Genomic DNA, 55,527 nt, shown 5'->3' with positions numbered 1-55,527 from the left:
GCCGAGGCCCGGCAACACCATCGCCAGCAGCGCGGCGAGCAGGGGACGCAACTGGTCTCGCATGTCTCGCCGGTTCGGTCGGCCGGTATTAATGCCTGCGGTGTCGGCGTCGCCGGCCGCGGGGGCGGTCGGTTCCCGCGGCGCGGGCGTCGTCTCGCCGGTGCGGATGACAACCGTTAATCGACGGCCACACATCCGACTCGCCATGAGCAGGCAGCGGGCGACCGCGTTCGTTCCGGGTCACGTCACCGCCTTCTTCAGCGCGCACCCGGCTGAGCGCCCCGCGGCCGCGGGCTCGCGCGGCGCCGGAGCGACGCTCACCGACGGGGTGAGGGTCCGGATAACGGCGGCGGGAGAAGCGGGAGCGGGCGATGAACCCGACGGCTCTCACGAGTCCGGCGAGCCCGACGCGCCCACCGGCGCCCGCGCCATCGACGGCGAGCCGGGGACGGTCGGCGCGGTCGACGACGTGCTCGCGGAGCTGGGAGCGTCCGGCGTCGACGTCGCCGTCGAGACGGAGCTCCCGATCGGCGCCGGCTTCGGCGTCTCGGGGGCCGCCGCGCTCGGGGCCGCGCTCGCCGCGAACGACGCCCTCGACCGCGGCCGGTCGGAGAACGAGCTGGTCCGGATCGCCCACGAGGCGGAGGTCGGTCGCGGCACCGGGCTCGGCGACGTTGTCGCGCAGGCGCGCGGCGGCGTCCCGATCCGGGTGGAGCCCGGCGCGCCGGGGATCGGCGAGCTTGACGGGATCCCCGTGACCGCGCGCGTCGAGTACGTCACGTTCGGCGAGCTGTCGACCGAGGCGGTGTTGGGCGGAGACACGGCGGCACTCTCCGCGGCCGGCGAGGACGCGCTCGACCGGCTCCGCGGAGATCCGCGGCTCTCGACGATGATGGATGCGGCCCGGAGGTTCGCTCGCGAGGCAGACCTCCTCGTCCCCGAGGTCGCGGAGGCGATCGCGGCGGTCGAGGAGTCGGGAGGCGATTCGTGCGAGAAATCCGACGACTACGGCGCAGCCATGGCGATGCTCGGCCGCACCGTCTTCGCGCTCGGCACCGGGCTCTCCGACGCGGGCTACGACCCGGAGGTCTGTCGGATCGACGCCGCGGGCGCGCGGCTCGTCAAGCGATGAGATCCATCTATGCAAATTTTGCTTGTACCGCTTGGTGCCTCGCTGAGTAATACTTATCTATCATTACTCCAAAAGTATCGACAGAGTATGCCCCGAGTTACCACGAAGGGACAGGTCACGATCCCGAAAGAGATCCGGGATGCTCTCGGGATCGAGCCCGGGGATGAAGTCGACTTCGAGCGGGTCGGTTCCGAGTATCGACTCCAGAAACGGGCCCCGACCACCGAAGACGGTGAAGACCCGTTCGAGAAGCACCGTGGCAGCGCAGATAGCGACGAGACAATGCCAGATCGGATGCGTCGACTCCGTGGAGAGTACCCGCGCGATACGGATGAATCGCCTCCAGTCGACGAGCCGTCCGACGACGAGAGAACGGGTGCCGACTCGTGACGACGGCCGTCGGCACGAACGCGTTCCTCGCGCTCCTTTATGACGACGAGTACGCCGACGCTAGCGAGACGGCGATCAGGCACGCGTATCAGGAAGGAGCGGTGGTCGTCACGCCGGTCGTATATGCCGAGCTTGCGGCCGACGGGCGTTTCGACTCGGCCGCCGATCTCGATCGGTTCCTCGAGGATTTTAGCGTCAAAGTGGTCGATCCATCGCGTGAGGCGCGATTTCTAGCGGGCGATCGGTTCCGGGAGTACGTGGACCGCCGACCGGACGGTATCCAGTGTCCCGCGTGTGGTGAAAAACGATCTGTCGACTGCGAGAAGTGTGCTGAATCGCTCTCACCGCGACAACACATCGCTGCCGACTTTCTCATCGGTGCGCACGCGGCCATCGACTGCGACGGCTTGATCAGTTTCGACGAGGGGTTTTATTCGACGTACTTCCCGGCATTGCCGGTTTTTCCAAACTAAACCGATCTCCGTCTCAATTCCTTCTCTTCCTGACCTCTCGCCGACGCCGACGAACAAAGCTTTACCGCGTCGCCCGCCTATCTCCGGCAAATGGTACTCGACGACCTCGGTACGTCCCTCCGGAGCAGCCTCGACAAGCTCCAGGGAAAGTCCCGACTCTCCGAGAGCGACGTCGAGGAGATCGTCAAGGAGATCCAGCGTTCGCTCCTCTCCGCCGACGTCGACGTCTCCCTCGTGATGGAGCTGTCGGACTCGATCAAGTCCCGCGCCCTCGAAGAGGAGCCGCCGGGCGGCACCACCGCGAAAGACCACGTCCTCAAGATCGTCTACGAGGAAATGGTCGAACTGGTGGGCGACTCCACCGAGCTCCCCCTCGAAAACCAGACGATCCTGCTGGCCGGCCTTCAGGGGTCGGGGAAGACCACCTCCGCCGCGAAGATGGCCTGGTGGTTCTCGAAGAAGGGGCTCCGCCCCGCGGTCATCCAGACCGACACCTTCCGGCCGGGCGCGTACGATCAGGCCAAGCAGATGTGCGAGCGTGCCGAGGTCGACTTCTACGGCGACCCCGACAACGACGACCCGGTCGCGATCGCCCGTGAGGGGCTCGAAGCGACCGAAGACGCCGACGTGCACATCGTAGACACGGCCGGACGCCACGCGCTCGAAGACGACCTCATCGCGGAGATCGAGGAGATCGAGTCGGCGGTCGACCCCGACCGGTCGCTCCTCGTGCTCGACGCCGCGATCGGGCAGGGGGCCAAGGATCAGGCCCGCCAGTTCGAGTCGTCGATCGGTATCGAGGGCGTGATGATCACCAAGCTCGACGGGACCGCGAAGGGCGGAGGCGCGCTGACGGCGGTCAACGAGACCGACTCCTCCATCGCCTTCCTCGGCACCGGGGAGACGGTTCAGGACATCGAGCGGTTCGAGCCCTCCGGGTTCATCTCGCGGCTGCTCGGGATGGGCGATCTCAAGCAACTCTCCGAGCGCGTCGAGCGCGCGATGGCGGAGGCCCAGGAGGACGACGAGGACTGGGACCCCGAGGACATGCTGCAGGGCGAGTTCACCCTGAAGGACATGAAAAAGCAGATGGACGCGATGAACCGGATGGGTCCCCTCGATCAGGTGATGGACATGATCCCCGGTATGGGCGGCGGGATGATGGACCAGCTCCCGGACGACGCGATGGACGTGACCCAAGACCGGATGCGCCGCTTCGAACGCATCATGGACTCGATGACCGATGAAGAACTCGAGAACCCCCGCGTCGTCGGGCAGTCGCGCACGGAGCGGATCGCGCGCGGCTCCGGCACCGACGAGGAGACGGTCCGGCAGCTCTTGGAGCAGCACTCGATGATGGAGGAGACGATCGGTCAGTTCCAGGGGATGGGCGAGGGCGACATGCAGCGCATGATGAAGAAGATGGGCGGCGAGGGCGGCGGCGGCGGCCTCGGCGACATGATGGGCGGCGGGAAAGGGCCTTTTTAAGTAGTTGATCGCGAGCGGTTGTTTATAAAGAGACGTTGCTGGCGGTGGATCGAGGGACGACTTCTTCGAAGATCCAGCCGTTCGTTTATAAGTCGTTACCAGCGGATCGACGATAAGCGTCGTCAAAGCCCCATCGATCATTTATAAATGACTACTGGTAGATCGTCGGCGAACACTTCCAAAGCCCCAGCCGCGAGGTGCGCGGCTGGGGCTTTGAGTCCCGCCCCGCACCGCTCCGCACAGCACCTCACACCTCCCCAGCCTCGTCGCTCGCTTCGCTCGCGACTCCCTCGCACCGTCGGTGAGCGCCCTCTGGGCGCTCACCGGGGCGCGCCGACCGCCTCGTTGTTTATAAAGAAACGTTCGTTTCCATATCTTCGGTCGCCGCTTCGAGGCCGTCGTCGCGGGCGGTCTCGGCGTGCGAGCCCTCGATCTCGGCGTCAGTGAGGAGGTCGCGGAACTCGTCGCGGAACCGGTCGTTCGCGCGGGTGGAGGTCAGGTCGACGCGCGCGACGCGAGCGTACTTCGCGACGGCATCGGGGTTGGCGTCGAGGGCCTCGGCGCACTCGGGGATCGAGCGCCCCTCGGCGGTCAGCTGCTTCAGGTCGTCGTACTCGAACGCGGCGCCGTCGACCTCGCGGTCGGCCTCGCGGACGAGGTGGAGGTCGAGTCGAGCGTCGCGGACAGTCGCGGGGTCGACGACGAGCGCGGTCGCGATCGATTCGTCGTCCTCCTCCTCGAAGCGCCCGCGGGCGATCCGGGCGTAGGTCGCGTCGTCGAGGTCGGTCGAGAAGTCGTACCGCTCGCGCATCGCGGCGACGAGCTCGCGGACACGTTCGTCGATCGCCGCCTCGTCGCGGTCGGTGAGCGTCCCGCGCGACTCCGCCTGCCGCTCGGTGACCGTCTCGGACCCGGTGGTCTCGACGAAGATGTCGCGGAGATCGGAGGTCTTCTCGTCCATGGACAGGAATATGTGTACCTGCGATACATAAGCCCCGCGCCAAAGCTCGTTGACCTCCGGCGGGCTCCGACGGCCTCCGCGCGATGACGCCGAGGACTCCCACGTCGTCAACCAATACTTTCAAGTCGGTTTACGAAGGTGTCGGTGACATGGCAACCAGCACGGAGTCGGTGGATCTCGTCGGCGACGAGGCCGCGACGAACCTCGCTCGCGCGGCGCTGTTCGCCGCGCTCGTCGGCGCGTTTGCGTACGTATCGTTCCCGTTTCCGCTCTCTCCGGCACCGGTCACCCTCCAGGTCCTCGGCGTGTTCCTCGCCGGGATCTACCTCGGTCCGGTCTGGGGCGGAGCGTCGCTCGTCCTCTACCTCGCGGCGGGCGCACTCGGCGCCCCGGTGTTCCAGGGAGGCTCCGCCGGCGTGGGGCAACTCGTCGGTGGCTCTGCGGGCTACCTCTGGTCGTACCCGATCGCGGCCGCGCTCGTCGGGGCGGTCGTCCACCGCGGAACGACGCTCCGCGATCTCGACACCGTCGGCGTACCGACCGTCGTCGGCGCGATGACCGCCGGGACCGTCGTTATCTACGCGCTTGGTATCGCCGGGCTCGTCCTCGTCCTCGATCTGACCGCTACGGAGGCGTTCATCCAGGGGGCGGTCGTCTTCCTCCCCGCGGAGGCCGCGAAAGTCGCCGCCGCGGTCGGCATCGTGCGCTCGGACGCGATCGCGGCTACATAACGGACTCTCGTGATCGACATCGACGGCGTCACCTGTCGATACAACGGCGACACGGACGACGCCGACGCCGTCGTCGCCGTCGACGACGTGACCCTCTCGGTCCTAGACGACGAGTACCTGGTCGTCGCGGGCGCGAACGGATCCGGCAAGACGACGCTCGTTCGGACGTTCAACGGGCTCGTGACGCCGGAATCGGGAACCGTCGCCGTCAACGGGACCGCCGTGAGCGACGACCTCGTCGCGGCCCGGACCGCGGTCGGGATGGTGTTTCAGGACCCGCGCGACCAGTTGGTGGCGGCGACCGTCGGCGCCGACGTGGCGTTCGGCCCGGAAAATCTCGGACTTTCGCACGCCGAGATCGACCGGCGTGTCGTCGACGCGCTCGCGGCGGTGAACATGACCGGTCGCGAGGACGACCGAATCGGGAGCCTCTCGGGGGGCGAGCGCGAGCGCGTCGCGATCGCGGGCGCGCTCGCGATGGAACCCGATCACCTCGTCTTGGACGAGCCGTTCACCGGGCTCGACGAGCCGGCCCGGCGGTCGGTGACGGACCGCCTTCGCGCGCTCCGCGCGGCCGGGACGAGCGTGATCGTCGTCACCCACGACCTCCGCGACGTGCTCGGGCTCGCCGATCGAGTGGTGGGGATGGCGGACGGGCGCGTCGCGGTCGACACCGCCCCGGAGGCGGCGGTTGCGGAGCTCCCCGGACTGGACGTTCGGGTGCCGGAATCGTTCGACGACCGGCCCGCGAACACCACCGACACCGTCACCGACTCGTGACTCTCTCGTACGTCCCCGGCGACTCGCTCGCCCACCGGCTCGACCCCCGCTCGAAGCTCCTCGTGCAGGCCGGGTTCGCGGCGGCGGCGTACGCGTACACGACTCCGCGTGGACTCGCGGTGCTCTCCCTCCTCGCCGTCGCCTGTCTGTCCCTCGCCGGCGGCGGCCCGCGCGACCTGTGGACCTACCGGGCCGCGTTCCCGGTGCTCGCCATCGCCCCCCTCGTTGCCGGCGCGACGCTCGGGGCGCCGTGGTTCCGAGTCGACCGCGCCGTGACCACGGGGCTCGCGAGCTACCGCGTCCTGCTGATCCTCGTCGTCGCCGCCGGCTACGTCAGGTCGACGCCGGTCCGAGACTCGCGGGCGGCGATCCAGCGCACGGTTCCGGGCAAGGCCGGGCAGTTCCTCGGGACCGGCGTGGCGCTCGTGTTCCGGTTCCTCCCGCTCCTGAAGCGGGACCTCTTGACGGCGCGCGAGGCGGTTCGGGCGCGCGGCGGCGGAGCGCTCCCGGTCCGCGAGCGCATGCGGTTCGTTGCGGTTGCAGGGGTCAACCGGGCGTTCGGGCGGGCCGACCGGCTGGGGACCGCGCTGAACGCGCGGTGTTTCGCGTGGAACCCGACGCTCCCGCGGCTCGCGCTCGGTCCCGCGGACTACCCGGCGCTCGCGGTCGGCGCGGGGTTGCTGGCGGCGGCCGTGGCGACCGTGGTATAGGTGCCGGGGCGGCGAGTGCGGTGTCGGTGTCGGGGCGGCGACCGCCGTGAAGCCCTTATAGAAACGCCCGACGACGCGCTCCATGTTGTGGCAAGTTTTAACCCCGCCGTATCCGCCTGATCGATCATGACGCCCTTGCAGGCGGCCACCCGGGAAACGTTCTGGACGATCGGTCCGGTCGGGAAGGCCGCGTTCTACTGGCTCGCCGCGGTCGCGATCCTGGTGTTCTGCTACGGGGTGTACGCCCGGTTCGCGGCGTACGCCCGCGGGAGCGAGGACCCGCGCGACCGGCTGTCGAACCTCCCCGCCCGGACGGTCGCGGCGACCAAGACGGTGCTCTCGAATGAGAACCAGTTCGACGGGGACCTCTACGCCGGCGTGATGCACACGTTCGTACTGTGGGGCTTCCTCACCCTGCTGGTCGCGACGACGATTCTCGGGTTCGACATCGACGTGTACCGCCCGCTCGCGGGCGAGTCGTTCTGGGTGGGCGACTTCTACTTGGCCTACCAGTTCACGGTAGACGCGTTCGGCCTGCTGTTCGTCGTCGGCGTCGGGATGGCCATGGTCCGCCGCTACCGCGACCGCGACGGGCGGCTGTGGGGGAAACACACCTCGCTGGAGGACGACGCGTTCGTCTGGACGCTCTTCCTCCTCGGCGTCGGCGGCTTCGTCGTGCAGGCGCTCGGCATCGTCGGCCAGCCCGCGCGCGCCGACGAGACGGTGAGCTTCATCGGGATGGCGATGGCGGCCGGCTTCCGGTGGGCGGGGCTAACGCCCGCGGGCGCCGAGGCGATATACGGCGTCGTCTGGTGGAGCCACTCGCTGCTCGCGTTCGCCTTCATCGCGTGGATCCCGTACGCGAAGCCGTTCCACATGATCTCCTCGTTCGCGAACGTCGTCGCCCGCGACGAGAAGGCGGGCGCGCGGCTCCCCAACGTCCCCGCCGACCTCGATCACACGAACGCGGAGGCGCTCGACGACTTCACCTGGAAGGAACTGATGGACGGCGACGCGTGCACGAAGTGCGGGCGGTGCACCGACGCCTGCCCCGCGGATACGGTCGGCCGCAACCTCGACCCGCGGGACGTAATCCTCGACCTGAAGTCGTACCGCGAGTCCGTGAGCGACGACCCGGTCGCGGGGGCTGGCGGCGAGAGCGCGGTGGCGACCGACGGCGGGGTTGCGAGCGCAGATGGTGGAACGGTCCCCGTCGTCGCCGACGAGGGCGGCGTCATCGCGAGCGAGTCGATGGAGTCGTGCATGTCGTGTATGGCCTGCATGGACGCCTGCCCCGTCGACATCGAACACCTCACCTCCTTCACCAAGATGAACCGCCAGCTCGTCGACGAGGGGGCGGTCGACTCGAACCTCCAGGACGTGTTCCAGGACGTGATGCAGAAGGGGAACACCTTCGGCGAGTCGCAGTCGGGCCGCGGCGACTGGGCGGACGAGCTGGACAGCGTGGAGGTCCCGGACGCCCGCGAGACGGAAGTCGAGTACCTCTGGTACGTCGGCGACTACCCGAGCTTCGACGACCGGAACAAGCAGGTCGCCCGCGCGCTCGCTCAGCTGTTCGACGAGGCGGACGTGTCGTTCGGGATCCTGTTCGACGACGAGAAGACCGACGGCAACGACATCCGCCGGATCGGCGAGGAGTTCCTCTACCTCGAACTCGCCGGCCACCACGTCGAGACGTTCGCGGACTGCGAGTTCGACTCGATCGTCTGTACCGACCCGCACTCCTACAACACCATCGAAAACGAGTATCCCGAGGTCGACTTCGCTGAGTTCGCGGACGACCCGATGATGCCGTTCGACCGCGAGGAGCCGTGGAACCCGGAGGGAGAGATCGACGTGTTCCACTGGACGCAGGTTGTAGAGGAACTGGTGGCCGACGGTCGACTCAACCTCGACGGCGACGAGCTCGACTACACCGTCACCTACCACGACCCCTGTCACCTCGGGCGGTACAACGACGAGTACGAGGCGCCCCGCGAACTGATCCGCGCGACCGGCGCCGACCTCCACGAGATGCCGCGATCGCGGGACGAGTCGTTCTGCTGTGGCGGCGGCGGCGGCGGGCTGTGGACCGAACACGACGAAGCGGTCAAGCCGAGCGAGGAACGCCTCCGCGAGGCGGTCGAGGACACCGACGCGGGCGGCGACATCGAGAAGTTCGTCGTCGCCTGCCCGATGTGTACGACGATGTTCGAGGACGGCCGGAAGACGGGGAACTTCGAGGACGACGTGGAGATCGTCGACGTCGCGGAGCTGCTGATCGAAGCGGTGGAAGCGGCCCGGTAGGGGCGGGTAAGCAGGAGGGGATCGGCGGAGACCGGGTCGTCGCCGCCCCGAGGCGCGCGTCTCAGGGAGTCGACGGCGACTCCGACTCGACCGCGTCGTCGACTCGACGCAGTAGCTCCCGTCCCGGCGCTCGGTCGCGTACGGGCGCGTCGCCGAGGTAATCGACCAGCGCGTCGCGGAGGAGGACGGCCTCGCGGGGCGCGAGGGGGCGGTCGCGCTCGATACGCCGGATCGGTCGGTACTGGGGCGGCGCGTCGTCGCCGGCGTCGAAGGCGGCCTCGCCCGCGTCGAGGAGGGCGGCGTGGGCGACCCACGCCTCCTCGTGCGACAGGGAGAGCGGGACCGGGTCCCCGGTCGTCGGTGGGGTCATCGTCCGGGTGTTCGCACGGAGGGGCTTAAAAATACGGTCGAACGGTGAATCGGCGACCAAACCGCAGGATGACCCGGCCGACTGATCTATATAGAGTATATAGCCTCGGGGAGCGATACTGGGTCGGTCATACCTCTCATAGTATACTACTTATGTCGAAGACGCTCTCGATCAGGTGATGGCATCAAGCCACGACGCGGATACCGAGGGGATCACGCGGCGGAAAGCACTTTCGGCGCTCGGCGGTGCGGGTGCGCTGGCGCTCGCAGGCTGTACGCAGAGCTCGGGGGACGACGGCGGTGACGGCCTGTCCGGCTCGATCAACATCGCCGGCTCCTCGACCGTCTTCCCGCTGATGAGCGCGATCGGGGAGGACTTCGCCGCGGAACACGACCAGGTCTCGGTCGACATCAGCTCGACCGGCTCGGGCGGCGGGTTCTCGAACTACTTCTGCGTCGGCGACACCGACTTCAACAACGCGAGCCGGGAGATCCAGCCCGCGGAGGAGGAGCTCTGCGAGGAGAACGGCGTCGAGTACGTCGAGCTCATCGCGGCGACGGACGCGCTCACGGTCGTCGTCAACCCCGAGGCCGACTGGATCGACTCCCTCACCGTCGAGGAGCTCGCCCAGATCTGGGAGTCCGACCCCGTCCAGACCTGGGACGAGGTCCGCGACGAGTTCCCGAACGAGGAGATCGAGCGGTTCGGCGCCGCCGACACCTCCGGGACCTACGACTACTTCATCGAGAGCATTCTGGAGGAGCGCGGTCACACCAGCGACTACCAGGCGACCGAGCAGGACAACTCGATCGCACAGGGCGTCTCGGGCAGCGAGTACGCGATCGGCTACTTCGGCTTCGCGTACTACTACCAGAACCCCGACCAGCTCAAGGCGCTCGGGATCGACGACGGTAACGGCCCGGTCGAGCCGAGCCTCGAAACGGCGTCCAGCGGCGAGTACACTCCACTCTCCCGGCCGCTGTTCACCTACCCCTCGATCGAGTCGCTCGGCAGCGAACACGTCGCGGAGTTCGCGCGCTACTTCGTCGAGCAGACGGCCAACGAAGACCTCGTCGCCGGCGACGTGGGATACGTGCCCGCGACCGAGGAGACTCAAGAAGAGCAGATGGAGATCCTCGAAGACGCGATCGAGCGGGCGCAGGAGTAACGCCATCATGAACCGGTGTATTGATTTACGACAGCGTTCGATACCCGACCGGTTGTGACAGATAGTACCGAGAGTCCCGATCTCCAGCGGCGGAGCGGGCTCAGACGGCTGAAGGAGGGAACCTACGGCGGGCTCTTCGCCGCGTGCGCGGCGATCACCCTGCTCACGACGGTAGCGATCTTCGTGACGCTGCTGTCGGACGCGGTGGTGTTTTTCCAAGAAATACCAATAACCGAGTTCCTGACCGGCACCAACTGGAGCCCGAACCCGGCCGGCGGCGGGCAGGCGTTCGGCATCATCCCCCTGCTGATCGGGACGCTCGTCGTGACGGTCACGGCGGCGTGCATCGCGCTCCCCGTGGGGACGCTGACGGCGATCTACCTCAGCGAGTACGCGACACCGAACGCGCGCTCGATACTCAAGCCGCTGTTGGAGATCCTCGCCGGCATCCCGACGGTCGTGTACGGGTACTTCGCGCTGGTGTACATCACACCGGCGCTGAAGGCGACGCTGTTCCCGAGTATGAGCACGTTCAACGCGCTCTCGGCGTCGATCATGGTCGGGATCATGACGATCCCGATGGTGTCGTCCATCTCCGAGGACGCGATGAGCGCGGTGCCGGACGACCTGCGGCAGGCCGGCTACGGGCTCGGTGCGACCAAGTTCGAGGTGTCGACGGGGATCGTCGTCCCCGCCTCGATTTCCGGGATCGCCTCGTCGTACATCCTCGCCGTCTCGCGGGCCATCGGTGAGACGATGATCGTCGTCGTCGCGATGGGCGCGCAGGCGCGGATGCCGGCGGTTCAGGAGGCCGCCTTCGGGATCCCGTTCGTCAACCCCGCCGACGTCCTCTTGGAGTCCGGGATGACGATCACCGTCGCGATGGTGCAGATCGCGGGGGGCGACCTCACGGGCGGGTCGATCCCGTACGACTCGATGTTCGCGCTCGGACTCACGCTGTTCGTGGTGACCCTCGTAATGAACGTGATCAGTGATATCATCGCACAGCGATACCGGGAGGAGTACTGATGGCGACGGACAACGCGAACGCGAGCGGGTTCGGCGAGGTGAGTCGGCTCCGAGGGGTAGTCTTCGAGTACCTCTCGCTCGGCGCGAGCGTGATCGGGCTCGTCGCGCTCGGCGTGCTCCTCGTGTACGTCACGATCGACGCCTTCGACCTGGCGAACGCCAGCCCGGAGTGGCTGCTGACGTACTTCCTCACCCTCGTAGTTCCGTTCCTCGCGTTCTGCCTGTACAGCGTGAGCGACCCGGCGGTGACCCGGAGATCCCTCGCCGCGCTCGGCGGCGGCCTCGTCGCCGTCGCCGCGCTGTTCACCGCGATCGAGACGTTCCTCGTGGCGATCCCGCGGCTCAGCTGGCAGCTCGCGTACCTCTTCGTCGTCGCGATGCCGGTCACCGCGTACCTCACGTACGTCGGGAGCCGCGGCCGGGTCGGCGCCGTCGGCTTCGGACTGGTGGGCCGACTCGTCGGCGGGATCGCGATCGGACTCGCCCTGGGGACGCTGTTCCTGGTGTTCGACCCGCTGGTGTGGTTCCTCGCGTACACGCTGGGCGTCGTTCCGGCCGCTGCGCTGTACGCGTATGGCCGCTGGCGGTCGGCCGACCGGGCGTCGACCGCGGCGGTTCCCGTCGGACTCCTCGGGGTCGTCGCCGCGGTGTTCCTCCGAGGCGTTGTCACCACGTACCCGTCGGATCTCATCATCTACATCTGGACGCTCGCCGTCCCGATCGCGGTCGCCGGCGAGCGCGTCGTCGCCGACCGCAGCAGTCGGATCGCCGCGGCCGCGGTCGGCGGCGTGCCGCTCGCGGTCGCGATCGCCGGCGGGTTCCTCGCCGGCGGTCTCGGCGTTCCCGGCCCCACCGCGCTTCTCGTCCTCGTCACGGTCGGCGTGCCGACGGCGGTCTACGTTCACCGGACGATCGACGAGGGCGACGGGGTGGTCGGGCTGGCGCTGCCGGTCCTCCTCGTCGGCGGTGCGCTCGTCGGCGCGCTCGTCGTCGAGGCGTGGGGAGTCCCCGCGCCCGACCCGTGGCTGGACGTCGGGTACGTAACGGAGGCGCCGTCGAGCACCGCGGTCGAGGCCGGACTGTACCCGGCGATCGTCGGCTCGGTGATCATCATCGCGCTGGTCGCGGTGCTGTCGTTCGTGCTCGGCGTCGGGACCTCCGTCTTCTTAGAGGAGTACATGCCCGAGAGCGGTGTCCTCGGGTCGCTGACGCGGCTGCTGCAGGTCAACATCGCGAACCTCGCCGCGATCCCGTCGGTCGTGTACGGCCTGCTCGGGCTCGGACTGTTCGCGAACCTGCTCGGATTCGGGCTGGGGACCGCGGTGACGGCCTCGCTGACGCTGTCGCTGCTCATCCTCCCGATCACGATCATCTCCGCGCAGGAGGCGATCCGGTCGGTCCCGGACGATCTGCGCCGAGGGTCGGACGCGATGGGCGCCACTCGGTGGCAGACGACGAAGAACGTCGTGCTTCCCGAGGCGTTCCCCGGGATTCTGACCGGGACGATCCTCGCGCTCGGGCGGGCGATCGGCGAGACCGCGCCGCTCATCATGATCGGAGCGGCGACGACGGTGTTCAGCGCGCCGGACAGCCTCTTCAGCCGGTTCAGCGCGATGCCGATGCAGATCTACGCGTGGGCGAACTATCCACAGGCGGAGTTCCGGTACGGCGTCGTCGCGGCCGGCGTGATCACCCTGTTGATCATTCTCATCGGGATGAACGGGACGGCGATACTGCTGCGGAACCGCGCGGAGCGGGGGACCTAACATGAGTAACACAGAAACGAGCGACTCGCTCATCACGACAGACGTAGAGACCGGATCGAACGAGCAGACCGCGGCGCCCGATCGAACGGCGGTCGCCGCGCGCGACCTGAACGTCTACTACGGCGACGAACAGGCGATCGACGACGTGTCGATGGAGATCCCCGAAAACCGGGTGACCGCACTGATCGGTCCCTCGGGCTGCGGGAAGTCGACGTTCCTCCGGTGTATCAACCGGATGAACGACATGATCGAGGTCTGCCGCGTCGAGGGCGACATCGAGTTCGGCGGCAAGAACGTGTACGACGCCGACGTGGACCCCGTCGCCCTGCGCCGGAAGATCGGGATGGTGTTCCAGAAGCCGAACCCGTTCCCGAAGTCGATCCGCGACAACGTCGCCTACGGACTGAAGATCCAGGGGTACGACGGCGATGTCGACGAGCGCGTCGAGGAGTCGCTGAAGGGCGCCGCGCTGTGGGACGAGGTGAAAGACCAGCTCGGTTCCTCGGGGCTCGACCTCTCGGGCGGCCAGCAACAGCGGCTCTGTATCGCTCGGGCAATCGCGCCCGACCCGGAGGTCGTCCTGATGGACGAGCCGACCTCGGCGCTCGACCCCGTCGCGGCCTCGAAGATCGAGGACCTCATCGACGACCTCGCCGAGGAGTACACCGTCATCATCGTCACGCACAACATGCAGCAGGCGGCGCGCATCTCCGACCGGACCGCCGTCTTCCTCACCGGCGGTCGCCTCGTGGAGTACGACGACACGACGAAGATCTTCGAGGACCCGGAGGAACAGCGCGTCGAGGACTACATCACGGGGAAGTTCGGATAGATGCCCCGCGAGAACTACCAGGAGAAGCTCGACGAGCTCCGGGCCGGCGTGGTGGCGATGGGCGAACTGGTTGGCGAGCGGTACACGTCCGCGATCGAGGCGGCCGCGACCGGCGACGACGAGCTCGCCGAGGAGGTCATCGAGGGCGACTACGAAGTCAACGAGACGTACCTCGGGCTGGAGGAGGAGTGCACCGAGCTGCTCGCGCTCCAGCAGCCCGTCGCGGGCGATCTCCGACTGGTGACCGCCTCGTTCAAGGTGATTACCGACCTCGAACGCGTCGCCGATCTGGCGACCAACCTCGCGGGCTACGGCGGTCCCGATGGGGGCGTCCACCCCGCGGTGGAGTTCCGCGAACTGGGCGAGGACGCCGGCGAGATGGTCGCCGACGCGGTCGCCGCCTACGAGGCGGGCGACGCCGCGGCCTGCCGCGAGATCGCGGCCCGCGACGACGCGTTCGACGAGCGGTGCAGACAGGCGAGCGAGGCCGTCGTCCGCGAGCTGTTGGAGGCCGACCGCGCCCGCAACGAGGCGGCGCTCGGCGAGACCGGCGCCGACGCCGACGCCGACGCGCTGGAGGCCTCGCTCGACGAGGTCTCCCGCGCGCTGCTCGCGGTCCGCGACCTCGAACGGGTCGCTGACCACGCGGTCAACGTGGCGGCGCGCACCCTGTATATGGTCGAGAACGACGACGAGCTGATCTACTGAACTCGGCCAGCGGGAACACCCACGAACCCACGATGACGACACCAACCGACACACCCGACGAGACGATCGATGCGACCGCCGAGACGACCACGCTCACGTTCATGTGCGTCCGCAACGCCGGGCGCAGCCAGATGGCGACCGCCTTCGCGGAGCGCGAACGGGATCGGCGCGGTCTCGGCGACCGCGTCGAGATCGTGACGGGCGGCACGATGCCGGCGGACAGCGTTCACGATGTGGTTGTCGAGGCGCTCGCGGAGGTCGGGCTCGACGTGAACGGCCGGACTCCCCGCGAAATCGCCGACGAGACGCTCACCGCGTCCGACTTCGTCGCGACGATGGGCTGTTCGACGCTGGAACTCGACGGCGTCGACACCGACGACTGGGACCTCGACGACCCCGGTGAGCGCCCGATCGAGGAAGTCCGTCCGATCCGCGACGAGATCGAGCGCCGCGTGATCGCCGTCTTCGACGAGCGGTTCGGCGAGTACGACGACGAATAGACGTTCGCGCCGACGAAGGGCTCCTCTTCTTCGTCTTGCGCCTCCGGAAGTCCTAATCGACTCCGGACCCAGCGACGAGACGTGACTCTACTGCAGGAGCTCATCGGGGATCAGTCGCTCGCCGTCTGGATCGTGTTGGGTGCGATCGGGTTCCTGCTGACCTGGAAGGGCGCGAACGTCATCGAGTCGACGACGTCGAAGATCAGCGACCACTTCGGGGTCTCGCAGGCGATCCAAGGCGGGCTCCTCGTCGCGGCCGCGACGTCGTTCCCCGAGCTCGCGATCATCGTCATTTCGGTGCTCGTGCTCGGCGACTTCGGGGTCGGCGCCGGGGCGCTCATCGGGACGGCGGTGTTCAACATCCTCGTTATCCCGGCCGCCGTCGCCATCACGAGCGGTGACACGCCGACGACGCAGGGGATCGTCTACCGCGACGCCATCTTCTATGTGGTCGCCGTTCTCGCCCTCTTCGGCGTGATCGCGCTCGGCGTCCTCGGAACCGACGGCCGGGAACTCGCGCGGATCACCCCGCAGATGGGCGTCGGTCTGCTAGTGCTGTACGGCGTGTACGTCATCTTGCTCGTCGGCGGCAAGAGCGGCGCGTCGGACCTGAAGCGGACCGAATCGACGAACGTCCCGAAGCAGGCCGGGCTGTTCGCGGCCGGGCTGGCCGTCGTGCTCGTCGGCGTCGAGTCGATGGTCAGCATGACGGTACAGATCGCGGACGCGCTCGACGCACCGTCGTTCCTCATCTCCGTGACGGTGCTGTCGGTGCTGAGTTCGTTCCCCGACCTGCTCGTCGGCGTGAAGATGGGCAAGGCCGGCGACAAGCGGGCGGCAATCGCGAACGTCTTCGGGACGAACACGTTCAACCTCGTCGCGGCGCTGCCCATCGGCGTCATCCTCGCCGGCGGCGTCTCGATCGGCTTCCTCACGTCCGTGCCGCTAATGTTATTCCTGTTCTACACCACCCTCGTCGTCGTGGTGCTGGCCGCGACGGACTTCGAGATCACCACCGAAGAGGGATACGGCCTCCTCGCGATGTACCTCGCCTTCCTCGGCTGGATGACGACCGAGGCGCTCGGCATTACCACGCTGCTGACCGAGTCGACGCTCCGGACGATCGTCGGGTGACCGGTTTGTGAGTCTCCGGTCCGTGAGTCGATCGGCTTTGAACGGCTGACGGCGGATCGAACACGCACTTCTGAATGGTTGAACTCGGAGCAACAGCCGCCACCTCCGAAGTCTCAAGTTCTCGCTTATAAATGGTTGTCAGCGGATCGACGGCGAATACTCTCAAATCCCCGGCTACTCGCCTATAAATAGTCGATCGCGGAGTGACGGCGAACACCGCCAAAGCTCCAGCCGCTCGGTACTACGCGATCGATGACTTGTCCGTGAACACCGCCAAAGCTCCAGCCGCTCGGTACTACGCGATCGATGACTTGTCCGTGAACACCGCCAAAGCCCCAGCCGCGAGGACTCGATGCGCTCGTTGCGGTCCTCGGCGCTCACTCCGTTCGCGCCTGCGGTCCTTACGTCGCGCGTCTTCGCCCCCGCGGCTGCCCCTTTGAGTCCCACCCGCACCGCAGCCGCACCGCACCTCACGCCTCCNNCTCCCTCGCGGGCTCCTCGCGGCCGCCCTTGGCGGCCGCTCGGAGGCGCGCCACCGCGTTCGTTTATAAGTAACTGAGATTGTCACCGTTCGGGCCTGTTACTCTGCTCGGATCCGAACTTCGATCCCGTCGGCGTCGGTGACCGCGATCCCGTCTTCTCGCTCGTCGACGACGACATCGAGGTCGCCGTCGGCCGCGACCGAATCGAGTCGCTCTCGGATCGCTTCAAGTGCGGCCGCGTCGGGAACCACGACCTCGAACCACGCGAGCCCGCACCCCGCGGCGGGCGTCGTCCGCCCCTGCCACGTGTTCGCGCCGAGGTGGTGGTGGTAGCCGCCGGCCGCGACGAACCGGACGTTCGGGTCCGTCATGCCGACCTCGAAGCCGAGCCCAGCGACGTACACCGCCTCGAACGCCGACAGCGAGGTGACTTCGAGGTGCATGTGACCCACGTCCGTGCCGGGCGGAGCGTCGTCGACGAGGTCGGCGGACGGCCCTCCAGCGGCCGCGGCGACGCCCTCGACATCGAGCAGGTCGGTCGCCATCCGAACCGTTCCGTCGTCGTCGACCGGCCACTCATCGCGCGGGCGGTCGCGGTAGATCTCCACGCCGTTGCCCTCGGGGTCGTCGAGGTACAGCGCCTCGCTGACGAGATGGTCCGAGGCGCCGTCGAGCCGCCACCGGTCCCGCACGCGGGCCAGCGCCTCGCCGAGCGCGGCGCGGGAGGGGAGGCGGAACGCGGTGTGGAAGAGGCCGGCGTCGCTCCGGCCTCGATCCGGGCGGTCGGGCGCGCGTTCCAAGACGAGGAGCGCGGTTCCGTCGACGCCGAGGGTCGCTCGGTCGCCGTCGCGGTCGAGCACCGCGAGGCCGACCACGTCTCGGTAGAACGCGGTCGTCTCGTCGAGGTCGGCGACCCGGAGCGCGGCGCGACCGATCCGCGTCTCGGGAGGGAGTCGGTCGTCGGACGGTGCGGGAGCGTCGAAGTCCATGTGGTTCGGTACCGTCTCTGGCGCGTTCAAGCCGTCGGTCGCGGAAGGGCGCGGGACTCCCGTCTCCTCGCCCCTCGTTCGTTCACCCGCCCCGACGCGGTCCGATCCATCCCGAACGTCCGTTAGAATCAAACGGTCACGCGACCGAGAGTCGGGCATGAGCGCCGAACAGGAGACGCGAGCCGTCCGCTGTCTGGTCGCGAAGGTCGGGCTCGACGGCCACGACCGGGGCGCACACGTGATCGCGCGGGCGTTCCGGGACGCCGGGTTCGAGGTCGTCTACTCCGGGCTCCACCGCGCGCCCGAGGAGATCGTGCAGGCGGCGGTCCAAGAGGACGTGGACGTGCTGGGCATCTCGATCCTCTCGGGAGCCCACAACACGCTCGTCCCGAAGGTGATCGAGGGGCTCAAAGAGTACGACGCGTTCGAAGACACCCTGATCCTCGTCGGCGGGATCATCCCCGACGACGACGAGACGAAGCTCAAGGAGCTGGGCGTCGCCGAGGTGTTCGGCCCCGGAACACCGATGGAGGAGACGATCGAGTTCATCCGGAACAACCTCCCGGAGCGCGCGTAGATGGGCGGGACGGACGCACCCGCGCTCGGCGACGGCGACGCCGCGCTCGTCGAGGACCTCCTCGACGGGAGCCACCGGGCCCTCGCCCGCGTCATCACCCGCATCGAGAACCGCGCGGCCGGCTACCGCGGGATCGTCGCCGCCCTCCACGAGCACACCGGCGGCGCCGACGTGATCGGGATCACCGGGGCGCCCGGCGCCGGGAAGTCGACGCTCGTCGACAAGCTCGCGGCCGCCTACCGCGACCGCGGCGACACCGTCGGCGTCGTCGCCGTCGACCCCTCCTCGCCGTACACCGGCGGCGCGGTGCTCGGCGACCGGATCCGGATGGCGTCGAACGTCGGCGACATGGACGTGTTCTTCAGGTCGATGAGCGCGCGCGGCCAACTCGGCGGGCTCTCGATGGCGACCGCGGACGCCGTGAAGGCGCTCGACGCCTTCGGGAAGGACGTCGTCATCATCGAGACGGTCGGCGCCGGGCAGAACGAGGTCGACGTGGTCCGCACCGCCGACACCGTCGCGGTGCTGGTCCAGCCCGGCTCCGGCGACGACGTGCAGACGCTGAAAGCGGGAATATTGGAGATCGGCGACGTGTTCGTCGTCAACAAGGCCGACATGGACGGCGCGGAGCGCACCCTCGCCGAGCTAGAGGAGATGGTCCACCGACGCGAGAGTCCGACGAAGGGGCTCGGCGGGGGACACCACGGGTTCGAAGTCCCGGACCACCCGGACGGCGGAAACGACGAGACCGCGGGCGACGCGGAGGGAGACGACGGCGACGGGGACGACGAAGGTGAACCCGAGTGGATTCCCGAAGTGGTCCGAACCGTCGCGAACACCGGCGAGGGCGTCGCGGAGCTTATCGAGACGTTCGACGCGCACGCGACTCACCTCCGCGAGTCGGGCGCGATCGAGGCGACGAAGCGCCGGCGCTACGCCGAGGAGATCCGCACGCTGGTCCGCTCGGACGTGGGCGCGCTCGCGACTGCGGAGATCGAGCGGCGGGGCGGGATCGACGCGCTCGCCGACTCGGTCCGGCGGCGGGAGACGGACCCGTACAGCCTCGCCGCGGAGATCGTCGATCCGATCGCGGAGTGCGTCGACGACGGTGAACCGTGACGCGGTACGGTCGATCCGACCGTTCGCGCTCCCACGAGGTATAAGTCGCCAGCGGACCAACAGGTTTCCATGAAGCTCAGGAACCTCGCCGGGACCGCCCTCCTCGGCGTCGGCGCGATCGCCGCGCTCAACACGGGCCTCCGATACGAAGGGGAGTTAGAGTCGCCGCTCGACGGCGACGACGGCACGTTCCGCTGGCGCGGGATGGACGTGGCCTACACCGAGGCGGGCGACCCCGACGACCCCGACCTCGTCTGCCTCCACGGCGTCAACGCCGCCGGCTCCGCAGGCGAGTGGCGCGAGGTGTTCGACGATCTGGCCGCGGAGCACCACGTCGTCGCCCCGGACCTGCCGGGTTTCGGGCGATCCGACCGCCCGCCGCTGCGCTACTCCGCGGCGCTGTACGAGGACTTCGTCCGCGACTTCCTCGCCGACTTCGAGAAGCCCGCCGTCGTCGCCTCGTCGCTCTCGGCGGCGTACGCGGCCGCCGCGGTCGACGTCGATGAATCGACGGCTGACGGCGTCGATATCCGGGGATTCGTCGGCGTCTGTCCGACGACCGTCGCCGGGCCGAGCCCGCCGAAGTCGTGGCTGCGCGAGCTGATTCGGGCGCCGCTCGTCGGCGACGCGCTGTTCAACGTGATCGCCTCGAAGCCGTCGATCCGGTACTTCAACGCCGACCACGGCTACGACGACCCGACGAACCCGAGCGACGAGTGGACCGACTACGAGTGGCGGACGGCCCACGCCGAGAACGCGCGGTTCGCGCCCGCGTCGTTCGTCTCCGGGTACCTCAACAGCGACCTCGACCTCGCGGCGGCGTTCGCCGAGATGGAGACGGCGCCGACGATCATCTGGGGCCGCGAGGCAGAGGTGAGCCCCCTCTCCGACGGGCGAGACCTTGCCGACGCGTCCGGCGCCCGCCTCGTCGTCTTCGACCGCGCCAAGCTGCTGCCGCACGTCGAACACCCGGAGCGGTTCGTCGAGACCGTCGAGGAGTCTCTCGTCGCGGCCGCGACCGCGTGACCGGTCGGTATCAGTTCTGAGCATCGGGAGGGAAACGGTATATCCGGCCGGTGCCGAGCGGTGGGTATGACGGACGCACCGCTTCGAGTGCTCTGCGTCGACGACGAGCCGGGCCTCGCCGAGCTCGTCGCGGCGTACCTCGAACGCGACGACGAGATCGACTGCGAGACCGCCGTGGAGACGGACCCCGAGGCCGCCCTCGAACGGCTCGAACGCGAATCGTTCGACTGCGTAGTCAGCGACTACGACATGCCCGGCCGGACGGGCGTCGAACTGCTCTCCGACGCCAGAGAGCACAATCCGGACCTGCCCTTCCTCCTTTTTTCCGCGACGGATCCGGACACGATCGCAGCCGAAATGATCCGCGCGGGCGTGAGCGACTACGTCACGAAGCGCGGCGGCGCCGACGGCTACACCGCGCTGTTGCGCCGGGTCGAACACGCGATCGAAGGCGCCAGCGGGCGGTTCGGGTCGGAGCCGAACCGGGAGTCGGAAAGCGGCCCGACCAGTGAGGTCGTGCTGGACGGGATCTGTACCGTGGCGCCCGACGGCACGTTCGAGTTCGTGGGCGAGGAGTACGGCGACCTGTACGGCTACGACTCCGACGAACTCGTCGGGGAGCGCTGGCAGCGGCTCCACCCGACCGAGGAGGTCGAGCACATCCGTACCCACATCATCCCGGCGGTCATGGACGGCGAGCGGTGGACCGGGACGAGCACCGGGCTCCGCGCGGACGGGTCCACCTTCGCGGAGTCGAAGATGGTGACGACCACGAGCGACGACCGGCTCGTCATCTCCGTCTCGGAGTTCGAGGAGGTCGCGTCGGGGGCGCAGGCGGGCGACTGAGCGATCTCCGTCACTCGTCGCGGCGAACGTACAGCGTCTTCTCGCAGGCCGCGTGGACCGTCCCCGCTTCGTCGACCAGCGAGACGAGGTAGTCGCGGTCGGTCGACTCGCCGGGACCCAGTTTCTCGCGGAGCGCCTCGATGTCGTCGTCCGAGAGCGCGAACTCCGCGTACAGCGTGTCACGGCCGGGTTCGAGGAACTCGATCGCGGCCGACTTGTCCCAGACGGTGAAGCCGTCGCCGAGGATCCGCCTGAGAATCGTCATGTAGACCGGGTCGATCGCGCCGTAGAGGCTCCCGCCGAAGATGGTGCCGACCGCGTTGCGCGTCCGCCAGTTAAACGGGACCCGGATCCGGACGTACCGCCAGTCCGCACCGATGTGATCGACCCGGGCACCGGTGCCGCGGTAGGCGGGCAGGAGGTTGAACCCGCGGCGCCACAGCCGGGTGCGGAGGCTCTCCGCCGGCGGGTCCTCACGGAGCGGGCGCGGGTCGGGGTCGCGGTCGACGTCGGTGGGGGAGTCGGTCACGTCGACAGGAGGCGGCGCAGCGGGCAAACCCGTGTCGGAACGGGCGACAACGCGCGGGCGGTTGTCTTGGTCGGCTGCCTACTTTCAGCGACTGCGGTGGCGCGAGCGGCCGGTCCTTCGAGGTTGTTCTTCGCTGTGTTCTCCGGGACGACGATCACCGACGAACGTCGTCGTCAGTCGGCAATACCCGGCCGCTCCGAATCCGGCCGCTGCCGCACCGTCGAGAGGGTGACCCGCCGCTGCAGGGACATGGCCGACCCCACGCGTCACTGATACGCAGGCCTTTGGCAACCCGCGTCCGCGACGAACACTCCGCAATTCCCTATGACCGCTCGCCGCCGTAGTACCGCTCCTCCACGCGCCGATCGAAGAGTCGCGAGAGCAGCGCGGTCAGCGGTCCCTCGACGCCCTCACCGTCTCCGCCCACGTCCAGCCCGTCCACCGTCGCGACAGGTCGGATCTCCCACGTCGAGTTGGTGAGGAAGACCTCGTCGGCCTCGCGCACCGCGTCGGGCGCGTACGTCCCTTCCTCGACCGGAATCCCCTCCTCCTCCGCGATCTCGATCACGGCTCGCCGCGTCACGCCGGGGAGGATCGGCCCGTCGAGCGAGGGCGTCTTGAGGGCGGTGCCGTCGGCGAAGAAGAGGTTTGAGGTCGCTCCCTCGGCGACGTTACCATCAGTATCGAGCATGAGCGCCTCGTCGGCGCCGGTCACGCGCAGCTCCAGTCGCGCGAGGATCCCGTTGAGGTAGTTGTGCGTCTTCGCGTCGGCCGGGAGCGCCCGTGAGGCGGGCTTTCGGGTCTTCGTCGTCTGGAGCACAGCGGGGCCGCCGTGGACCGATTCCGAGTCGACGCCGCCCCGAGGGAGCGGCTTCGCGATCACGACGACGGTGGGATCGACCTCGGGTTTCGGGTCGAGCGTCCCGGGCTGGACCCCGCGAGTGATGGAGAGTTTCACGTACGCGTCTGCGAAGTCGTTCGCGGCGAGCGTCTCGTCGATCCGGGCCTTCAGGTCCGAGTCCGCGAGCCCGTGGTCGAGCCCGAGCGTCTCGCAGGTGTCCGCGAGCCGCGCCGCGTGATCGTCCCACCGGAAGGCCTCGCCCCCGTACGCGCGCAGCGTCTCGAAGGCGGCGTCCCCGTAGGCGAACCCGCGGTCCTCGACGGAGACGGTCGCCTCGCTCGCGGGCACGATCTCGCCGTCGACGTGGTAGCGGCGTTCTTGAGAATCCTCACTCATCCTCACACACCTCTACGAAGTTCCGCACCATCGCCTTCCCCCGCGGCGTCAGGATGCTCTCGGGGTGGAACTGCACGCCGACGTGGGGCTTGTCGCGGTGACGCACGCCCATCACGACCCCGCGCTCGTCCTCGGTGCGCGCGGTCTCGACCAGCTCGTCGGGGAGATCCTCGCGTTCGACGCACAGCGAGTGGTACCGCCCGACGCGGAGGCGGTCGGGGAGCCCGGCGAACACGCCCGCGCCGTCGTGAGCGATCGTCGAGGGCTTCCCGTGGACGACCTCCGGGGCGTGGCCCACTCGGCTCCCGCCGCTCGCGCACAGCGCCTGGTGGCCGAGGCAGACGCCGAACACGGGACGTTCGAGTTCGAACGCGTCGATCGAGACGCCCGCCTCCGCGGGGGTACCCGGCCCCGGGGAGACGACGACGCCGTCCGGATCGAGCGCGCGGATCCCCTCGACGTCCACCGCGTCGTTGCGCCGCACCGCAACCGCGCCGGCGACCTCGCCCACGTACTGGACGAGGTTGTACGCGAACGAGTCGTAGTTGTCGACGACGAGGACCCGGGCCTCGGCGTCGCCGGCGCCGGGGCGCCAGCCGGCCCCCGCCGACCGATCGGCGTCGTCAGTCATCCGCGTTCCCCTCCTCGACCGCCATCCCGCCGGCTGCGAGCGCCTCGTCGACCGCGGTCACGAGCGCCCGGGCCTTCGCGAGCGTCTCCTCGTACTCCGCGTCGGGCTCGGAGTCGTGGACGATCCCCGCGCCGACCCGCAGGTGGTACTCGGCCGCCCGTCGGACGAGGGTACGGATGACGATGTTGAGCGTCGCCCGCCCGTCGAAGCCGGCCGCGAGCATCGAGCCGGTGTACGGACCGCGCCGGGTCTTCTCCAGCTCGTCGATGATCTCCATCGTCCGCGGCTTGGGCGCGCCCGTGATCGTCCCGCCGGGGAAACACGCCGCGATCGCGTCCGCGAGCCCCACGTCGGGCCGCGCCTCGCCCTCGATCAAGCTCACGAGGTGCATCACCTCGCTGTACCGGTCCACGCGGCGGTACTCCGCCACATCGACCGAACCGAACCGCGAGACCTTCCCGAGGTCGTTGCGCTCCAGGTCGACGAGCATCGCGTGTTCGGCGCGCTCCTTCGCGTCGCCGGTCAGCTCCGCCTCCATGTCGGCGTCCGCCTCCGGTGTCTCCCCGCGCGGCCGGGTGCCGGCGATGGGTTCCGTGACGAGGCGGTCGCCGGCGTCGTCTCCGTCGCGTTCGCCGACCGCCCCGTCCTCGGCCGGAACCCGCTCCAGCAGCAGCTCCGGGCTCGCGCTCACGAGGTCGACGCCGGACGGGGGGTCGTCGCCCTCGTCCCCGCCGTCCTCGCCTCCTCCGTCCTCGCCTTCCCCATCCCTCCGAGAGAACTCGATCAGCCCCGAGTACGGCGCCGGGTTCACCGCCCGGAGCGCGTCGTACGCCTCGACGGGATGGACCGCGGCCGGGGCGCGCAGCCGCTGAGAGACGTTCGCCTGAAAGGTGTCGCCGTCGCGGACGTGCTCCTTCACCCGACGGACGGCCTCGGCGTAGCCCTCACGGCCGGCGTCGCTCTCGAAGGTCGCCGTCGACGCGTCCGGATCGGGGGCCGGCCCGACCGCGGGATCGCCCGACTCGATCCGATCGATCAAGTCGCTCGCGCGCGACGCTCCCTCGTCGAACAGCGCGTCGAGCGCGTCGCGGTCGCCGTCCGGGTCGTCGAGTCCCTCTGGAACGCGCGGGCAGGCCGTCACGCGGAGGGTGAGCGTGGCGTCGGCGGAGTCGGCGGCGTCGCCGTCGTCCGCAAAAGCCGGACACTCCCACGCCGCCACGCGGTCGAAGACGCCGACCCGGAGCCGCGGGAGCCCCCGGTCGTCGACCGCGCCGAGACCCGCCGGTGCCGGCTCCGGGAACGACTCCAGCTCCCGGGCGGCGTCGTACGAGAGCCACCCGAACGCGCCGCACGGATAGGGAACCTCACAGTCGCCGCGCGCGAGGGCTTCGCCTTCGATCAGCCCCTCCAGCGCTGAGAGGGTGGGGCTCGGGCGACGGTAATCGCCGGTGGCCTCCTCTCCCGCCGACGCGATCACCGCCTCCCCGGAGACGGTGAGTCGCTCGACCGGGTCGACGCCGAAGTACCCCCAGCCGGACTGACCGCCGGTGGTCTCGTAGAGGAACCCGCCGGGGCCGTCGCGGGCGCGTCGGTAGGCCGCGAAGGGGTCGTCGACGGCGACCCGGCGTTCGACCGGGACTCGGGCCCCCGCGGGCGCCGCGGCGGCGACCTCGCGGAACCGGTCCCGGTCGGTGTGTACCGATCGCTGCATGCCTCTCGGTTCGGCGGGGCCGACGAAACAGTTGCGGTCGGCGACCTCGGAACCGGTCGCAGTCGGCGGAGTCAGAACTCCTCGGCGCGATCGATCCACGTCGCCGCCCGCTTCTCGCCCACGCTCGCCCCCTCGGCGACGGCCTCGGCGTCGGCAGCCGCCAGATCCGCGACAGTCTCGATCCCGATCTCGGCGAGCCGCTCCGCGTAGGCCGGCCCGATGCCCTTGAGCTCGTCGACCGCGACGCCCACCACGTCCTCATCCGCGCTCGCTTCGTCTTCATCAGCGTCCGCCTCGTCGTCATCTGCCCCCGCCACAGCCTCGTCCGCGCCCGTCTCGGCGTCGTCGTCCGCCATCTCCTCGTGGGCCATTCCCGCGGCCTCCGCCGGCTCGGCCGCCTCGGCCGGATCCTCGGCGGCGCCCTCCTCGTCGACCAGCGATTCGGTCGAGGCGGCCGCCTCCGTCTCCGCGGCGACCGGTTCGTCGGCGTCGTCCGTCGATTCTGGTCCCGGTTCCGCCTCCGATTCCGACTCCGGTTCGTGCTCGACGGTCACTTCCGGGTCCGTCTCCTCGCGTTCCGCCGGACCGCTCCCGAACCCGAGCTTCTCTTTGAGCTTCTGCAGTAGGGCCATCGACGGCAGGTACGAACGTCGGATATTTAAAAGCCGTCGCCACCGGGACGGATCGCCACGTTCAGTCGGCGTCGACCCTCCTCAGCACCCGCCGACCGCGTCTCGCCGGTTTATAAGGATCGCCGGCGCGTACGGACGGTATGGACGCTCTCAACCCGGTGATGTGGTCGGTCCACGTCGCCTTCGCGGTACTGTGGACCGGCAGCGTGTTGTTCGTCGCACTGGCCGTGCTTCCGCCCGCGCTCCGCGGCGACATCGACGGCGGCGCGCTCGGCTCGATCGTCGGCCGCCTCCGGTGGATCAGTCGGATCGCCGCGCTCGCGTTCATCGCCACCGGCGGCCACATGGCGGGCACGCTCTACACGTTCGAGTCGCTCACCGGGAGCGCCCGCGGGTACCTCGTGGTGACGATGATCGCGCTGTGGTTCCTGATTACCGGCCTCGTCGAGGTCGGCAGCGGGAAGATCATCGACGGCGTCGACGCCGGGAAGCTCCGCGAGCCCGCCCGCGACGCGAAGCCGTTCCTCTACGGCGCCGCCGGGCTCTCCGTCGCGCTCGTCGTCGCGGCCGGCCTGCTCGCGAGCCCGACGCTGTTCTGAGGCGGTCGCGGATCGAGTCCGTTTTTTTGACTCCTCGCTCTCGCCTCACTCCAGCTCCGCCCGCAGCGCCGCGTTCATCGCCTCAACCGGCGCGTCGGCGCCGGTCCAGATTTCGAACGCCTCGACGCCCTGAAACAGCAGCATCCACGCCCCGTCGATCGTCGTCGCGCCCGCGTCGGCCGCCTCCCGCAGGAGCCGGGTCTCGATCGGCGCGTACACCGCGTCGAGCACGGCGAGGTCGCCGTGGAGGTGCTCGGCGGGAACCGGGGTCGCGTCGGGCTCGTCCATTCCCACGCTGGTCGCGTTGACCAGCACGTCGGCGCCGGCGACCCGATCGCCGAGATCGTCGATCCCCCCGCCGGTCGCGTCGGGGACCGCCTCGGCCAGTTCGACCGCCCGCTCCGCGGTGCGGTTCGCGACGTGGACCGCCGCGCCCGCGTCGGCCAGCGCGAACGCGGCCGCCCGTCCCGCGCCGCCCGCCCCGACGACGACCGCGTCCCGGTCGTCCAGCTCGACGCCGTGATGAGAAAACGCGCGTTTCACGCCCGCCGCGTCGGTGTTGTGCCCCCGAGGGCGGTCGGCGTCGCCGTCGCGGATTGGGCCGAAATCGACGGTGTTGACCGCGCCGATCCGCTCGGCGAGGGGGGCGGGGTCGACCGCCGCCAGCACGTCTTGCTTGAACGGGACCGTGACGTTGAGCCCGGCGACCCCGAGCGCGCCGGCCCCCTCGATCGCCGCGGCGGCGTCGTCGGGGGCCGGCTCGAACGTCACGTAGCGCGCGTCGATCCCGAGCGTCCCGTAGCCGGCCTCGTGCATCGGCGGCGACAGCGAGTGGCCCACCGGGTTCCCGATCAGTCCGTAAACCTGCATGGCGAGTCACGCGCTCGCGATCGACAAAAGGGACGTGGTCGACGTGGGGAGACCACGGAAATACGGCGCCTCACTCCCCGTCGGTCTCCCGCTCTGCGTCGATCACGTCCTCCAGCGTCTCCGTCCCCACGTCGCTCGCGAGCTTGACGCCCACGAGCGAGACCACGATGCCGCCGACGATGAACGCCGCGAGCTGCTGGACCGGGGTGACCGCGACGGCACCCATCTCGAACGGTTCGTGGATCGCCTCCTGCGCGAGGAAGTAGCCGGCGAACCCGCGGACGACGAGAGCGACCGCGGCGATGACGAACGGGAGGTTGAGGTACGGCGTCCGGATCCCCTCGTCGCGGATCAGCTCGTCGAGCAGCCGCCCGACCGCCGCGGTCACGCCCGCGACCGCGAACCACGGGACGGCGGCGTAGACGAACTCGACCGCCTCAACCAGCTCCGGTGCTTCCCCGAGGTCCGACGCGGAGAGCACGCCGAAGAAGCCACCGACCAGCGCGAGTCCGCCGGCGACGACGTAGGTCACGATCGACACCTGCCCGGCGTACAGCGCCTCGCGGACCCGCTCGGGCATCCCCGCGACGAACCGGTCGATCGCGAGGCCCTTGTACAGGAGCGCGGCCCCGAGCAGCCCGGCGACGCCCGCGACCGCCTCGCCGGCGGAGAACCAGGCGAACAGCGCGGGCACCAGCAGCAGCGCGATCCCGAACGGGACGAGAATCGTCGACCGGAGCTGCTCGTCGGCGAGGAACTGCTTGAGCAGGTAGTAGGTCGACTCGATGTCGCGGGCCTGCCGAACGACGACGCGGTCGACCGAGTCGACTGGCATCCGCGACTCGACGATCGGGAGCACCTGCTCGTCCTCCGCGGAGTCGACGACGACGATCGCGGCCCGCGGGTCGTACCGATCGACGAGGTCGTCGAGCTGTGCGGCGATCGAGCGGTCGGCGCCGACCGCGGTGTCACTCTCGGCCGAGACGACCGCGACGACCGCCTCCTCGCGCTCGTCGCGGAGGTCGCGGGCGACCCGCAGCGATTCGAGCAGACAGTTGACGCTGGCGTCCTCCGGGTCGCTCAGCCCGGCGTCCGTGACGAGCGAGCGGACCGCCTCCCAGCCGGCGACCGGCATCGGGACGTTGGTGGCTCGTCCGATCGCCCCGGAGCGGTCGATGCAGATGACCAGCGTCGTCACGTTCCGACTCTCGATCCGCCCAGATAAAAAGCTCCCCGTCGCCGCGGGATCGGCGCGCCCAGGATGGGGGCCGCCGACCGCCCCGGCGACCCGTCAGCCCTACCTACCGAAGCTCGACGTCCACGTCGCCGCCCTCGCTCGTGAAGGCGCTCGCGACGCCGTTTCCGGCCGCGAACGCGACGCGCTCCGCGCCGATGCCGAGCCGCTCCGCGATCCCCCGCTCGGGCGTGAACTCGCGGATCTCGGGCTCCGCGCCGATCAGCGCTTCGAGCCGGTCTTCCACGTCGTCCTCGGTCCCTAGCTCGTCGACGAGGCCGATCTCCGCGGCGTCGCTGCCGAGATAGACCCGCGCCTCGGTCTCCCGGATCGCCTCCGGGTCCATGTCCCGACCCTCGCTGACGGTCTCGACGAACTGCTCGTAGTAGCCGTCGATGATCCCCTGGAGGTACTCGCGCTCGTCCTCCTCGATCTCCCGCAGGGGGACGCCGGCGTCCTTGTACTCGCCGGCGGTGAACTGCTCGTAGGAAATCCCGAGCTTGTCGGCGAGACCGGCCGCGTTCGGGCGGGAGCCGACGACGCCGATCGAGCCGACGAGGCTCGCGTCGCGCGCCCACAGCTCGTCGCAGCCGCTCGCGATCCAGTAGCCGCCGGACGCGCAGGTATCGGTGGCGTACGCGAGGGTGGGGCCGTCGAAGTCGGCCGCCGCGCGCCTGATGTCGTCGCTCGGGAGCACCTCACCGCCCGGGGTGTTGAGCTCGACGACGAGCGCCGCCACGTCCTCGTCCTCGTCGGCCGCCTCGATCTGCTCCACCACGTCGTCCGCGGTCGCCCCGCCCGGTCCCGAGAGCGGGGACGGGCGGCCGCTCTTCCGAGTGATCGGTCCCGAGACCGTCACCTTCGCCGCGTTGTACTCGTCGGCCTCACCGAACCGACCGCGGGTGAGTCGGGCGACGAGCCGCTTGCCGGCCACCGTCGCCGTCGCGCCGATCACCGCAGCCGCGAGAAGGCTCTTCCCGTTCGAGCGGGGGTTGCGTTCCATGCCTCCGGTTAGGCGTGTGGCCGTATATATGCTGTCGGAGACGGACAAGCTGTCGCGAGTCACGTCGCGGACCTACTCATCCGACTCCGAGTTGGGACGTCGCGGGCGGCGTCCGTCCCTCCCGTGCTTCAAAGAGGGAATTTTTGTAGCCCTGTGATGACGAAGCCACAAGGATGGGAGGCAACGACGACGAGGACTCGTTCGTTCAGTACGGTATTGACGACAAACCGCCGTTAGGGAGATCGCTCCTTCTCGGCGTCCAGCACTATCTCACGATGGTGGGCGCGAACATCGCCGTCCCGCTTCTCCTCGCCGGCGCGATGGGAATGCCCGAATCGGTCATCCCGCGTTTCGTCGGCACGTTCTTCGTCGTCTCTGGCATCGCGACCCTCGCGCAGACGACGTTCGGCAATCGCTACCCGATCGTGCAGGGAGCGCCGTTCTCGATGCTCGCGCCCGCACTGGCGGTCATCGGTGTCGTGACGGCGAATCCCCCGGAAGGCATCGTCGCCTGGCGGGCGGCGCTCCTCCAGCTCCAAGGCGCGATCATCGTCGCCGCGCTCGCCGAGGTCGCGATCGGCTATCTCGGACTTGTCGGACGACTGCGAAGATACCTCTCTCCGGTCGTTATCGCGCCCGTCATCGTCCTTATCGGTCTGTCGCTGTTCAACTCGCCGGATATCGCGACAGCCGATCAGAACTGGTGGCTCGTCGGCCTGACGCTGGTCGCGATCGTTCTGTTCTCACAGTACCTCGGAGGGAAGTCGAGGATATTCCAGCTGTTTCCGGTCCTCCTCGGTATCGTCGTCGCGTGGGTAGTCGCCGCCGTCCTCTCGGTCCTCGGTATTTTCGGGCCCGAGGCCCCCGGCTTCGTCGATCTGGCGAGCGTCGCGGCGGCCGAACCGGTCCACCCCATCTACCCGCTTCAGTGGGGGACGCCGAGCGTGACGCCCGCGTTCGTCATCGGAATGCTCGCCGGCGTCGCCGCCTCGATCGTTGAATCCATCGGCGATTACCACGCCGTCGCCCGCCTCTCCGGCATGGGTGCCCCCAGCAGCGAGCGCATGACCCACGGCATCGGGATGGAAGGACTCATGAACGTCTTCTCCGGGGTAATGGGTACCGGCGGGTCGACCTCCTACTCCGAGAACATCGGTGCGATCGGTCTCACCGGCGTGGCCTCGCGCTACGTCGTCCAGATCGGCGCCGCGCTCATGATCGTCGTCGGGTTCGTCGGCTACTTCGGCCAGCTCGTCGCCACCATTCCGGGCCCGATCATCGGCGGACTCTACATCGCGATGTTCGCCCAGATCGCCGGTGTCGGTCTCTCGAATCTCAAGTACGTCGATCTCGACTCGTCGCGCAACATCTTCATTATCGGGATCGCGCTCTTCACCGGGCTGGCCATCCCGGAGTACATGCGGAGCGTCGGGAGCGCGGACGCCCTACAGCAGGGGCTGGCCGAGACCTTCCTGCTTGGTTCCGTCCTCGGCGCCGACGTCGTCGCGAACACCGTCTTCGTCATCGGGTCGACAGGGATGGCCGTCGGGGGACTCGTCGCGTTCGCCCTCGACAACTCGATCGCGGGGACGGCCGCGGAACGCGGGCTCACCGCGTGGGAGGACGCGACCGAAGCGGACGCGGACTTCACGTCCGCGTACGAGCGCTTCTTTCCGCTACGGAAGTGACTCAGACTGACTGATACCGTCCGAAGCGGACCTATTCGGACGACCACTACCCACAGACCCCTGGAGCCGACGCTGGATACCTCGCGAAAGAACCGCAGAAACGTCGCTTCGACCGAACTTACAGCAGGCCGGTCTTCTGGAGCTTCATCAGGTCCTCGGTGTCGAGCGTCTCGCCCTCCTTGAACTTCTGGTAGATCTCCTCGGCCTCCTCCTTCTCTTCCTCGCGCTTCTCGGCGCGCTCGTCCTTGCGCTCTTCCTCCTCTTCCTTGTCGAGCTCGCGCAGGCGCTTCTGGACGCGGACGAAGTCCTCGTGGTGCTGGTCGGCGGCCTCCTGGGCCTCGACGAACAGCTCGTGCATCTCGTCGGCCTCGTCACGGATGTCGTCGGCCTCGCGGTAGGCCTCGATCATCTGGTTGTGGTGCTCCTGGGCCTTGTCGGCGAGCTCCGTCACCTTCTGGTGGTGCTGGGACGCCTCGGAACGAACCTCTTCGGCCTCCTCGACGAGATCGTCGAGCTCGCTCGTGTCGTCGACCTTGTCCTTCTTCTCGGCGAGCTTCTCGCGCTTCTCGTCGATCTTCTCGATGAGCTCGCGCTCGTCTTCGGCGTCGAGGACCTCCGTCTGCTGACGGAACTCCAGGTCCTCGATCTCCTCTTTGAGCTCCTCGATGGACTTGCCGGAGCCGAGCTCCATGTCCTGTTTGAGCTCCTCGACCTCGTCGAACAGCTCGTTGGCCTCGGCGTTGAGCTCGTTGCGGCTGTCCTTGTGCTCCTGGACCTGCTCGTTGAGCTCGTCGCGCTTCTCGCGGTGTTCCTGGGCCTCGTCGACCTTCTCGCGCGTCTTCGCGTTGAGGTCGTCGCGCTTGGAGGCGCGCTCGGAGGCCATCTGGTTCAGCTCGTTGCGTCGGTCTCGCAGCTGACCGGCGCGTTTGATGAGCTGACCCTTCGACCCGTTGTCAAGGTCGTCCTCAGAAAGGTCCACGTTGTCCGCCTCGTCCATCGCCTCGATATCGTACTGTTCGATGACTTCTTCTTTCGTTACCATTTTTTATCTCTCCATCACCGCTCCGGGGATGGCGAGCGCTCGCCGTCGTGCGTCAAGCCGTTCACAAGAGCTCCCGTTCATTTCAGCGTGCGATCCCACCAGCGCCGGAGGCGTTCTGGTACCAGACACTACCATGGGCCGACATATAAAGACTTCGGTGAATCGGGTGTAACCCGGTAGCACGGGCCGTATACTCCCGGATCCGTGATTATCGGTCACACACTGATGGCTACGTCACTGATCGCTACGTATCGGTCGCCCCCGCCCGCGCTCGCTGACCGCACCTCACCGCCTACGACTCCCCGTCCCCGACCTCGTACGAGAGAACGATTCCGTCGTCGAGCCGCTCGGTGCCGACCAGATCGAGCCGCGGGAACGCGTCGGTGAACCCCTCCCCGTCGGCGAGCGTCGGCGCGTCCCGGCCGCCGATCACCATCGACCCCACGTACACGTGGAGTTCGTCGACGGCCTCGGCCGCGAAACACGAGTAGATGACCTCGCCGCCCCCCTCGACCATCAGCCGGTCAATTCCGCGCTCCGCGAGCGCGTCGATCCCCGCTCCGAGGTCGACGTGGCCCTCGTCGGACTCGCCTTCGGCCTCGCTCTCGCTCCCGGTCCCCCCTTTTCCTCCGCCCCCGACCACGACGACCTCGGCGCCGGCGGCCTCCAACGCTTCGCGGCGCTCGGGCGGCGTCGCGGGGGAGACGAGCAGGTAGGTCGTCGCCGCGTCGTCGAGGATCCGGGCGTCGGTCGGCGTCCGCCCGGTCGAGTCGACGACGACGCGGGCGGGGTTGCCCGGGCGCCCGTTCCGGAGGCGCTCGACGCGCCGGTCCTCCTCGTCGAGCGTGAGGTGCGGGTCGTCCGCGATGACGGTCCCGACCCCGACCAACACCGCGTCCGCGGCCGCCCTGACGCGGTCGACTCGGTCGAAGTCCTCCGCCCCCGAGATCCGGAGCTGCTCCCGGCGTCGCGTCGCGAGCTTCCCGTCGACGCTCTGGGCCGCGTTGACGACGACGTGCATACGAGAGTGTCACGCGGACGGGGAATGGTCGTTTCGGTCGCCGGCGAGCCCGCCTCTCCGCCCCGCTACTCGGTGGCCCACAGCCCCGCCGCCACGACCGCGGCCAGCGCGACCGCTCCGGCGAGCAGCCCGAACGCGGGCCGGAACCCGGAGGCGTCGGCGACCGCGCCCACGACCGCGGGCGCGAGCGCGCCGGCGCCCATCAGCAGGGTGCGGACCACGCCGAGCCCGCCCCCGGCCAGCCGGTCGGGGAGCGCCTCGATCAGGTACGCGCCCCGGACTGGGCGGAACCCGTGCGACCCGAGCCCGAAGGCGACGACGAGGGCGCCGAGGACGACCGGTCCCGCCCCAGGTTCTTCCCCCGTCCCGGAGAAGACGACGACGCCGACGAGCGCCGCCGCCGCGAGCGCGAGCGCCGCGACCATCACGGGGAACCGGCCGAGCCGGTCGGAGAGGTCGCCGGAGACGAGCTGGACGAAGGTGACCGCGAACAGCGCGGAGTACAGCAGGTTCGCGCTCGCAATCGACAGTCCGGCCGCCTGCGAGAGGTACAGCGGGAGGAACGCGACGGTCCCGTTGTACGCGAACGAGAAGGCGATCGTCACGAGGACGAACCCTGCGAGCCGTCGGTCCTCGAACAGCGCGAGGTAGTCTCGCGCGCCCGGATCCGGCCCCTCCCGATCCGGGCCGCGGTCGGCGTCGGCCGGGAGCCGACCCGGAACCCGGAGGGAGAAGACCACCGCCAACGCGAGCGCGGCGACGCCCGTGACGACGAACAGGCCGCGCCAGTCCGCGCCCGGGAGCCGCGAGAGGAGCGCGGCGAGCGCGGGCGGCGCGGCGACGAACAGGGTGACCGCCGCGGGCGCGGCCACCCCGCCGAGCGCGCCGAAGGTGTCGTGGGCGCCGAGCGCGCGCCCGGTCCGGACCGGGTACACCCGCGAGAGCAGCCGCACCGCGACCGTCTTGTGCGCGCCCGTCCCCGCGCCGATCACGAGCATCACCGCCGCCAGCACCGCGAAGGAGGTGTCGACGATCAGCGCGAGGGCGCCGACGCCCGCCACGGCCGCGCCCGCCGCGATCACCCGGACCGCGCCGACCCGATCCGCGATCGCCCCGCTCGGAAACTGGAGGAGGGCGTAGACGGCCATGAAGCCCGAGAACGCCGCGCCCACTGCCGCGTTGCTCACGCCGTAGCTCGCCTGTAGGGGCTCGAACAGCGGCGGGAACGCGTACCGCACGAACTTCCCGAGAAACCAGATCAGGGCCGTGAGCACGAGCACGTCGTACTCCCTGATCCGGCCGAGGTTCATCGCCCGTGGATACCTCGGTGACGGTTATAAACGACCGGAACCGCTCGGATGCTGCCGGTCGTCGATCGACTGGGTTCGGGCGATAGCAACGACTTATAAGTCAGAATGCGGTGGCGCGCGCCTCCGAGCGCCCATTGGGCGCGAGGAGCGCCGCGCGAGGGACGCCGCGAGCGAAGCGAGCGGCGAGGCTGGGGAGGCGTGAGGTGCGGTGCTGTGCGGGGCGGGACTCAAAGGGGCAGTCGCGATTTCCGCGAGCGAAGCGAGCGGAAAGACGGGAGACGGAGTCTCCCGGAAGGACGACGCCCGGCGAGACAAGCACTGCAAGGAGCGAGCGTAGCGAGCGACTGAAGCGCGCAGCGAGCGACTGAAGCGCGCAGCGAGCGACTGGGGCTTTGGAAGTGTTTGCCGTCGATCCGTCAGCCACTTATAAACACTTCACGCACAGTCCCGACACCGTTTTCTCGTCGACCGCCGATCCACCGACCGTGTCCGATCCAACCGCTCACCACGTCGGCATCACCGTCGACGACCTCGACCGCGCCGTCGAGTTCTACACCGAGACGTTCGATCTCGACCTCCTCTCGGAGTTCTCAGTCGGCGGCGACGCCTTCGCCGAGGCGGTCGCCGTCGAGGGCGCGTCGGCCGAGTTCGCGCACCTCGACGCCGACGGCGTCCGCATCGAACTCGTCGCGTACGACCCCGCCGCCGAGTCGGCCAACGATCCGGAACTGAACCGTCAAGGAGCGACCCACCTCGGCCTGTCCGTCGACGACGTGGAGGCCTTCTACGCCGACCTCGACGACGACGTGGAGACGCTGAGCCCGCCGCGGACGACCGATACCGGAACGACGATCCTGTTCGTCAAGGACCCGGAGGGGAACCTGATCGAAGTGCTCGACGCCTGAAGCCACGAGATCGCCGCCCGTTCGGTCGGTAAACGCGAGCCGTCCACCGGGCGGTTTTTACGCCGCCGCCCCGCCTTAGAGGCCGTGCAAACGGACCTCCCGCTGGCCGCGGTCTGCGGCCTCTCGGTCGCGGTCGGCGTCTACGCGTTCCTCGCCCCTGACCCGTTCGTCGCGACGGCGATAGCGACGCTGTACGCCGCCGCGAGCTACTTCTACCTCGCGTTCGACGCCGCGCTGCTCGGGAGCGTCTTCGAGTTCACCGATCGATCGGAGAGAGTCGCCTACGCGGTCGGGATGTTCGGGTTAACGGTCAGCCCGCTTGCGGTCTGGGGCTACTCCGGGAACTCGGACGCCTCGTCGCTCCCGCTCGTGATCCTCGTTTTCGGCGTGATCGCATTTCTGCTCCTCGCCGCGCAGGCACACCGTCAGATCGACGCCGCCTGATCGGGGCGGAGAGGAGCGACTTCCGCCTCACTTCACCTTCGTCCCCGGCCCGGCGTCCTCGTAGGTCGTGAGGAGGTCGGCCTCCTCGCCGGCGGCCAGCACCATGCCGTTCGACTCGACGCCGAACAGCTCCGCCTTCTCCATGTTCGCGAGCACGACGACCTTGGTTCCGGGTAGGTCGTCCACGTCGTGAAGCTGCTTGAGCCCCGCAACGATCGTCCGGGTCTCCGCGCCGAGGTCGACGCGGAGCTTCAGGAGGTCGTCGGCGCCCTCAATGCCCTCGGCGTCCTCGATCCGGCCGATCCGGATGTCGAGTTCCTGGAAGTCGTCAAAGCTGATGCGGTCGTCGCTGAGTGGTTCGATGTCGGTCATGTCGTCGGTGTCGCCGCTGTCGTCGGTAGCGCCTTCGTCGGCCGGTTCGTCCTCGCTCTCGTCGCCGTCGCCGCCCTCACCGTCCTCCGTGTCGGCGACGCGCGACTCCAGCTTCTCGTTCAGCGCCTCGACGCGCTCGTCTTCGATCTGCTCGAACAGCTCCGTTGGCTCCGCGAGGTCCCCAGCGGGGCCTTCGCGGGCCGCCTCGACGGTGGCCTCGTGGACCGAGCCGTCCTCGCCGAGCTGGTCCCAGAGGCGCTCGCACTTCTCGGGCGCGACCGGCTCGAACAGGACCGCGATCGCCTTCGCGATCGCGACGCAGTCGTGGATGACCTGCGCGGCCTCCTCGGGGTCGTCGTCGACGAGCTTCCACGGCTCGCTGCGCTGGATGTACTCGTTGCCGAACCGCGCGAGATCCGTGACGGCGTCGCCGACCGCGCGCACGGAGTAGTCGTTGACGGCGGCCTCGAAGTCGGCGATCGCCTCCTCGATCCGCTCGTCGACCTCGTCGCTCGTCGCCTCCGCGATGGGGGCGTCGTCGTAGTTGCGGTGGGCGAAGAGGAGCGAGCGGTAGAGGAAGTTGCCGACGGTCCCCACCAGTTCGGTGTTCACGCGGTCGCGGAATTTCTCCCACGAGAAGTCCACGTCCTGCTGGAACCCGCCGTTGGTGGCGAGGTAGTAGCGCAGCGGGTCGGGGTGGAACCCCTCGTCGAGGTACTCGTCGGCCCAGACCGCGCGGTCGCGGCTCGTGGAGAACCCCTTCCCGCCGAGGGTGACGAAGCCGCTGGCCATCACGGCGCGCGGCTCGGTGTGGTCGGTCGCCTCCAGCATCGCGGGCCAGAAGATCGTGTGGTGCTGGATGATGTCGCGACCGATCACGTGGACGATCTCGCCGCCCTCGGGGTGCGCGTCGCTCGCGCCCTCCTTCCAGGCGGCCTCCCAGTCGAACGCGTCGGCGCCGACGCGCTCGGAGTACTGCTTCGTCGACGAGATGTACTCGATCGGGGCGTCGACCCAGACGTATAAGACGAGATCCTGCTCGCCGTCGTCACCCGGATAGTCGATCCCCCAGTCCATGTCGCGGGTGATACACCAGTCCTGCAGCCCCTGCTCGATCCACTCGCGGGGCTGGTTCCGGGCGTTCGAGGTCCCCTCAAGCCGGTCGAGGAAGCCGGAGAGGTACTCCGAGAACTCGGAGACGTCGAAGAACTTGTGCGTGCGCTCGCGGTACTCCGCGGGGTTGCCGGTGATCGTCGACTCCGGATCCTCGACCTCGCCGGGTTCGAGGTGGCGCTGACACCCCTCGTCGCACTCGTCGCCGCGGGCGTGCGCGCCGCAGTACGGGCAGGTCCCCTCGACGTACCGGTCCGGGAGGTACTGGTCGTCGACGGGGTCGTACGCGACCATGATCTCCTTCTCGTAGAGGTGGCCGGCCTCGTCGAGGTCGCGGACCAGCTCCTGGGTCAGTTCCGTGTTCGTCTCGTCGTGGGTGTGGCCGTAGTTGTCGAACTCGACGTTGAACTTCGGGAACGTCGCGGCGTACTGCTCGTGCCAGTCGAGCGCGAACTGCTCGGGAGAGACCCCCTCCTGCTCGGCGTTGACCGCGACGGGGGTGCCGTGCATGTCGGAGCCGGAGACGAACGCGGTCTCCTGCCCGAGTCGTTCGAGCGCGCGCCGGTACACGTCGCCGCCGACGTAGGTGCGGAGGTGGCCGATGTGGAGGTCGCCGTTGGCGTACGGCAGTCCACAGGTCACCACCGCCGGGTCGTCGGTGGGGAAGTCGTCGTGGCTCATATGGTGTGTATCGAAGTGTCGTGGATACGGGCCTAAAGCCCGCTGGTTCGGGGCCGTCGGGGCCCGGCTCAGACCAGCCCGCGGACGATCCGCGCCGCGTCGGCCGCTGTCGGCGCGAGCACGTAGACGATCGGCTCGACGCCGACCGCGCCCGTCTGGTAGAGGACGAGGGTCTCCTCGCCGTCGCCGGAACTCCCGTCGACCGCGCGCTCCGCGCCCGCGACCGCGTCGGCGACCGCCTCGCTCGTCGGCCGCTCGGGGTCGAACTCCACGGTCGGATGCGACGCCCCGAGCGCCTCGACGGTCTCGGGCGCGTACCGAACGTTCACCGCACCGCGGGCGGTCGCGCCCGCCTCGCGCGCGGCGAGCAGGACGGTCGCGACGTGCTCGCTCACGCCGAACTCGGGCTCGCCGGGGACCATCGCCTGCCCCTTCACGTCGACGAGGCGCCCGGGCACGGCCGCCACGTCGTCGATCGTCTTCGCGCCGTCGAGGCACTCGGCGACGTTGGCGCCGACGTTCGGGATGAGGCCGGCGAAGCCGGAGGCGTTCGTCAGGGTGCGGAGCCCGCGACGGACCGACGAGAGGACGCGCTCGCGCTCGCGGAGCCCGCTGTCCGGGTCGTGGACCGAGAACTCCACCTCGGCGTCGGCGAGCGCGGGCATCGCCTCCTCGTGGAGGTCCGCGAGAAGGTCGCCCTCCTCCAGCCGGCGGATGAGCACCTCGATCTCGACGAGCGCCGCGACCGGCGTCATCTCCCCCGCCGCGAGCCCCTCACCCACGCGCTCCACGAGCTCGCGGACGCGCTCGTCGCCGACGATCCGGTCGTGACGGGCCACGTCGCCGTGGGCGTACTTCGAGACCGCCGACTGGGAGATGCCGAGCGCGTCGGCGACCTCGCGCTGGGTGAACCCGCGCTCGCGGAGGTCCTCCGCCAGCATCGAGCGCACGGTCGGGAGGAATTCGTCGACGACGACCTCCTCGATGAACCTCATGACTCGCCCTCCGGGGCGCCGGAATCGGTGCCCTCCTCGTCCCCGTCGAACTCCGGATCGGAGCCGATCCGGGAGGCCTGCGGGCCGTCCTGGTTCTGGTACTTCGAGCCGCGCTCCGTCCCGTACGGGCGGTTCGCGGGCGATTTCAGCTCCGTGAAGATGAGCTGCGAGACGCGCATCCCGGGCGTGAGCGCGACGGGTGCGGTACCGAGGTTCGACAGCTCCAGCGTGATCTGGCCCTTGTACCCCGGATCGACGATCCCCGCGGTGGCGTGGATGACGATCGCGAGCCGTCCGAGCGAGGACCGGCCCTGCACGGTCGCGAGCAGGTCCGGCGGGATCTCCACGCGCTCCGTGGTGGTCCCGAGCACGAAGTCGCCGGGGTGGAGGATGAACTCCTCGCCCTTCGGGACGGTCGTCTCCGTGACGTACTCGCCGACCTCGTCGGCCTCGGTCGGGTGGATACAGGGGATGTTCGTGCGCTGGAACTCCAGGAATCGCTCGCCCAGCCGCAGGTCGACGCTCGCGGGCTGGACCTGCTGGTCGACGTCGTCGAGCGGCTCGACCACCAGGTCCCCGTCCGCGAGGCGGTCGAGGATGTCCGCGTCCGACAGGATCATGTCGGGAGAGGGACCCCGACCGGGTTAAAAACTCCCGAATCCGCGGACGTCGGTGGAGCCGGTTCGGCCCTTCGCCCGCCGGCCGTCACACCGCCGCGAGCACGAACCCGAGCAGCGCGAAGACGCCCGCGACCACGCCCGCGACCCCCCGATCGAGGTCGTGGTACGCCTCCAGTCCGCCGACGACCACGACCCACTGGACCCCGATCACGACCGCCGAGGCGGCCAGAAGCGGCCCCTGCATCGCGGAGATGGCCGCGACGATCTCCCTCGCGATCGACTCCATCGTGGTCCCGTCGACCGTTGTCGTCGCGAGCGCGTGCCAGATCGCGGCGAGCCCGGCGACCAGCCGGGCCAGCTCCGCGGCGATCGCCCACGCCGCGATCACGAACGAGTCGCCGAGGGAGCCGGCGCCGCCGGCGAGGCGCGCCCCGCCGTGGAGCGCGAGCGCGAAGATCGCCCACCAGATCGGCACGCCGATCAGCGCGTAGCCGACGTAGTCGCCCGACGCGCTCTGTAGTTCCTCGCCCACGTCCACGTCGATTCGCTCGGGCTCGTCGCACTGCTCCGCGAAGACCGGGTTCTCGTCGTCGCCGAACGCCTCGCAGGTCGACTCCGGCGGGCGGTCGGGGTTGTCGACCGTCACCTCGCGGTCGATCGTCGCGTCGAAGGCGGCGCCGAGCGCGACGATTCCGAGGGTTGCCGCGAGGGTGACGAAAACGACGACGCCGACCGTGAACATCTGATTGTCCGGCTTGAGCCAGCGGAAGCCGGCGCGCGAGCGATCGAGGAGACCACTGACGAGTTTGGAGGGAGCAGCGAGCGGGGAGGGCATACGCTGGGGATCTGTAAGACCTGACAAATGTCTTGTCCATCGATCGGTTCGGGACAGGTGACTGCGCTCCTATAAACGAGAGAAGTCGGTCGGAACGCGATCGACTGACCGTTACTTACCCTGCCGGTCGTTGCCGGTGACGCTCGGGCGGGTCTTCTCCGTGCCCTTCCCGCGCGTGCGCTGACCGCGACCCTTCGTGCCGGCGGAGGTGAGCCCACGGAATGCGCGCCCCTTGTGGTCGTCCGAGGCGATCCAGCCGAGATCGTCGTCGTTCTCGATCGCGGGGTGGTTCGGGTCCACCAGAATCACTTCGTGCCACTTCTGGGAGCCGTCCTCGCCGACCCAGTAGGAGTTGAGCACGCGGAGGTTCCGGTACTTGCGCGAGGCGCGCTCCTCCGAGATACGCTGGATCGACTTGCGCCGCGAGAGCCGGTTGACGCCCTGCCGCTTCGAGCGGCGGCCGGCCTTGTGGCGCTGCTTGCGGGAGCCGCCCTTGCGGACGCTCACACGGGCGACGATGACGCCCTGCTTCGCCTTGTAGCCCAGCTCGCGGGCCTTGTCCAAGCGAGTGGGACGCTCGATGCGCTCGATGGCGCCCTCGTCGCGCCACTCCTGTTTGCGCTGCCACTGCAGCTCTGCCAGTTTCCCCTCCTTGGGGGACCGCCACGCCTCCTTGATGTGCGAGTAGAAGCTTCGTGCCATATGTTGTCCGCGGACGGTTGCGATTCAGCCGCGAAGCGGCCACATGTCGTCTCGTCCCGGGGCGCAGCGTTGACGACCATCGCGGCGTCAAGGCCGGCTCCGGCGGCGAGTGCCCGCTGTGTCCGCACCAGCGAGTTGTCCGTATTTCCCGTGGTTCGCCCTTAACCGCTTCGCTACGGCGTTCGCGTGCGGGTGAGTCGCATACGGGAGGAACGATCGCGAATACGGGAGGGACGGATCGCGACCGAAGCGCGTGCGAAGCGGGCGCAGAACCGAACGAGAGCGGGTTGCCAGTCCGGCTCAGTCCACGAACAGCCCGTCGACGATCGTCTCGATCAGCGCGTCCTCGACGCGCTCGGCGGCAGCGTCGCTGTCGGTCCCGATCGGGGCGTTTCGCGCGCGTGCCGTGAAGAGGAGCGCGACGAACAGCCCGTCGATCAGCTCGGGGTCGTCGTACCGGATCGATTCGATCTCCGCCCACCGTTCGGCGTACGGGAGGTCCGACTCGTGTGCGTGCGGAGCGATCGGCTCCCCGTCCTCCTCCACGGCGGCGATCCGGTCCTGTAGCTTGCGCAGCTCGCCGTCGACGATCAGCGTCGAGATGAGGGGGTTCGACCGCACCTCCGCGAACAGGGTCGACAGGAACGCGCGCACCTCTTCTCGCGGGGTGTCGGCCGCCGTGACCGCCTCGGCGACGCGCTCCTCAAGCTCCGCGCGTTCGGCCAGTAACACCTCTACGTACAGCGCCTCCTTCGAGTCGAAAAACTGGTAGAACGTGCTCGTACCGATTCCGACCGCCTCGGTGACGTCTCTGATCCGCGTGCGATCGAACCCGAACTGCTCGAACAGCTCCCGGCCGGCCTCGATCAGCCGAGTCCGAATGCGCTCCCGATCGCGGTCGGTGAACCGACTCATATGCGTGACGAACGGACGGAGGTCGGCGAACGGTTTCCTTCCATCGATCGCCGATTTAGAACGCAGAAACAAAATATTTATTGATTCGTGAGCGTCAGGGATCCCATGGACTGGCCACGAGAGTTGTTCGACGAGAAACCGCCTAACCGACCCGTTTCGTCCGCGAGGGGATGGGCGTGAGACGGACGCGGATCCTCGCCGTGATCGCGGCGGCGCTGCTGGTAACGAGCGGGACGGTCGGGTTCGTCGCGGGCGCGACGCCGGCCGGGACGGCGACAGCCGGCCCGACCGCGGGCGACTCAGTCGCCGCCCTCGACGGCGCGGCGCCGACCGATCCGACCGCCCGACCGCAGAGTGGGGGACTCGTCCGCGGGTCGCCCGACCTGAGCGTGACCACGACCTCACCGCGGGTGACTCCCGGCCGGACGAACGAGCTCTCCCTCCAGATCTCGAACAACGGGGACATGGACCTCGGGACCGCACAGACCCGAGATATCGTCACGACCGCGCGAAACGTCCGCGTGACGGCTGAGGCGGACGACAACGCCCTCGACGTGGAGACCGGAACGGTCGCGATCGGCGCCGTCACCGACAGCGCACCCGGCGAGGCGCCGATCGCCGTGACCGTTCCCGAGGGTGTCGAGGAGGGGACCTACGAGCTAGACGTGGAGCTCGAGTACTCGTACACCCGCCAGCAGTCGGGCGGCGTCACCGAGGACCGAGAGCGGACCGTCACCGAGGAGGTCAAGCTCGAGGTCACCGATGACGCCCGCTTCCGGATCGTCAACACGACCACGGACGCCCAGATCGGCGACGGCGGAACGCTCGAAGCCGAAATCAAGAACGTCGGCGCGAGCGCCGCGAGCGACGCGGTCGTCTCGCTGGAGTCGTCGAGCGCCGGCCTCCGGTTCGGCGAGGCAGCGTCCGACGCCGCGCGGATCGGTGAGCTGGACGCCGGCGAGACGACGACCGTCCCGTACGACGTGACGTTCGCGCCGGACGCCCCGATGCGCGAGTACGCCCTCAGCGGGTCCGTCCGATTCGACACCACTGACGGGGTCCAACGAGTCGACGAGGGGCTCGCGGCAGGCGTCGTCCCCCTCGCCGAACAGCAGTTCTCCGTGAGCGACGTCGAGTCCGACCTGCGCGTCGGCGAGGACGGTGCGGTCTCGGGCACCGTGACTAACGACGGCCCGGTCGAGGCCCGAAGCGTCGTGGTACAGTACACCGGCGACGACCCGTCTCTGATCCCGATCGAGAGTTCGGCGGCAGTGGGTTCGCTCGGGTCGGGAGAGTCGACCGACTTTGAGCTCCCGATGGCCGTCGGCGGCGAGGCCGAGGACGGCCTTCGGTCGGTGGACCTCGCGGTCAGATACCGCAACGACGAGGGCGAGCGGCGGGCTGACGAGACGCTCGCCCTCGACGCGTCGGTCGCCCCAGAACGCGACCGATTCGGCGTCGAGATCACCAACCGCACTATCGAGTCGGGTGGAACCCGGACCGTCGACGTGGCGGTGACGAACAACCTCGACGAGACGGCCGCCGACGTCGAGGCTCGGCTCTTCGCCAACGACCCGCTCGACACCGGCGACACCGACAGCGGGTACGTCCGATCGCTCGATCCCGGCGAGACCGCGACCATGACTTTCGAGCTGACCGCGACGGGCACCGCGACGCCGGGGAGCACGTACCCGATCTCGCTCGACTTCCGGTACGACGACGCGGACGGCGACAGCCACCTGACCGACACCTACCGGGTCCCCATCGACGTCGTCGAGGCCGAGGGCGGCGGGCTGCCGCTTCCCCTGATCGTCGTCGCGCTCCTGATCGTCGGGACCGCCGGGCTCGTCGCGTACCGGAGGCGGCAGTAGCCGATGCCGCTCGGTGAGCAGATCGAGGCCGGGACGAGGCGGCTCAACGACGCGATCATCGACAGTCCGCGGCGAGTCATCGTCGCGTTCCTCGTCTTGACCGTGGTGTTCACCGGCGGAATGGGCCTCGTCAGCACGGACACCGAGGCCACCGATTCGTTCACCGAAGGCCTCGACGAGCAGGAGGCGCTCGACGCCGTCAACCAGGAGTTCGAGGACCCGTTCGCGGCCGGCGACGAGCGCACGCAGGTTATCCACTCGGGGAGCAACGTCCTCACCAAGGAGGCGCTCGTCAGGAACCTCCGGGTCTTAGAGGAGGTCGAGTCGCGAGACGACCTCCGGGTGGCCTCGACGAGCGGACCGGCCACGGTGGTCGCACAGGCGATCGACCCCTCGGCGACCACCGCGGCCGAACAGCGGCGCGTCTTGGAGTCGACGAGCGAGACCCGCGTCCGGCAGGTCGTTCGCGACCTCTCCGAGAACTCCGGGTTCACGAGGCCGCTGTCGACGGACTTCAACCCGACGAGCGCGAGCGCGTCGGCGTCGATTACGGTCGTCACACACGACGTACCGGCGGGGTTCTCCGACGGCGACCGCCAGGAGATCCAGACGTCGATCCGGACGATTGCGGCGGACCAGCCGGGGGATATCACGGCGTTCGGGACCGGCATAACGAACGCCGAGACGGCCAACGTCATCGGCGACTCGCTCACCATCGTGATGCCCGTCGTCGTGCTGTTGCTGCTGTTGTTCCTGGTCGTCGCCTACCGCGATCCGATCGACCTCGCGCTCGGGCTGTTGTCGCTTCTGATGACCGTCATCTGGACGTTCGGGTTCCTCGGGTTCTCCGGGATCCCCTTTAACCAGCAGATGATATCTGTCCCCGTCCTGTTGCTCGCGGTCGGGGTCGACTTCGGGATCCACATCATCAACCGCTACCGCGAGGAGACCGCCGAGGGATACGAGGCCACCGAGGCGATGCGCGAGGCGAACAACCAGCTGATGATCGCGTTCATCATCGTCACCGTGACCACCGTGTTCGGGTTCGGCGCGAACGTGATATCGGACCTCACGCCGATCCGGAACATGGGGATCGCCTCGGCGATCGGGATCGTGTTCACGTTCCTGATCTTCGGGCTGTTCCTCCCGGCGGCGAAGCTGGTCGTCGACAGGCTACGAGAGCGGTACGGGGTCCCCGAGTTCAACTCGGCTCCGATCTCCTCCGAGGACTCGGCGCTCGGGAAGCTCCTGACGTTCCCGGCGCAGGTCAGCCAGTACGCGCCGATCGCGTTCGTGGTGGTGCTGCTCGTGACGGGCGGGATGGCCGCGGCGTACGGCAGCGGCGTCGACACCTCCTTCGAGACCGAGGACTTCCTCCCGCCCGAGGAACAGCCGGACTACGTGACCGGGCTCCCGGAGCCGTTCGCGCCGAGCGAGTACACCGTCGCCGAGACGCTGAACCTCCTCGAAGACCGCTTCTCGACCAATCAGGACCAAACGGTGAAGTTGTACGTGGAGGGGAACTTCGAGGAGGGCCACGCGCTGGAGGCCCTCGCAGACCCGAACGACGACCCGCCCGAGTCGCTCGCGGTCGGCGACGGCGGGGCCGCGCGGCCGACCAGCATCGTGACGGTGATGCGGTCCCACGCCGACGAGAACCCGGAGTTCGCCGAGCTGATCGCCCGCAACGACGTCGACGGCAACGGGATCCCCGACCGAAACCTCGACCGCATCTACGACGTGCTGTTCGCCTCCGCGTCCGGCGACCGCGCCGAGCAGTACCTCACCCCGGACCGACGGAGCGCGCAGGTCGACTACGCGATCGAGTCCGGGGCCTCGCAGGCCGAGGCCGCGGCCGACACTCGCGAGTTCGCCGAGCAGTTCCGGTACGAGACCACCGCCACCGGCCAAGTGGTCGTCTTCGACGCGGTGACGGACATCATCTTCGACTCCGCGATCCAAGGACTGATCCTCGCGATGGGACTGACGGGAGTGTTCCTCGTCATCGCGTACGCTGTCCTGGAGGGCAAGCCGCTCCTCGGGATCGTGAACCTCTTTCCGATCCTGATCGCGATCGCGTTCCTCCTCGGGACGATGCGGTTCCTCGGGATGTCGCTGAACGCGCTGACCGCGACGATCCTCTCCATCTCGATCGGACTCGGGATCGCCTACTCGGTGCACGCGACGCACCGCTTCATCGACGAGTTCAACGCGGGCGCGGACGCCTACGAATCGATGATCATCACGCTCTCGGGGACGGGCGGCGCCCTGCTCGGGAGCATGCTCACCACCTCGCTCGGGACGGGTGCGCTCGCGCTCGCCATCACCCCGGTTCTCGGTGACTTCGGCCTCCTGATGGCGCTGAGCGTAGTGTACTCGTTCGGATTCACCGTGATCGCGCTTCCGCCCGCGGTGTTGTTGTGGGAGCGCTACCGCGGCGCATGGTCCGGGATCGGGACGCCGAGTCCGCAGTGAGGCGGTCGGGGGTCTCTCGCGTCCCGGCGCGGTCGGCGGCGGCGCTCTCGCGACGAACGCCCGGCGGGGACCCCGATCGCCCTCTCACCCGTGTATCCGTTCGCGAGAGGCGCCGATGACCGCCCAAAACGCCAGCCAGGCGAAGAGGAAGGCGAACACGAGCCACATCGGCGACAGCGATCGGAGCGGGCTCGTCAGCTCGACCAACGCCGGCAGCGAGAACAGAAAGAGGACCGCGGCAGCGCCGCCGCCGACGAGGCACTCCAGAAACCGGTAGAGCGCGTCAGCGTCGGGGGCCGCGCCCGCGATCCGACGATGCCCGTTCTCCCGCCCGCGGTTTGGTGTGGTCACACATACCACCACCTTATACTACATGATAGATAATTATAAATTTGTCGCAGTTCGAGACGGACCGCCGGCGTCTGACCGCGCTCGCCGCCACACGATATTCTTCATGGAATACTCGAATAAGAACGCTCTTATCGGTCCGGCGTCGACCGGCTCGGTATGCCCAAGATAAGCGTCGAGATCCCGGGCGAGCTGCTCGACGACCTCGACGAGCACGTCGGCGACGACGGGAAGTTCGTGAACCGCAGCGACGCCGTCCGCGCGTCGATCCGCAAGACGCTCGACGTGCTCGACGAGATCGACGCGCGCCACGACCGGCTCGAAGACGAGTCGGTCGAGAGAGCGTCGAAGCCCACCGGAGGCGACGATGAGTGAAGGGACGGCGACGCGGACCGGGAGTGACGGCCCGTTCGCGGCCGACCCGCTCGATCGGTCCGCGGTGGCCGCGGTCGGGCTGATCACGCTGTTCGTCGTCGCCTTGGCCACCTCGCAGCTCACCGCGGCGAAGGTGCTCGCGCTCCCGCTGCCGTTCGCGCTCCCGGTGATCGGCCCCGAGATCACGCTGCCGGGCGCCGCGCTGGCGTACGCGCTGACGTTCCTGGCGTCGGACTGTTACGCGGAGCTGTACGGGCGTCGCGCCACGCAGGTGGTCGTCAACGTCGCCTTCCTGGCGAACTTCCTCGTGCTCGCCTTAGTCTGGTCCACGCTCGCCGCGCCGGGAATCGACCCGGAGATCGCCGCCGCCTTCGACACGGCTCTCGGCCCGGCGACCAATATCGTCGCCGGGAGTCTGCTCGCGTACGTCGTGAGCCAGAACTGGGACGTGTTCGTCTTCCACGCGATCCGCGACCGCACCGGGCGCGGGATGCTGTGGCTGCGCAACCTCGCGTCGACCGCCAGCAGTCAGGCCATCGACACCGCGATCTTCGTCGGCGTCGCGTTCTACGTCGCCCCGATCCTGCTCGGCGTCGGGAACCCCCTCCCGCCGAGCGCCCTCCTCGCGCTCGGACTCGGCCAGTACCTCCTCAAACTCGCGATCGCCGTCCTCGACACGCCGATCGTCTACCTCGTCGTCGGCGCTGTGCGCGAGTAACGCCGGCTCCGGCGGCCGCACCGTCCGAAACGACCGAGAGGCACTCGGCCGCACGGCGGAAAAGGCTTCGACAGGCGCAAGAGACTTACCCGACTATCCCGTGTGAACGGTACGCATGGATCTCCGCGTGCAGGGGGATGTCCCCCCCGACCCGTTTCTCGGCGCCGCCGACCTGTTCGAGACCGAGTGCTCTCTCGACGACCCGGTCCACGTGAAGGTGCGCGAGGACCCCGACGAGCGGACGTGGGCCGGCCACTACGACGGCTACCACGTCCTGAACGTCTCGAAGCGCGCCGCCACCAGCGCGATGGCCCGCGAACTCGCCGTCCACGAGCTCTCGCACATGGCCCGCTACGAGGAGGGCCACGCCTCCCACGTTCAGTCGACGGAAGAGGCGTTATACCTCGGACTCTCCGGTGAGAAGGTCGAGCGCCGCAAGCTCGCGCACTGCTACCAGATCGCGAACCACATGAAGGACATCTACGCCGACGACATCACGCTCTCGGTCGCGCCCGCGGACAAGCTCCTCGGCTTCCTCGAATCGACCCTCGCGGCCGCCGTCGCCGACCGCCCCGAGGTCTCACGGGACGGCTCCCAGCCGGTTACGGGCGGCGCAGACCCGGAGATCACCGCGGTCAACGCCGCGTTCGCGCTCGCCTTGGTCGAGCGCCACGACATCGCCGGCCCGGACCACCGCATCTACGACCTCGCTCGCGCCGCCGGCAGCGACACCGACGCCGTCGACGTCGACGCGTTCAAGGAACGGTTCCTCGCGCTCGGCCCCGACCCCTCCGAGAGCGACTACCGGAAGGCGTTGGTCGCGGCCGCTCGCGCGTACGCCGTTTGAACGAAAACCCGCGCGGACGCCGTTTCGGATCGAGCCCGATCAGCGACGAAGTCGACGGATCGCGACGATCACTTATAAATGAAAACGCGGTCGGCGCGGCTGGGGATTTGGACGTATCCGTCGCTATTGAGCCGAGCGCTCATAAACCGACACTGAGCGCTCGGAATTCACGGGTTTATGGCGAAAATACGCAAAAACCGGTCTGCACCGGACTTATCGCCACTCGTCTGCCGGCACGCAGTCCGCCGCGTCGACCGTGATCCACCGGGTCGTCCGCTCGTCGGGATCGCGGTCCCGCTCGAAGAACGTCACCTCCTCGCCGTCAGAGTCGCCGTCGCTCCGCCTACAGACGAGCTCCGACCGCTCGGCACGGACGCGCGTCGATGACGTGGACATATGTCCCAGTCTGTTCCCGATCGGATAATAAGTATTGGTTTTCGGTCGCGATCGGCGAAACAACAGTCGTTGATGTCCGAAATTAACTGAACCTCGAGTAAAACAACGAATCGGCTTCTTTCCCCGACAATCGCCACTGCATATCCCCGCCTCACAGCCGCACCGATACGCCACCGCCTACAGCCGGACGGGAACGCCGCGCTCGTCGAGGTACTCCTTCGTCTCCTCGATGGAGTAGTCGCCGAAGTGGAAGATGGAGGCCGCGAGCCCGGCGTCCGCGTTCGCCTCCGTGAACACGTCGTACATGTCCTCGGGGCCGCCGCAGCCGGAGGAGGCGATGACGGGCGTCGAGACGGCGTCGCACACCGCCGTCATCAGCGGGATGTCGTACCCGTCCTTCGTCCCGTCCTTGTCGATGGAGTTGACGAACAGCTCGCCCGCGCCGCGCTCCTCGGCCTCCTTCGCCCACGAGACGGCGTCGATACCGGTGCCCTCGCGGCCGCCCTTCTTGGTGCACTCGAACCAGACCGTCTCGCCGTCCTCGTCCTCGTAGAAGTGCTCGCCCTCGTCGTCGTGCCGGCGGCGTGCGTCGACGGAGATGACGATACACTGGCTGCCGAACGCCGCCGCGCCCTCCTCGATGAGTTCGGGCCGCTCTAAGGCGCCGGTCGTGATCGACACCTTGTCCGCGCCGGCGCGGAGCGTCTCCTTAATGTCGGCCTTGGTGCGGATACCGCCGCCGACCGTCAGGGGGATGAAACACTCGTCGGCGACCGCGTTCACCACGTCGAGCATCGTCTCGCGGCCGTCCGCGCTCGCGGTGATGTCGAGGAAGACGAACTCGTCTGCGCCCGCCTCGTTGTACTTCTTCGCCAGTTCGACCGGGTCGCCGGTGTACTCCAGGTTCTCGAAGTTGACGCCCGTGTACACCGCCGCGTCCCCGTCGTCGTCGAGGTCGACGTCGATACAGGGGATGATCCGCTTCGTGAGTCCCATTCGTTACCGGTCGTTGGCGGCGGCCGAGGTTAAAAGGCGCGGGGTCGCCGGCGGCTCGCACCGCCGGTCCGTCACTCCTCTGCCTCCGATCGCCGGTCGTACTTCGCGACGGCGCGGTCGGCGCGCTCCGAGATGCCGTTCGGGTTCCGCGCCGGGCTCCGGTCGCGGCTCCGCGCGACGAGGCCGTCGGAGCTCCCGCCGGCGAGCCCGAGAATCACGTCGCGGCCGGTTGAGACCCACCGCGACGGGGTGGATTCCCCACGGAGCACGTCGCCGGCGGCTCCGAAGGCGTCCGTCGCCGCGTGCGTTCCGGCCCGCGCGACGACGGACGGACGGACCCCGTAGTTCTTCAAGAGGCGGTACGCGAGCGCCCGGTACTTCCATCCCCACTCCCGGGCGCTGCGGCCGCCGTCGGCCGCCGTCGGACTCGGGAGCTCCTTGGCGACCGCCATGCCCTCGCGCCACGCCACGGTCCGCCCCATCTGCGCCAGCCGGTGGGCCGCGTCGCGTGCACCCCCCGTGTGAAGGTACTCGTCGAAGCCGTCCAAGTCCCGAAGCGTCTCGCGCCGGAAGGCGACGTTGCCGCCCTCGAAGTAGGTCACCTCGGTGCCCGCGATCGCTCGGCGTTCCGGGCCGTCTTCCTCGTCGTCGCCGTCACGTCTCTTCTCGTCGCTCTCGGTGCGTTCCTCGTCGATAAACGCCTCGCCGTCGCGCTCCTCCTTCGGCTCGATCGGGGTCACCGGCCCCGTCACGGCGTCCGCGTCGTCGAGTCCGGCGCGGACGGCGTCAAGCCACCCCGCTCCGATCCGGTTGTCGTAGTCGACGAGGGCGACCGCCTCGCCGGTGGCCACCTCGATGCCCGCGTTGCGGGCGACGTTGACCGTGCGGTCGGAGATCTCCACCAGCACGTCCACGTCCTCGCGGTCCCGCACCATCCCGGTGGTGCCGTCGGCGGAGGGGCCGTTGGCGACGATCACCTCCGCCTCAGGAGCGTGGGCCGCCAGCGCGTCGAGACAGGCGGCCAACCGGTCCCGTCCGTTGAGCGTGGGAACGACGACCGAGAGGTCCATACGGTCGGGTATCGAGGCCGAGGATTAAAAAGGGCTCTGTGCGGGGCCGGCGACGCGGCTGCGCCGCGAGCCGGCCGGCGAGCGTTCGAACGGACGGGCAGAAGCGGATCAGCGCGCCGTTCAGACGGTCAGGTAGTACACCTGCTTGCGCGCGTCCTTGAAGCTGTAGCGGGAGTCGACGAGCCCCTCCTCCTCCAAGCGGTTGAGCGCGTAGCGGACGGTCCGGTCGGGTAGCAGGGACTCCTCGGCGAGGCCACCCTGCGAGAGGGGGGCGTCGCCCTCCAGTACTTTTGCGACGAGTTTGGCGCTCGGGGGGAGTTCGCGCAAGCGATCGCGGTATTCGGCTTCCGAGAGGCGGTCCTGGTCGGCGGTCTCCGCGGGACTGGTACTCATGTTTCACGACAAGTCTGCGCCTATTGGTAAAGGTTGGCTACATATAGGGCAATTTGATTGCAATAATATAATGTGTTAATATCACAGCTCAGCGAGCGGTCGATCGAGGTGGGAGGCCCGTCCCGCCGATCGAATCGTCGGCCGACCCGTGGGTCGGCGACGCCGCCGACGCCGAGCAGACGCCGACCGTATCCAGTACGGTTTTGTCGGTCGGGTGTGCAGTACGGACAACGTGAAGGGACAGGACTGGTACCAGGCCGACGAGGTCGCGGAGGAGTACGAGGACGTACGGTTCTCCGGCGGCGGAGAGCTCATCGACCGGCGCGAGAAGGAGGCGGTCCTCTCGGCGCTCGGACCGATCGAGGAGGGACACCGCGTGCTGGAGGTCGCCTGCGGCACCGGCCGGTTCACGACCATGCTCGCGGATCGGGGCGCGGACATCGTCGGGCTCGACATCTCCAGGGAGATGCTCGAACAGGGGCGCGAGAAGGCCGCCGAGGCGGGGCTCTCGGACACGGTCGAGTTCGTCCGCGGGGACGCCTCTCGGCTCCCGTTCCCGGATAATCACTTCGACACCGTGGTCGCGATGCGCTTTTTCCACCTGATGGACGACCCGGTGCCGTTCGCCCGCGAGCTGCGCCGCGTTAGCGCCGATCAGGTGTTCTTCGACACGTTCAACGGCCGCAGCCTGCGGACGCTGTACACGTGGCTGCTCCCGATGGGCTCCCGGCTCTACTCCGAGCGGCAGGTCGTCGACATGCTCCGCGCGGCGGACCTGACGCTCGCCGGCGAGGAACACGACTTCGTGCTGCCGTACGGCTTCTACCGCGAGCTCCCCGGCCCCGTCGCGAAGCCGTTCCGCGTGATCGACGAGCTCGTCGGCAACACGATACCGGGCGACTACGTGGCCTCCGTCTCCTACTGGGACGCTCGGGTCTCCGGGGGTGGCGCTGACGGCGACGCCGACAGCGATTCCGCCGCCGGCGACGACGCGGAACCCGCCGACAGCGACGACGACGAGTGAGCTACTCCGACTCCTCGACGACTTCCCCGACCGCGAAGTTCGATTTGACTTCCGTTACCTCGATTTTTACGCGCTCGCCGACTTCCGTGTCCGGGACGATGATCACGTAGCCGCGCTCGACGCGAGCGATCCCGTCGCCCTGCTTGCCGAGGTCCTCGATCTCGACGTAGCGCATCTCGCCGGGCTCGACCGGGGGCTGCGGCCCGTCGTCGGCCCGGGACGCGGAGGCGTCGATGCCCCCGTCGGTCCCCTCATCCGTCTCGGACTCGGACCGAGAGATGAGCGCGACGCGGTACGTCTCGCCCGGCTCCAGCGAGCCGGTCTCGACCTCGCGTCGCGGGACCTCCACGACGTACTCGCCGTCTTCCTCGCGAACGTCGGCGCTGAACAGACAAAGGAGCTTCTCTGAGATCTCCATAGTAGACTCCAGCGAAACGTGGAGACGGACCAGTATAGTTGTACCGCCGACACGCCGGGGTCACCCGTCGAGGGAGGCACCGACGAGCGCGGCCTCCGCCTTGCGGAGGTGGGCCCCGGCCGTCGACGACGAACACCCGATCGCCTCGGCCACGTCGGCGACCGACCCGGACCGCGGTACGTCGTAGTACCCGACGCGGCGCGCGGCGCGGAGCGCCTCGCGCTGGCGCTCCGTGAGGCCAACGCCGGCCAGCCGTCGACCGCCCCCGTACGACCCGACCCGTTCGATCGTGACGTCGATCGAATCCGGAACGGCGGAGAGCACGTCTCGCAGTTGGTTCGGCGGGCCGATCAGCCCGAACGACAGCCGGCCGCCCGATCGGTACACGATCGGGGGGACGGAGAGGAATTCCGTGTCGACGAACGCGCCGAGGAACGTCTCCAGCGGCCCGCCGAGCTGTTCGTAGGCCTTGAGGTAGAACGCGTCGTCGCCGGGAGCCGTCTCGAAGCGGTCGATCGGATCGACAGCTCGCAGTCGTTCGAGGTACCGCTCTCGGGGGGCGACAACGCGGAACAGCGTGACGAGCGTCTCGTCGGGGAGCCGACGCCACGTCAGCAGCTCCGTCCGCCACCCGTCGCCGTCGTCGAGGAAGTCGTGCATCGGATGTCGAATCGACGGCGGAAATGCGAACTTCACGCGGACGTATCGCATACGGCTCGTGGCGTCCGCCTGCCACTTGAAACTTAAAAACGCACGGACCCATCCGTGCGAAGGCTCAGCGCGCTCCCTCCGCGATCCGATCGTATGAGCGACACGACGCGGCCGCCGGCTCCCGGCGGGCTCCCGGTGCTCGGAAACGTCCACGAGCTCGCGAGCGACGCGCTCGGGTTCTACGAACGGCGAGCCGCCGAGCACGGCGGGGTCGTCCGGTACGACGTGTTCGGCACGGAGAGCTACCTCGTGACCGATCCCGAGGCGATCGGACAGATTCTCGTCGCGGACCACGACCGGTTCGTAAAAGGCGAGATGCCCCGCGAACAGCTCGGCGGCCTCCTCGGCGACGGGCTGTTCCTCGCCGAGGGGGAGGCGTGGCGCGAGCAGCGCGCGGCGATCCGGTCGGCGTTCTTCCGCGGACAGGTCGCCGCCTACGGCGATGCGATGGTCGAACACGCCCGCGGGACGGCGGCCTCGTGGGAGGACGGTGCGGTCGTCGACGTGCACGCCGCATCGACCGAGTACGCGTTCGCCGTCCTCGCGGAGAGCCTGCTCGGGAGCGACATCGAGCGCGAGCGCGAGACGGTCCGGGCGGCGGCCGAGGCCATCACCGACCGGTTCGACATGCGCCGGCCGACTTCGTTCCTCCCCGAGTGGCTCCCGACTCCGACAAACCGACGCTACCGCCGGCGGCTCGACGCCCTCCGCGAGACGATACGCGACCTCGTCGCGGAGCGCCGCGCCGCCGGTCCGCCGACCGACCCGGGCGCCGCGGACGACCTCCTCGGGACCCTCGTCGCGGCCGCGGAGCTGGGGGCGCTCGACGACGACGAGCTGGTCGACAACGCGGTGACGTTCCTCTTCGCCGGCCACGAGACGAGCGCCCTCGGGCTGACGTACGCGCTCTACTGTCTCGCCGACGCCTCCGAGTTCCAAGAGCGGGTTCACGCGGAGATCTCAGCGCTCGATGGGGATCCGACGCCCGCTGACCTCCGCGACTGTCCCGCGCTGACCGCGGCGGTCGACGAGGCGCTCCGTCTGTACCCGCCGGTTCACTCCTTCTTCAGGGAGCCGACCGAGCCGGTTTCGCTCGGCGGGTACCGCGTCCCGGCCGGCGTCGTGCTCACGCTCTCCCCGTGGGCGGTCCACCGCGACGGGCGCTGGTGGGACAGGCCCGAGACCTACCGCCCCGAGCGCTGGCTCCGCGAGGCCGAGGACGGCGAGGTCGTTCACGGCGACGACCGCCCCGGACCGGCGGGGGGGGGGCGCCCCCCC

General features: G+C 68.9%; 58 protein-coding genes (1 of these 58 only partly in view). 30 read left to right on the top strand and 28 right to left on the bottom strand.

The window, feature by feature from the left end; translation table 11 throughout:
* Positions 1–63: the beginning of a zinc ribbon domain-containing protein gene (locus ACP96_RS06875; protein WP_050032772.1), read on the bottom strand. 465 nt of this gene lie to the left of the window's left edge; only the first 63 of its 528 coding nucleotides appear in the window; the start codon lies at positions 61–63; its stop codon lies off the left edge, out of view.
* A 142-nt stretch (positions 64–205) separates the two neighbouring features.
* Between ACP96_RS06875 and ACP96_RS06870 the strand changes: the two genes are divergently transcribed.
* From ACP96_RS06870 to ACP96_RS06855, 4 genes are all read left to right on the top strand, one after another.
* Entirely contained in the window at positions 206–1,132 is a 927-nt protein-coding gene (locus ACP96_RS06870) for a pantoate kinase (RefSeq protein WP_050032771.1), read from the top strand.
* Positions 1,133–1,219: 87 nt separating this feature from the next.
* On the top strand, positions 1,220–1,522 hold the full coding sequence (locus ACP96_RS06865; protein ID WP_050032770.1) for an AbrB/MazE/SpoVT family DNA-binding domain-containing protein: 303 nt from the start codon (positions 1,220–1,222) through the stop codon (positions 1,520–1,522).
* Positions 1,519–1,995, top strand: a complete 477-nt coding sequence (locus tag ACP96_RS06860) for a type II toxin-antitoxin system VapC family toxin (protein WP_050032769.1) — start codon at positions 1,519–1,521, stop codon at positions 1,993–1,995. Before ACP96_RS06865 ends, ACP96_RS06860 begins: the two co-directional genes overlap by 4 nt.
* A 90-nt stretch (positions 1,996–2,085) precedes the next feature.
* A complete protein-coding gene (locus ACP96_RS06855) occupies positions 2,086–3,483 on the top strand; it encodes a signal recognition particle protein Srp54 (protein ID WP_050026461.1) in 1,398 nt (465 codons plus the stop codon).
* 349 nt (positions 3,484–3,832) lie between these two features.
* On the opposite strand, the gene ACP96_RS06850 is transcribed toward ACP96_RS06855, so the two are convergent.
* Complete coding sequence (locus ACP96_RS06850; protein ID WP_050032768.1) at positions 3,833–4,444, bottom strand: hypothetical protein; 612 nt, start codon at positions 4,442–4,444, stop codon at positions 3,833–3,835.
* Between the two features lie 149 nt (positions 4,445–4,593).
* Between ACP96_RS06850 and ACP96_RS06845 the strand changes: the two genes are divergently transcribed.
* The 4 genes from ACP96_RS06845 (at position 4,594) to ACP96_RS06830 (ending at position 8,972) form a co-directional block, all read left to right on the top strand.
* A complete protein-coding gene (locus ACP96_RS06845; RefSeq protein ID WP_050026464.1) occupies positions 4,594–5,175 on the top strand; it encodes a biotin transporter BioY in 582 nt (193 codons plus the stop codon).
* Between the two features lie 9 nt (positions 5,176–5,184).
* Positions 5,185–5,955, top strand: a complete 771-nt coding sequence (locus ACP96_RS06840) for an energy-coupling factor ABC transporter ATP-binding protein (RefSeq protein ID WP_050032767.1) — start codon at positions 5,185–5,187, stop codon at positions 5,953–5,955.
* Positions 5,952–6,665, top strand: coding sequence for an energy-coupling factor transporter transmembrane component T family protein (locus ACP96_RS06835; protein WP_050032766.1), 714 nt, complete (start codon positions 5,952–5,954; stop codon positions 6,663–6,665). Before ACP96_RS06840 ends, ACP96_RS06835 begins: the two co-directional genes overlap by 4 nt.
* Before the next feature lie 126 nt (positions 6,666–6,791).
* Positions 6,792–8,972, top strand: coding sequence for a heterodisulfide reductase-related iron-sulfur binding cluster (locus ACP96_RS06830; protein ID WP_050032765.1), 2,181 nt, complete (start codon positions 6,792–6,794; stop codon positions 8,970–8,972).
* Between the two features lie 61 nt (positions 8,973–9,033).
* On the opposite strand, the gene ACP96_RS06825 is transcribed toward ACP96_RS06830, so the two are convergent.
* Positions 9,034–9,342, bottom strand: coding sequence for a DUF7853 family protein (locus tag ACP96_RS06825; RefSeq protein ID WP_050032764.1), 309 nt, complete (start codon positions 9,340–9,342; stop codon positions 9,034–9,036).
* Between the two features lie 178 nt (positions 9,343–9,520).
* On the opposite strand from ACP96_RS06825, the gene ACP96_RS06820 reads away from it, so the two are divergent.
* From ACP96_RS06820 to ACP96_RS06790, 7 genes are all read left to right on the top strand, one after another.
* On the top strand, positions 9,521–10,510 hold the full coding sequence (locus ACP96_RS06820) for a PstS family phosphate ABC transporter substrate-binding protein (protein WP_050026470.1): 990 nt from the start codon (positions 9,521–9,523) through the stop codon (positions 10,508–10,510).
* Between the two features lie 54 nt (positions 10,511–10,564).
* The gene (gene pstC / locus ACP96_RS06815; protein WP_050032763.1) at positions 10,565–11,539 is read left to right on the top strand and encodes a phosphate ABC transporter permease subunit PstC; all 975 of its coding nucleotides are present in this window, start codon (positions 10,565–10,567) and stop codon (positions 11,537–11,539) included.
* On the top strand, positions 11,539–13,305 hold the full coding sequence (pstA, locus tag ACP96_RS06810) for a phosphate ABC transporter permease PstA (RefSeq protein WP_050032762.1): 1,767 nt from the start codon (positions 11,539–11,541) through the stop codon (positions 13,303–13,305). Before pstC ends, pstA begins: the two co-directional genes overlap by 1 nt.
* A 1-nt stretch (position 13,306) precedes the next feature.
* Positions 13,307–14,137 (top strand): phosphate ABC transporter ATP-binding protein PstB, encoded by an 831-nt coding sequence (gene pstB, locus ACP96_RS06805; RefSeq protein ID WP_050032761.1) that lies wholly within the window; start codon positions 13,307–13,309, stop codon positions 14,135–14,137.
* Positions 14,138–14,845 carry a phosphate signaling complex protein PhoU gene (gene phoU / locus ACP96_RS06800; protein ID WP_050032760.1) on the top strand — a complete coding sequence of 236 codons (708 nt, stop codon included), beginning with the start codon at positions 14,138–14,140 and terminating at the stop codon, positions 14,843–14,845.
* 32 nt (positions 14,846–14,877) lie between these two features.
* Entirely contained in the window at positions 14,878–15,345 is a 468-nt protein-coding gene (locus tag ACP96_RS06795; protein ID WP_050032759.1) for an arsenate reductase/protein-tyrosine-phosphatase family protein, read from the top strand.
* 81 nt (positions 15,346–15,426) lie between these two features.
* A complete protein-coding gene (locus tag ACP96_RS06790) occupies positions 15,427–16,479 on the top strand; it encodes a sodium:calcium antiporter (RefSeq protein ID WP_050032758.1) in 1,053 nt (350 codons plus the stop codon).
* A 580-nt stretch (positions 16,480–17,059) separates the two neighbouring features.
* Here ACP96_RS06790 and ACP96_RS06785 read toward each other — a convergent pair.
* On the bottom strand, positions 17,060–17,950 hold the full coding sequence (locus tag ACP96_RS06785; protein ID WP_050026560.1) for a VOC family protein: 891 nt from the start codon (positions 17,948–17,950) through the stop codon (positions 17,060–17,062).
* A gap of 157 nt (positions 17,951–18,107) precedes the next feature.
* Here ACP96_RS06785 and ACP96_RS06780 point away from each other — a divergent pair, with 157 nt between their 5' ends.
* The 4 genes from ACP96_RS06780 (at position 18,108) to ACP96_RS06765 (ending at position 21,518) form a co-directional block, all read left to right on the top strand.
* Positions 18,108–18,527, top strand: a complete 420-nt coding sequence (locus ACP96_RS06780; protein WP_050032757.1) for a cobalamin B12-binding domain-containing protein — start codon at positions 18,108–18,110, stop codon at positions 18,525–18,527.
* Positions 18,528–19,646, top strand: a complete 1,119-nt coding sequence (gene meaB, locus ACP96_RS06775; RefSeq protein ID WP_050032756.1) for a methylmalonyl Co-A mutase-associated GTPase MeaB — start codon at positions 18,528–18,530, stop codon at positions 19,644–19,646.
* 69 nt (positions 19,647–19,715) lie between these two features.
* Positions 19,716–20,672 (top strand): alpha/beta fold hydrolase, encoded by a 957-nt coding sequence (locus tag ACP96_RS06770; RefSeq protein WP_050032755.1) that lies wholly within the window; start codon positions 19,716–19,718, stop codon positions 20,670–20,672.
* A gap of 66 nt (positions 20,673–20,738) precedes the next feature.
* Entirely contained in the window at positions 20,739–21,518 is a 780-nt protein-coding gene (locus tag ACP96_RS06765) for a response regulator (protein ID WP_050032754.1), read from the top strand.
* A 10-nt stretch (positions 21,519–21,528) separates the two neighbouring features.
* On the opposite strand, the gene ACP96_RS06760 is transcribed toward ACP96_RS06765, so the two are convergent.
* The 5 genes from ACP96_RS06760 to ACP96_RS06740 form a co-directional block, all read right to left on the bottom strand.
* Positions 21,529–22,047: a DUF4442 domain-containing protein gene (locus ACP96_RS06760; RefSeq protein ID WP_050032753.1), complete on the bottom strand. Its 519-nt coding sequence runs from the start codon at positions 22,045–22,047 to the stop codon at positions 21,529–21,531.
* Positions 22,048–22,369: 322 nt separating this feature from the next.
* Positions 22,370–23,284: an aminotransferase class IV gene (locus ACP96_RS06755; RefSeq protein ID WP_050032752.1), complete on the bottom strand. Its 915-nt coding sequence runs from the start codon at positions 23,282–23,284 to the stop codon at positions 22,370–22,372.
* Positions 23,277–23,915, bottom strand: coding sequence for an anthranilate synthase component II (locus ACP96_RS06750; protein WP_050026569.1), 639 nt, complete (start codon positions 23,913–23,915; stop codon positions 23,277–23,279). The genes ACP96_RS06755 and ACP96_RS06750 overlap by 8 nt, the downstream gene beginning before the upstream one ends.
* Positions 23,908–25,626, bottom strand: coding sequence for an anthranilate synthase component I family protein (locus tag ACP96_RS06745; RefSeq protein ID WP_050032751.1), 1,719 nt, complete (start codon positions 25,624–25,626; stop codon positions 23,908–23,910). The genes ACP96_RS06750 and ACP96_RS06745 overlap by 8 nt, the downstream gene beginning before the upstream one ends.
* 71 nt (positions 25,627–25,697) lie before the next feature.
* Positions 25,698–26,258 carry a helix-hairpin-helix domain-containing protein gene (locus ACP96_RS06740; RefSeq protein ID WP_050032750.1) on the bottom strand — a complete coding sequence of 187 codons (561 nt, stop codon included), beginning with the start codon at positions 26,256–26,258 and terminating at the stop codon, positions 25,698–25,700.
* 140 nt (positions 26,259–26,398) lie between these two features.
* Here ACP96_RS06740 and ACP96_RS06735 point away from each other — a divergent pair, with 140 nt between their 5' ends.
* Entirely contained in the window at positions 26,399–26,857 is a 459-nt protein-coding gene (locus ACP96_RS06735) for a hypothetical protein (protein WP_050026573.1), read from the top strand.
* A gap of 45 nt (positions 26,858–26,902) precedes the next feature.
* On the opposite strand, the gene ACP96_RS06730 is transcribed toward ACP96_RS06735, so the two are convergent.
* From ACP96_RS06730 to sppA, 3 genes are all read right to left on the bottom strand, one after another.
* Positions 26,903–27,727, bottom strand: a complete 825-nt coding sequence (locus ACP96_RS06730) for a shikimate dehydrogenase (protein WP_050032749.1) — start codon at positions 27,725–27,727, stop codon at positions 26,903–26,905.
* Between the two features lie 70 nt (positions 27,728–27,797).
* Complete coding sequence (locus ACP96_RS06725; RefSeq protein WP_050024598.1) at positions 27,798–28,925, bottom strand: DUF373 family protein; 1,128 nt, start codon at positions 28,923–28,925, stop codon at positions 27,798–27,800.
* 103 nt (positions 28,926–29,028) lie between these two features.
* A complete protein-coding gene (gene sppA / locus ACP96_RS06720) occupies positions 29,029–29,964 on the bottom strand; it encodes a signal peptide peptidase SppA (protein ID WP_050032748.1) in 936 nt (311 codons plus the stop codon).
* Between the two features lie 173 nt (positions 29,965–30,137).
* Here sppA and ACP96_RS06715 point away from each other — a divergent pair, with 173 nt between their 5' ends.
* Positions 30,138–31,652 carry a uracil-xanthine permease family protein gene (locus tag ACP96_RS06715; protein ID WP_050032747.1) on the top strand — a complete coding sequence of 505 codons (1,515 nt, stop codon included), beginning with the start codon at positions 30,138–30,140 and terminating at the stop codon, positions 31,650–31,652.
* 118 nt (positions 31,653–31,770) lie between these two features.
* On the opposite strand, the gene ACP96_RS06710 is transcribed toward ACP96_RS06715, so the two are convergent.
* The 3 genes from ACP96_RS06710 to ACP96_RS06700 all read right to left on the bottom strand — a co-directional run bounded on the left by ACP96_RS06710 (position 31,771) and on the right by ACP96_RS06700 (position 35,025).
* On the bottom strand, positions 31,771–32,694 hold the full coding sequence (locus ACP96_RS06710) for a coiled-coil protein (protein WP_050024597.1): 924 nt from the start codon (positions 32,692–32,694) through the stop codon (positions 31,771–31,773).
* 292 nt (positions 32,695–32,986) lie between these two features.
* Positions 32,987–33,715, bottom strand: coding sequence for a dihydrofolate reductase family protein (locus tag ACP96_RS06705; RefSeq protein WP_050032746.1), 729 nt, complete (start codon positions 33,713–33,715; stop codon positions 32,987–32,989).
* Positions 33,716–33,780: 65 nt separating this feature from the next.
* The gene (locus tag ACP96_RS06700; protein WP_050032745.1) at positions 33,781–35,025 is read right to left on the bottom strand and encodes an MFS transporter; all 1,245 of its coding nucleotides are present in this window, start codon (positions 35,023–35,025) and stop codon (positions 33,781–33,783) included.
* A 485-nt stretch (positions 35,026–35,510) separates the two neighbouring features.
* On the opposite strand from ACP96_RS06700, the gene ACP96_RS06695 reads away from it, so the two are divergent.
* A complete protein-coding gene (locus tag ACP96_RS06695; protein ID WP_050032744.1) occupies positions 35,511–35,930 on the top strand; it encodes a VOC family protein in 420 nt (139 codons plus the stop codon).
* An 84-nt stretch (positions 35,931–36,014) separates the two neighbouring features.
* The gene (locus ACP96_RS06690; protein ID WP_050032743.1) at positions 36,015–36,374 is read left to right on the top strand and encodes a hypothetical protein; all 360 of its coding nucleotides are present in this window, start codon (positions 36,015–36,017) and stop codon (positions 36,372–36,374) included.
* 27 nt (positions 36,375–36,401) lie between these two features.
* Here the strand turns inward: ACP96_RS06690 and metG are convergent, their stop codons facing one another.
* The 6 genes from metG to ACP96_RS06660 form a co-directional block, all read right to left on the bottom strand.
* Positions 36,402–38,540, bottom strand: coding sequence for a methionine--tRNA ligase (gene metG, locus ACP96_RS06685; protein ID WP_050032742.1), 2,139 nt, complete (start codon positions 38,538–38,540; stop codon positions 36,402–36,404).
* Between the two features lie 68 nt (positions 38,541–38,608).
* Positions 38,609–39,535: a thiamine-phosphate synthase family protein gene (locus ACP96_RS06680; RefSeq protein ID WP_050032741.1), complete on the bottom strand. Its 927-nt coding sequence runs from the start codon at positions 39,533–39,535 to the stop codon at positions 38,609–38,611.
* Positions 39,532–40,155: a dCTP deaminase gene (dcd, locus tag ACP96_RS06675; protein WP_050024585.1), complete on the bottom strand. Its 624-nt coding sequence runs from the start codon at positions 40,153–40,155 to the stop codon at positions 39,532–39,534. The genes ACP96_RS06680 and dcd overlap by 4 nt, the downstream gene beginning before the upstream one ends.
* Positions 40,156–40,240: 85 nt before the next feature.
* Positions 40,241–40,990 (bottom strand): YIP1 family protein, encoded by a 750-nt coding sequence (locus ACP96_RS06670; protein WP_050032740.1) that lies wholly within the window; start codon positions 40,988–40,990, stop codon positions 40,241–40,243.
* Between the two features lie 111 nt (positions 40,991–41,101).
* The gene (locus ACP96_RS06665) at positions 41,102–41,692 is read right to left on the bottom strand and encodes a 50S ribosomal protein L15e (RefSeq protein WP_050024580.1); all 591 of its coding nucleotides are present in this window, start codon (positions 41,690–41,692) and stop codon (positions 41,102–41,104) included.
* A gap of 300 nt (positions 41,693–41,992) precedes the next feature.
* Complete coding sequence (locus ACP96_RS06660; protein ID WP_050032739.1) at positions 41,993–42,607, bottom strand: TetR/AcrR family transcriptional regulator; 615 nt, start codon at positions 42,605–42,607, stop codon at positions 41,993–41,995.
* A gap of 170 nt (positions 42,608–42,777) precedes the next feature.
* Between ACP96_RS06660 and ACP96_RS06655 the strand changes: the two genes are divergently transcribed.
* Together ACP96_RS06655 and ACP96_RS06650 are read left to right on the top strand one after the other, a co-directional pair.
* On the top strand, positions 42,778–44,478 hold the full coding sequence (locus ACP96_RS06655; RefSeq protein WP_050032738.1) for a COG1361 S-layer family protein: 1,701 nt from the start codon (positions 42,778–42,780) through the stop codon (positions 44,476–44,478).
* A 3-nt stretch (positions 44,479–44,481) separates the two neighbouring features.
* Entirely contained in the window at positions 44,482–46,953 is a 2,472-nt protein-coding gene (locus ACP96_RS06650) for an efflux RND transporter permease subunit (RefSeq protein ID WP_050032737.1), read from the top strand.
* An 84-nt stretch (positions 46,954–47,037) separates the two neighbouring features.
* Here ACP96_RS06650 and ACP96_RS06645 read toward each other — a convergent pair whose 3' ends face one another.
* Positions 47,038–47,304 (bottom strand): hypothetical protein, encoded by a 267-nt coding sequence (locus ACP96_RS06645; RefSeq protein WP_050032736.1) that lies wholly within the window; start codon positions 47,302–47,304, stop codon positions 47,038–47,040.
* A 156-nt stretch (positions 47,305–47,460) separates the two neighbouring features.
* On the opposite strand from ACP96_RS06645, the gene ACP96_RS06640 reads away from it, so the two are divergent.
* From ACP96_RS06640 to ACP96_RS06630, 3 genes are all read left to right on the top strand, one after another.
* A complete protein-coding gene (locus ACP96_RS06640; protein WP_050024576.1) occupies positions 47,461–47,676 on the top strand; it encodes a ribbon-helix-helix domain-containing protein in 216 nt (71 codons plus the stop codon).
* Positions 47,669–48,394, top strand: a complete 726-nt coding sequence (locus ACP96_RS06635) for a queuosine precursor transporter (RefSeq protein ID WP_050032735.1) — start codon at positions 47,669–47,671, stop codon at positions 48,392–48,394. The genes ACP96_RS06640 and ACP96_RS06635 overlap by 8 nt, the downstream gene beginning before the upstream one ends.
* A gap of 115 nt (positions 48,395–48,509) precedes the next feature.
* Positions 48,510–49,241, top strand: coding sequence for a DUF5781 family protein (locus ACP96_RS06630; RefSeq protein WP_050024571.1), 732 nt, complete (start codon positions 48,510–48,512; stop codon positions 49,239–49,241).
* A gap of 213 nt (positions 49,242–49,454) precedes the next feature.
* Here ACP96_RS06630 and ACP96_RS06625 read toward each other — a convergent pair whose 3' ends face one another.
* From ACP96_RS06625 to ACP96_RS06610, 4 genes are all read right to left on the bottom strand, one after another.
* Positions 49,455–49,637 (bottom strand): DUF7511 domain-containing protein, encoded by a 183-nt coding sequence (locus ACP96_RS06625; RefSeq protein ID WP_050024570.1) that lies wholly within the window; start codon positions 49,635–49,637, stop codon positions 49,455–49,457.
* A gap of 177 nt (positions 49,638–49,814) precedes the next feature.
* Positions 49,815–50,633 (bottom strand): imidazole glycerol phosphate synthase subunit HisF, encoded by an 819-nt coding sequence (gene hisF / locus ACP96_RS06620; RefSeq protein ID WP_050032734.1) that lies wholly within the window; start codon positions 50,631–50,633, stop codon positions 49,815–49,817.
* 71 nt (positions 50,634–50,704) lie between these two features.
* Positions 50,705–51,703: a glycosyltransferase gene (locus ACP96_RS06615; protein ID WP_050032733.1), complete on the bottom strand. Its 999-nt coding sequence runs from the start codon at positions 51,701–51,703 to the stop codon at positions 50,705–50,707.
* A gap of 120 nt (positions 51,704–51,823) precedes the next feature.
* Positions 51,824–52,096 carry a helix-turn-helix domain-containing protein gene (locus ACP96_RS06610; protein ID WP_050024564.1) on the bottom strand — a complete coding sequence of 91 codons (273 nt, stop codon included), beginning with the start codon at positions 52,094–52,096 and terminating at the stop codon, positions 51,824–51,826.
* A 232-nt stretch (positions 52,097–52,328) separates the two neighbouring features.
* Between ACP96_RS06610 and ACP96_RS06605 the strand changes: the two genes are divergently transcribed.
* Positions 52,329–53,120, top strand: a complete 792-nt coding sequence (locus ACP96_RS06605) for a class I SAM-dependent methyltransferase (protein WP_050024601.1) — start codon at positions 52,329–52,331, stop codon at positions 53,118–53,120.
* A 1-nt stretch (position 53,121) separates the two neighbouring features.
* Here ACP96_RS06605 and ACP96_RS06600 read toward each other — a convergent pair whose 3' ends face one another.
* Together ACP96_RS06600 and ACP96_RS06595 are read right to left on the bottom strand one after the other, a co-directional pair.
* Complete coding sequence (locus ACP96_RS06600; RefSeq protein WP_050032732.1) at positions 53,122–53,538, bottom strand: TRAM domain-containing protein; 417 nt, start codon at positions 53,536–53,538, stop codon at positions 53,122–53,124.
* Positions 53,539–53,598: 60 nt separating this feature from the next.
* Positions 53,599–54,249, bottom strand: a complete 651-nt coding sequence (locus ACP96_RS06595; protein ID WP_050032731.1) for a helix-turn-helix domain-containing protein — start codon at positions 54,247–54,249, stop codon at positions 53,599–53,601.
* Positions 54,250–54,342: 93 nt separating this feature from the next.
* On the opposite strand from ACP96_RS06595, the gene ACP96_RS06590 reads away from it, so the two are divergent.
* The coding region (locus ACP96_RS06590) for a cytochrome P450 (RefSeq protein WP_082222479.1) at positions 54,343–55,527 on the top strand (1,185 nt) is incomplete at its 3' end.

It is taken from the genome of Halorubrum halophilum, assembly GCF_000739595.1.
GTDB lineage: Archaea > Halobacteriota > Halobacteria > Halobacteriales > Haloferacaceae > Halorubrum > Halorubrum halophilum.
The sequence above is the reverse complement of the archived record's forward strand: the minus strand, read 5'-3'. Positions and strand labels throughout refer to the sequence as shown.

Coding starts and splice junctions, on each gene's coding strand:
- ACP96_RS06870 (WP_050032771.1), top strand. CDS start 206: ATGAGCAGGCAGCGGGCGACCGCGTTCGTTCCGGGTCACGTCACCGCC.
- ACP96_RS06865 (WP_050032770.1), top strand. CDS start 1,220: ATGCCCCGAGTTACCACGAAGGGACAGGTCACGATCCCGAAAGAGATC.
- ACP96_RS06855 (WP_050026461.1), top strand. CDS start 2,086: ATGGTACTCGACGACCTCGGTACGTCCCTCCGGAGCAGCCTCGACAAG.
- ACP96_RS06850 (WP_050032768.1), bottom strand. CDS start 4,444: ATGGACGAGAAGACCTCCGATCTCCGCGACATCTTCGTCGAGACCACC.
- ACP96_RS06845 (WP_050026464.1), top strand. CDS start 4,594: ATGGCAACCAGCACGGAGTCGGTGGATCTCGTCGGCGACGAGGCCGCG.
- ACP96_RS06830 (WP_050032765.1), top strand. CDS start 6,792: ATGACGCCCTTGCAGGCGGCCACCCGGGAAACGTTCTGGACGATCGGT.
- ACP96_RS06825 (WP_050032764.1), bottom strand. CDS start 9,342: ATGACCCCACCGACGACCGGGGACCCGGTCCCGCTCTCCCTGTCGCAC.
- ACP96_RS06820 (WP_050026470.1), top strand. CDS start 9,521: ATGGCATCAAGCCACGACGCGGATACCGAGGGGATCACGCGGCGGAAA.
- pstA (WP_050032762.1), top strand. CDS start 11,539: ATGGCGACGGACAACGCGAACGCGAGCGGGTTCGGCGAGGTGAGTCGG.
- pstB (WP_050032761.1), top strand. CDS start 13,307: ATGAGTAACACAGAAACGAGCGACTCGCTCATCACGACAGACGTAGAG.
- phoU (WP_050032760.1), top strand. CDS start 14,138: ATGCCCCGCGAGAACTACCAGGAGAAGCTCGACGAGCTCCGGGCCGGC.
- ACP96_RS06795 (WP_050032759.1), top strand. CDS start 14,878: ATGACGACACCAACCGACACACCCGACGAGACGATCGATGCGACCGCC.
- ACP96_RS06785 (WP_050026560.1), bottom strand. CDS start 17,950: ATGGACTTCGACGCTCCCGCACCGTCCGACGACCGACTCCCTCCCGAG.
- ACP96_RS06780 (WP_050032757.1), top strand. CDS start 18,108: ATGAGCGCCGAACAGGAGACGCGAGCCGTCCGCTGTCTGGTCGCGAAG.
- meaB (WP_050032756.1), top strand. CDS start 18,528: ATGGGCGGGACGGACGCACCCGCGCTCGGCGACGGCGACGCCGCGCTC.
- ACP96_RS06770 (WP_050032755.1), top strand. CDS start 19,716: ATGAAGCTCAGGAACCTCGCCGGGACCGCCCTCCTCGGCGTCGGCGCG.
- ACP96_RS06765 (WP_050032754.1), top strand. CDS start 20,739: ATGACGGACGCACCGCTTCGAGTGCTCTGCGTCGACGACGAGCCGGGC.
- ACP96_RS06755 (WP_050032752.1), bottom strand. CDS start 23,284: ATGAGTGAGGATTCTCAAGAACGCCGCTACCACGTCGACGGCGAGATC.
- ACP96_RS06750 (WP_050026569.1), bottom strand. CDS start 23,915: ATGACTGACGACGCCGATCGGTCGGCGGGGGCCGGCTGGCGCCCCGGC.
- ACP96_RS06745 (WP_050032751.1), bottom strand. CDS start 25,626: ATGCAGCGATCGGTACACACCGACCGGGACCGGTTCCGCGAGGTCGCC.
- ACP96_RS06740 (WP_050032750.1), bottom strand. CDS start 26,258: ATGGCCCTACTGCAGAAGCTCAAAGAGAAGCTCGGGTTCGGGAGCGGT.
- ACP96_RS06735 (WP_050026573.1), top strand. CDS start 26,399: ATGGACGCTCTCAACCCGGTGATGTGGTCGGTCCACGTCGCCTTCGCG.
- ACP96_RS06730 (WP_050032749.1), bottom strand. CDS start 27,727: ATGCAGGTTTACGGACTGATCGGGAACCCGGTGGGCCACTCGCTGTCG.
- sppA (WP_050032748.1), bottom strand. CDS start 29,964: ATGGAACGCAACCCCCGCTCGAACGGGAAGAGCCTTCTCGCGGCTGCG.
- ACP96_RS06715 (WP_050032747.1), top strand. CDS start 30,138: ATGGGAGGCAACGACGACGAGGACTCGTTCGTTCAGTACGGTATTGAC.
- ACP96_RS06710 (WP_050024597.1), bottom strand. CDS start 32,694: ATGGTAACGAAAGAAGAAGTCATCGAACAGTACGATATCGAGGCGATG.
- ACP96_RS06705 (WP_050032746.1), bottom strand. CDS start 33,715: ATGCACGTCGTCGTCAACGCGGCCCAGAGCGTCGACGGGAAGCTCGCG.
- ACP96_RS06700 (WP_050032745.1), bottom strand. CDS start 35,025: ATGAACCTCGGCCGGATCAGGGAGTACGACGTGCTCGTGCTCACGGCC.
- metG (WP_050032742.1), bottom strand. CDS start 38,540: ATGAGCCACGACGACTTCCCCACCGACGACCCGGCGGTGGTGACCTGT.
- ACP96_RS06680 (WP_050032741.1), bottom strand. CDS start 39,535: ATGAGGTTCATCGAGGAGGTCGTCGTCGACGAATTCCTCCCGACCGTG.
- dcd (WP_050024585.1), bottom strand. CDS start 40,155: ATGATCCTGTCGGACGCGGACATCCTCGACCGCCTCGCGGACGGGGAC.
- ACP96_RS06670 (WP_050032740.1), bottom strand. CDS start 40,990: ATGCCCTCCCCGCTCGCTGCTCCCTCCAAACTCGTCAGTGGTCTCCTC.
- ACP96_RS06665 (WP_050024580.1), bottom strand. CDS start 41,692: ATGGCACGAAGCTTCTACTCGCACATCAAGGAGGCGTGGCGGTCCCCC.
- ACP96_RS06660 (WP_050032739.1), bottom strand. CDS start 42,607: ATGAGTCGGTTCACCGACCGCGATCGGGAGCGCATTCGGACTCGGCTG.
- ACP96_RS06655 (WP_050032738.1), top strand. CDS start 42,778: ATGGGCGTGAGACGGACGCGGATCCTCGCCGTGATCGCGGCGGCGCTG.
- ACP96_RS06650 (WP_050032737.1), top strand. CDS start 44,482: ATGCCGCTCGGTGAGCAGATCGAGGCCGGGACGAGGCGGCTCAACGAC.
- ACP96_RS06640 (WP_050024576.1), top strand. CDS start 47,461: ATGCCCAAGATAAGCGTCGAGATCCCGGGCGAGCTGCTCGACGACCTC.
- ACP96_RS06635 (WP_050032735.1), top strand. CDS start 47,669: ATGAGTGAAGGGACGGCGACGCGGACCGGGAGTGACGGCCCGTTCGCG.
- ACP96_RS06630 (WP_050024571.1), top strand. CDS start 48,510: ATGGATCTCCGCGTGCAGGGGGATGTCCCCCCCGACCCGTTTCTCGGC.
- ACP96_RS06625 (WP_050024570.1), bottom strand. CDS start 49,637: ATGTCCACGTCATCGACGCGCGTCCGTGCCGAGCGGTCGGAGCTCGTC.
- hisF (WP_050032734.1), bottom strand. CDS start 50,633: ATGGGACTCACGAAGCGGATCATCCCCTGTATCGACGTCGACCTCGAC.
- ACP96_RS06615 (WP_050032733.1), bottom strand. CDS start 51,703: ATGGACCTCTCGGTCGTCGTTCCCACGCTCAACGGACGGGACCGGTTG.
- ACP96_RS06610 (WP_050024564.1), bottom strand. CDS start 52,096: ATGAGTACCAGTCCCGCGGAGACCGCCGACCAGGACCGCCTCTCGGAA.
- ACP96_RS06600 (WP_050032732.1), bottom strand. CDS start 53,538: ATGGAGATCTCAGAGAAGCTCCTTTGTCTGTTCAGCGCCGACGTTCGC.
- ACP96_RS06595 (WP_050032731.1), bottom strand. CDS start 54,249: ATGCGATACGTCCGCGTGAAGTTCGCATTTCCGCCGTCGATTCGACAT.